This is a genomic window from Halomonas citrativorans (assembly GCF_900163645.1).
GTDB classification, from domain to species: Bacteria; Pseudomonadota; Gammaproteobacteria; order Pseudomonadales; family Halomonadaceae; genus Vreelandella; species Vreelandella citrativorans.
Window position 1 is genome coordinate 1 of record NZ_FUKM01000013.1, and the last position, 57,671, is coordinate 57,671.

Below are 57,671 nucleotides of genomic sequence, written 5' to 3' on the forward strand. Positions count from 1 at the left end.
TTTACTCTGTTGGGTCTTTGTTCTTTATACACTATAATTTATGCATGATCACTTACTATTATTGATTTTTCTTTTTCTAATTTTTCGTCAACTTTATTTCTTCGTTCAAGTTGACAGACCAAGGCGTCGAGTTCTTTCTGAGTAGACATATGTTTTATGTAAGGCTTGAATGAAACCATAAGCTCCAATAGCAACTTAAAACCATTCATCAACTCTTTAAGCTTCTGAGAACGAACCCGACACTCTTCAGCTTTAGTTGTAATTATAACTTGTACTTGTTCCAGTGTGATCTCAGAGCTAATACTAGCAATATTTTTTAAGCTATCATAATATGCATTAACCGCTGTTTGAGACTTAGAAAGAGCTACATCTAGGGTTTCCTTTTCTTTCTTCAAGTGTGAAATTTCCACCCAGGTCCCATCAGCTATCATTTTTTGCTGTAAGTCGTGGCACTGACTCACTAGGGATTCGCATAAAGTTTTGTATTCTTCTACGATCGATTCAAGTTCACTCCTTTTTACTCCTAAATGCAACTTAATATCTTTAACAGCAATAGAGTTTTCATTTAAATACGCTAACACTGACACATAAACATGATCAATTTTTTTAGTCGTCATTTCAGACTCTAGCTGACTCAACTCTACTCGCTTTGATTTAAGCGACTCAGTTGTTTCCTGCATTTCCGCAGTGAGTTTTTTTTGTTGCTTTATCAGGTTTAGTCTCTTCTCAGATAACTGACCAAGTTCGGCCTCCACTCTAGTTAAAAGCTCTTGCTTCGGCAGCCCCCGAACTAACTTTTTAAGTTCAGAGTTTCTATTCTCTAATTTCTTAAACTCATCTTCAAAGACAGCCTTTTCTTGCTCAGCTTTAGTAAGTTTTACTTTTACTTCATTTAATTTATTACGAAGACTTGAGAGTTGATAACCCTGCGCTTCTAAAGCTTGCTGAATGATTTTTTGAATTTCGTCACTAAGTTCTTTCTGCCGTGATGAAGACTCCCTAATCCTATTGGAGTTCTCTCGACTAAGTTCAGACTCCAGATTTTGGCTTTTAACTTTACCAATTAGTTCGTCGGGCGATAAATGTGGAGCAGTACACAAAGGACAAGTATTGGAGGGCTCAATACCAAGGTAGTCCAAGCCTATTGAAATCAACTTTTGATGAAAGTCCATCTGCTCAATTAAGGCCTTCTGAGTAGCCCGCAAAGTCTTCTCATGGACTCGCAGCAAGTCAAGTTCAGTATGGCATTTGGCGATACGTTCGATTTTTTCTTGCTCAAAAATAAAGACTCCAACATTTCCAGCTAGTAACGAACTAGATGTCACCTTTACCTCGGATAGTTCGCCCAGCTCACCACTTAATTTTTCTAGTCGAATCTTGTTTTCCTGAATTTCAGTTTGCTTATTGGCAATTTTTTGACTTAAAACATCACGCTGCGGTTTATTTTGCGAGAGCTCGGCATAAGCTATATCAGAGCCTTCCAACGTTCCTTTGAGAAGTGAAGCTTTTTCGTCATATATCTTTAGCTCTTGGTCTAACCCCTTTAGACTCTCCTGAAATCCCGCCAAATCAGCAGTTAGCTTTGAGCACTCTTCAGTTAAAGCGCTTTTGTTTTTAGTTATTTCCTTAATGCGAGATTCCGTTTTTAAAAAATAACCAGCACTTTTAACCAGCTCAATTAATTTTTTAAGGCGGACATTCGCCTGCTTCTGATCTTCTACACACTTCTCGTGAGAATCTAGTAATCCTTGATATTTGTTAGCGTCAGCAATACCTTTCAAAAGCCATGCAAGTCTATCCTTTTGCTTTGCTTGATAGCCAAGATGAATTTTCACCTCAGGTATTTGGCTTAAACGCCCAGACAATGATTCAAGTATTTCATTATTTTCGTTGAATGACGTGTTCAGTTCGTGTTGTCGTGATACAAGGCTTTCATCAAGTTGATGAAGCTCTTGAGGTGAAATGGCTTCGTTAGGCAATACAATATTCTCACCCAAAGAGTTGAGTTCAGTCGCAACTGAATTAAACTTCTTAAATATCGAAACATCAATTGGTTGCTTCAATTCCTCTTGCAAAGATTTACGTTTCTTCTTGATAATATTTAACTCATATTTATTATCATTTATGAGTGCAGACAACTCCTTGCGAGCAGTCTCTATATCGCCACCGAAGCTTTCCATGAACTTGGTATAGCGATCTTGCGGATTATCTTCTCTAAGAAATCCCTCTATTTCGTCTTGACTTAGTATGGCATGCCGAAAGAAGTCATTTTCTCTCTCACCTAGAGATATGTCGTTCTGAGTCTTACGTATCTTAGGAAGATTACGTTCAAAGACTTTCTGATCATTGGTGGTTAGTATGACAGACGTCGGAGTGTTTTTATCTACGCATGTGTTACGTAAAACTTTAAGTCCTTCATCGGGATTTTTAGTCGATTTAGCTTCGTTTTGATAACCTTGTAGCCTTTTTATACGATTGGTAACAGCCCATTCTACTGCATCATAAAAAGAGCTTTTTCCAAAGCCATTTGGAGCATAGATCGCGACAAAGTTTGCTGCTTCATCCCTATCGTTTGTAAAATCAAAAGTGCTATCTAATTTTGATTGGTAAGCTCGAAAGGCTTCAATCTCAACTTTTTTAATTTTCATTTTTGCTCAAGCTTTCAATTATGTTATTAATTATCGATGCTCGCTTTTCTCTAGACTCACTTTTAGAATCTAAAGGGGCACCACGATAATAATTTTCTAAGTGCGTAAAGTTTTCTTTTACATGGCTAGATCGAGTTTCGAGTGTAAGATCTGAACCTAACAACTGTTTCTCTAGTTCAATAATTAACTGATTTATGTTTGGGATTTCTTGAAGCCCATCCAGTACTATTTTCCGAGCTAAAAACTTATTGTTTTCGATTTCGTATTTTTCCCATGTAGGAACGTTTTCAGCAGAAACAAATGCTAAATACATATTCCAAGCATCAAAGCCACCAGATCTTTGATAATATACAGCCACCAGATTTTGGATAGTTCGCCAATTTTCGACAATATCACTTGAAGTTTTACATACGCATGCCAAGCAGGATATGAAAGAAAGATGATCATCAGAACGAAACATATGAAACTGGATATTTTCGTATTGAGAAGACAAAAATCCCAAGTCGGTTTCTTTAATTAATAAATTCAATTAGCTTTTCCCTCAAAAGACCCGATTTCGGCTTGCCCGGTTGTACACTAGTATATTCATCTTCAATTTCGACCACGCACTCGCGGCGAAGTCCTTCTAAATGGATCAATTTGAAACTTTTCAAGATTGCATTTTCAAATGAATCGATTGAATCTATTGAGGGGAACGGTCCTTGATTGGGCACAACAGATATGTTTCCTATAACCTTCTCTAGCTTAAAAGTTTTAGGTAAAACGTGTGCTGCTGGTTCAGGAGAAGCAACTATCAAAGTTCCATTTTTATCTAAAAGCCTGCGAGCCGTCTTAAGCAAGTCTTCCAAACGACTAATCCAATTAGTACCATCGCTTGTATAAATTAATCGACGCTTCCGCTCTAAACCTTTGAGGTAGGCATCATCTGCCCCTTCCGATTGGTCAATCAAAACGCTAATCACTAAAAATTCTAAATATGCCACCCACAATTTATATGTTTTAAGCTCTCCTAGGTTCTTAGGGTCGACCAACAGTTCTGAATGATATTGTTCCATTATTTTATAAGGTGGTAGCAAACCATTCGCGATTAAATAGTCGGCCGCCTTTTTAAGCTCTACTTTAAGGTCAGATACATTATTTTGGTCAGCAACATTAAATGAGAATATCTTGTCCCGCATATTTGAAAAACACTCCAAATAGGCTGGGATCATTGGCGCACTTGAATGTGTAGTTATGATTTCTTCAAACTTTGCAAGACTGTGGCACTGAACGCGACCATATTGTTGCTCCTGCCCGGTGCCATCCATTTTAAATTCAATACCTATAAGTAATGGTTTCCCATCTTGAACATGGTAAACGCCACCACCAGACATACCTTTGATCGTTCCAGTTCCTGGAATGCCATCTAAGTTCATAACAACTAGTTCATTAGCAACACTGGCCTTATTACCTGTATGTTCTTTAATCGGGTTCGAGGAATTTCTCTCTGTTTCAGGGAACCCTACAAGAGTAAGTGCGGCACGCTCGATCAAGTCTAAAGCAGGAAGACATTTTTGTGCTACTCATTCCTGATAATCAACCTTTAAAATTGCAAAGTCATAACGCTGAGACTCTTCCTTTATCATATGTTGTGTAGGCAGATTTTGGGGGAGTACAGCTAAAACGGTCAGTGGGTTATCTTGGTAATCATGGACAACAATATCATCCTGTTTTTCAAGAATTACATGAGCAGCAGTCAATACATAAGAGTACTCATGCGTCATAGCATTTACTAATACTCCACTTCCACCATTCACTTTAACGCAGTACGACTGCATAATTTCGGAGGCCGTCATATTAAAGTCGGATCTCCTTATCTAGCACTTCTAAACGAGAGGCATAATCTTCAACTTCATGCACTAAGAGCAGTGGCTTAATGACATCGCTATAATTGAAACAAATCTGGCCATTTGTTTCCTTAATAATTCTAGCGATGACTCTCTTGTTTGGCAGACCATGCCTCGAACCATTGGTCGAAATTACGTAACGAGATGATTGGAGTAGAGAAAGAAATTCAGAACTAGTATTATATTGGCTACCGTGATGTGAAATCTTCACGAGATCAATTTGAAGCTTATTAGCCTTACTAAAACCTAATACCTTTATGCTCTCAACTACAACTTGGTCATGTGCATCTCCAAGAAAGAGCATTTTTGTACTGTCTACTTCCATTAAAAATGCGATTGAACTGCCATTGTAAACGGATGAGTCTGACTCAAACTTATCAGCTTCCCAAATTTCTTTTAGAGAAAGCTGGTAATCATTATCGTGGGCTGCTGTTGCACCTGACTCATCTTCAGAAGGCCATTTGTGTAATAAACGCTCTAGCTGATTGTGACTAGGGGACAGTACTGTCAATTTGAACGGACCGACTTCATGAACTTGCCCAGCCTTAATGAGAGGAGCTCGCTCACATCCAATTTCATCAAGCATTGTTTCAAGCTCTTTCCCCTGCTGAACACTTGTTTGAGGAGAATCGTCGGTCAATAGAATATTATTTTCCGGAATTTCAGGTGCATTAAAATGTTGTGTAATTAAACGAGATGAGTTGAACCAAATAGATTTAACGAGTTCACTTAGATAATCAGGTGTTTCGAATGCCTTTATCAAACCATGAATGTGATCGTCATCAACATGGGTCAATACCGCTAGATCTATGTGTTGTCCTTTATTTTTGAGTTCATCTAATACTTTGCATAGTGCCCCGTCATAACGCTGCCTTGGTCCATGCTTAAAAGTCGTTGATGTCCCTCCATCAATTAAAATATTGAAGGTACCCGAAGCCCCCTGATGACTGACTAAAATACAGTCCCCATGATTTGCTTCAAGGACTCTTACGACAATCCCCATAAATAATCCTTAAATTTAGCTGCACCACGGATCAAGGTGTGTCAGTTTAACTGATTTCTCAAAAGAACCATTTTAAACAACTTTGCCCCCTTGATTTGCGTATAACAGTGATTATACACCCAGCCACATGACACCAATAAACGCGCCAGCACATTCCTTGATGTTATACTGCCTACACAAAAGCCATAACTCACTGTTTCATATAGTTTCTCAAAGCTACCAGACAGCATATTCATCATTCGCGTGCCCGCTCGTTTTGCTTATTTCAATCATACTCTATTCACAAATTTACCTTCGGTCACGTGGTAATTTCATGACAGCGCTCAGCAATAGGTCGTAGTGCAGCGAGGTCACTGGGAAGAATCGGGCGCGGTGAGGAAAATCTGATGTCAGTTTTTGAGATAGAAGGGCTGCATTAGCAATGACATCGGGGCAGCTAGCGCTGCCCTTCGCGGGTGCCTTATTGGCTCGTGCCTCGCCAAACGTTACGCCACGCTACTTGTGATGATTCTTGGGGCGGGGCCTTTCGCGCGCTGAAGCGGGCTCCCACAAAACCAGTCTTTAGCAGCCCCAATAAAGAGGGCTGCAGGCCAAGTTGGCCTGCAGTAGGATGGCTTGCGTTATGCTTTCAACACGTACTTGAGGGTTTCGACGACCTGGTCGGTGGTGGTGCACCAGGCTTGCGCACCGGCATCCACTTCTTTCAGCGGGTGAACGATATCCTCAGAGTGCAAAGTGATATAGGGCTTAGCGAGTGCGGAGCAGTAGCCTGCATCAAACGCGGCGTTCCACTGCTTGTATTTGTCGCCGAAGCGCACCACGACTAAATCGCTTTGTTCGATCAGCGTGCGGGTGCGGATAGCGTTGACTTTGGAGGATTGGTGGTCACGCCAGAACTGGTTGCTTTGCTCGCCCAAGTGATCACCGGCGGCATCACTGGCATCGTGGTCGGTGACGGGGGCGGTAAATACGATATCCAGGCCCGCGGCTTCTGCGCCGCGTTGGATTTCTTCGCGCCAGTCGGTGTGGATCTCGCCAGATAAATAAACGTAAAAGCTCATATCGCTCTCCTGATAATCACGTGTTAAGTGTATAGAGCCATTTTATGGAAAAACATTCCAATTTCATACCGGCGTTACAGCAGTGGCTGTTTGGCGAGTATGTAGATATCCATAATCCAGCCATGCGCTTCACGCAGCGCGGCGCGGCGCTCGACAATCTCGTCGCTTACCTCGCTTAGCGGGCCGTTGATGAGGCACTGTTTATCCATCCCTAAGTAGGCGCCCCACCAAATGTAAGTATCAGCTTGTGGCAACGTAGTAAACGCCCCGCCGCTGTCGAGCATTACTGCTACTGTGGCGGCATCATTAGGCCAGCCACGTTCGCGCAGGCGGCGGCCGGTGGTGATTTGGATGGGTTCGGCGAGCGCATTCAGGGGGATTTTGTGCTCGGCGGTGAGCACTTGCAGGCTGGTAATGCCCGGCACTACCTTGACCTCAACGGCGCGGCCGCTGTCCGTCAGGCGCTTGGCGATGCGCAGGCTGCTGTCATAGAGCGAAGGGTCACCCCATACCAGCATGCCGACGCGCCCGCCGCCGGGCAGGTGCTTATCCATCAGCTCGGCCCATACGCTGGCAATGGCGTTATGCCACTCGTCTACTGCGCTTAGGTACTGGCGTTCGGGATCGCGGGTGGGTAAATCGAACTCGACGATGCGGGTACTGGCCGCTTCATTAAGGAGCTGTTCACACAGCACGCGGCGCAGGTCGATAAGGTCCGATTTCGCCTCGCCCTTGCGCGGCAGCAGAATCACTTCGGCCTCGTTGAGGGCGCGAACCGCCGCGAGCGTTACGTGGTCAACGTTGCCGGTACCAATGCCGATCAGCGAGAGCGTAATCATGCGCCGTCCCCTTCACCCTCGGTGCTGCTGGCAAACGGCGAGTCGGCGGACTGCGGGCGAAAGCGGCGGTCGTAGCCTACCGCGTACAGGCTGCTTTCCTGAAAGTCCTGGGATTCAAGTACCGGCCCTACCAGAATCAGCGCCGTGCGCGTGAGCGTGTTATCGATCAGGGCTTCCACCGTCGATAAGCGCCCGCGCACCACATGCTCATCCGGCCAGCTGGCCCGCCATACAATCGCTACCGGGCACTCTTCGCCGTAATGGGGCGCCAGGCTTTCCACCACCTGGGTCAGGTTGTGAATGGAGAGATGAATGGCAAGCGTGGCGCCTGTGCGGGCGAAGTTGGCCAGCGTCTCGTTTTCCGGCATGGCACTGGCCCGGCCCGGCGTGCGGGTCAGCACTACGGATTGCGCTACGCCGGGAAGTGTAAGCTCTTGGCCGAGCGTTGCCGCCGCCGCCGCAAAGGAAGGCACGCCGGGGGTAACACTGTAGGGAATATCAAGCTCGCGCAGGCGGCGCAGCTGTTCGCCCATCGCGGACCACACCGATAAATCGCCGGAGTGCAGCCGGGCGATATCCTGGCCTGCGGCGTGGGCGGTTTGAATTTCCTGCATAATCTCATCGAGTGACAGCGGCGCGGTGTTGATGATGCGGGCGCCTTCTGGGCAGTGCCCAAGAATTTGCTCGGGCACCAGTGAACCCGCATACAGGCACACCGGGCAGGCGGCAATTAAATCGCGCCCGCGCAGCGTCAATAGATCCGGCGCGCCGGGACCTGCGCCAATAAAATGAACCGTCATAATCCAACTCCTTGCGCCGCTGTGGTTGCCACCGCGGCCGTGGCCTTTCTATCGTTTGAAACTGTGCGTGGGCCTAAAAGCCGCGCCCCGCTGCCTGCGGCCAACAGCGCTACGGCCTCCGCCACGCTGCCGGTGCCTTTTTCGCGCAGGCTGTAGGCGGAGTGGGTCAGCGTGGTAACGCTTGCCAGCGCTTCGTCCGCTACGCCTACTACCGGGATGTGGCGGGCACTGCCCAGCGCTTCAACCAGTGGCAGCATACTGTGCGCTGCCGCCAACTGGTCGATAGGGCCGTACTCGGCAATCAATTGATCCAGCGCCTGTTCCAGTGATTCAAGCGTTGCCTGCTGGCGAAAGCCGAACCCTGCGACTTTAAGCGCCTGCCTAGCCACTGTTTGCTTGGTCATCGAACGCCACGCCACTGCACAATTGGGTAGCTGGATTTCCAGCCCCGACGTGTGCCCATGGGTGCGGCGTGGGCCAGCTCTAGGCGCAGCAGTTCGCCGCCCGCCTGTTGCTGCCAGTGCACCAGCAGCGCTTCGGATTCCAGCGTGACCGCATTGGCCACTACGCGCGTGCCACTAGGCAACACCTGCCATAAAGCGTCCAGCAGTTTCTGAGAAAGCCCGCCGCCGATAAACACCGCATCAGGCAGCGGCGCATTCTCAAACACCTCCGGGGCGCGGCCTTCGTTTACCTCCAGCCAATCAACGCCGAGGTTTTCTGCATTACGTCGTGCCCGCGCGGCGCGCTCCGGGTGTTGCTCGAAGCCGATGGCCTGATTATCCGGGTGGGCCAGCAACCACTCAATGGCGATGGAGCCAGAGCCAGTACCAATATCCCACAGCCGCTCCCCAAACCTGGGGGCAAGTGCCGAAAGCGTTAAGCTACGCACGGCCTGCTTGGTGATCTGCCCATCATGCTCAAAAAAGCTATCGGCCAAGCCAGGCGTTAAGGGAAGCGCGGGGCCGTTACCGGCGACTTCAATGCCCACCGCCACCGGGTGGGCGATATCCTCGGGTAGCGTGTCACCCATGCGCAGCGTGCGGATGCGCTCATCTTCACCGCCCAGAGCTTCCAGCACGTTGAGCCGGGAATCCCCAAAGCCGAACGTTTTCACCAGCGCGGCCAATTCAGCCACGGCGGCGCCATCGCGCAACAGCACTAGTAAGCGCCTGCCGCTTTGCAGGTAAGGCCGAAGGCGGGTAAGCGGTTTGGCGTGAAGGCCCAGGCAGGTGCAGTGCTCAAGCCCCCAGCCCAACCGAGCCGCCGCTAGGCTAAAGGTCGAGGGCGATGGCACAGCGACCCATTCGCCGGCCTCCAGGTGGCGCGCCAGGCTGGTGCCTGCTCCAAACCAAAACGGGTCGCCGGAAACCAGCATGACTACACGGTGGCCACGCTCGTTGAGAAGTGCGGGGATGCCATCAAGAAACGGCACCGGCCATTCGCGAATATCCGCATTTAGCGGGGGAAGAAGGCGCAAATGGCGATGCGCACCAAACACGATTTCGGCACGTTCAAGTTGCTCGCGGCTTGCCGCTGTCAGGCCCGCTGTGCCACTCTCCCCCCAACCTAACAGTGTGAGCCACGGAGCCTTGTTAACCTCAGCCATGATAAACGTCCTGATTCTTGGGGGTACGAGTGAAGCAAGCGCCTTGGCCAGCGCCGTTAGCCAGCGCGGCTTTTCAGCCATGTTCAGCTATGCGGGCCGCGTTAACGCGCCTAAAGCGCAGCCATTGCCCACCCGCGTGGGCGGTTTCGGCGGCGCCGACGGTTTGGCGGCTTTTATTACCCAACAGCGCATCACCCATATTATTGATGCAACCCACCCGTTTGCCACACAGATGAGCCGTAACGTGTTGGCCGCTGCCCAGCAAACCGGCGTACCGGCGATTGCTCTGACCCGCCCCGCCTGGGTGCCCACCACTCACGATAACTGGCAACACGTGGCAAGTGTCGAAGAGGCAGTTAACGCCCTCGAAGGCCCGCCCCACCGCGTGCTGCTTGCCATTGGCCGCATGCACCTGGCCGCGTTTTCCGCGCAGCCTCAACACCACTATGTGCTGCGTTTGGTCGACCAGCCAACCGCTCCGCCGCCGCTTGCCCGCTTCACCACCACGGTGGATAGAGGCCCTTTCACGCTGGAAGGCGATTTAGCGCTACTTAAAACCCAACGTATCGAGCGCATCGTGTGCAAAAACGCTGGTGGCGAAGGCGCTGTATCCAAACTTGACGCCGCCCGCGCGCTCGGCGTGCCGGTCATCATGATTGATCGCCCGGCGCTGCCCGCTCGCCATGAAGTGCATAGCGTTGATGAGGTGCTTGCCTGGCTTAATGGTCGCTCTTGATCAAAGCGCTGAGCGCGGCGTATACACCAACGGCTCACCATCTCGCTCAATCAGCCGTGTCTGTTTTGAACCGACAATCACCAGCGTACGCATATCGGCCATGTCCGGGGTGGCATCTTTTAATGCCGTTACGCGGATCGACTCGTCAGGCGTTGAAACCGCGCGGGCGAAGATGACCAACCGTTCGGGTTCGCAGGCCTCGCGCAGCACTTTCAGGGTGCGCTCGAAACCTACTGGGCGCGATTTTGAGCACGGGTTATAAAACGCCATCGCAAAATCGGCTTCAACAGCCAAACGCAGGCGCTTTTCGATCAGCGCCCAAGGCTTCAAGTTGTCGGATAAATTGATGCAGCAGAAATCGTGCCCCAGCGGCGCACCCGCACGGGCGCTGGCCGCCAGCATCGCAGAAATACCCGGCAGCACCTGAATATCCAGTGCGCGCCACGCGGCATCGCCCGCTTCCAGCGCTTCAAATACCGCCGAGGCCATGGCGAATACGCCAGGGTCACCAGAGGAAACCACCACAACTCGGTGCCCTTCTAACGCCAGCTGCAAAGCCTGCTCGGCACGACGAATCTCTTCGCGGTTATCCGAGCCGTGGCGCGTAAGCCCTTCCCTCGGTGCTACGCGGTTAACGTAAGGCACATAGCCGACAACGTCGGTGGCATCCAGAAGCGCGGCGGACACTTCGGGGGTAATCATCGCCTCCGCACCTGGGCCCAGGCCGACAATTTTTAGCCAGCCGCTCATGGGCGCCTCCCGTTACCGTGAATCAGCACAATCGAGAAGTAAGGCACGCTCTCGCCAACGTCTACCAACGGCAGCACGCGCTGCTGTTCCATGGCGGCGTACTCAATCAACCACGCCTGGTCTTCCCGGCCCGCCTGTTTAAGCGCCCGACGCAACTTGTTCAGGTTGCGCCCAATTTTCATGACCACCAGCGCGTCGGTATCGGCGATATGTTTAACGAGCACTTCTTCCGGCAGCGTGCCCATCAGCACGGTCAGAATATCGTCGCCCCAGGTGATGGGCTGCCCGGTCGCCGTCCAGGCGGCGGACATACCGGTAATCCCCGGCACTACCGACACCGGCACCTGGTTCAGCAGGCGCGTATACAGGTGCATAAACGAGCCATAGAAGAACGGGTCGCCTTCGCAGAGCACCACCACGTTGTAACCGGCGTTGGCTATCTCGATCAGTTGGGCCACGCACCGCGAGTAAAACTGCGAGAGCAGCGCGTTGTACTGCGGGTCGTCGAAAGGGATCTCTGTGGTGACCGGGTACTCCATCGGCAGCTCAATGGTGCCAGGGGCTAACAGCCCTTCAACAATGCTTCGCGCATGGCCCTTGCGGCCCTTTTTACGAAAATAGGCGATATGTGTGGCGCCGCGAATCAGACGATCCGAACGTACACTCATCAAGTCCTGGCTGCCCGGCCCTAGGCCAACGCCGTATACCGTGCCCTGTGTGGATGCCTGAGTCATTCGACGCGATCCGCCATGGCGTTAATGGCCGCGACCGTTACCGCACTGCCGCCCAAACGGCCGCGTACGATGCAGCTGGGAATGACGGGCGTCGCCCAAAGCGCTTCCTTGGATTCAGCGGCGCCTACAAAGCCTACCGGGCAGCCGATTACTGCCGCCGGGCGCGGGCAGCTTGGGTCTTCCAGCATGTTCAAAAGATGAAACAGCGCGGTGGGCGCGTTGCCAATTGCCACCACGGCGCCTTCCAAATGCGGGCGCCATAGTTCTAGTGCTGCGGCCGAACGGGTGTTAGCCATTTCCTGGGCGAGGTGTGGCGTGCGCTCATCGTTCAGTGTGCAAATAATCTCGTTATTGGCCGGCAGCCGCTTGCGGGTGATGCCTTCAGAAACCATCCGTGCATCACAAAGAATCGGCGCGCCGCGTTCGAGTGCTGAACGCGCTTTATTGACCGCGTCATTTTGAAAGTGAATATGCGCGGCCAACTCGACAAGCCCGGCGGCGTGAATCATGCGCACGGCAACGGTCTCTTCCTCAGCAGAAAAGCGCGCAAGGTCGGCCTCGCTACGGATAATCGCGAAGGATTCCCGGTAAATCGCCGGGCCGCTTGTTTCATACGTATAGGGCACCCAAACTCTCCAAATATTCGACGACCTCAGTCTCGGTGAGGCCTATCTTAACGGGCGTGCTCTGGGCATCACCCTTAACAATAAGATTAAATCGGCCTGCCTGACCGACCAGGCACACGTCGGCCGGTGAACGGCGGGCGCACCCCTTGGCGCAGCCGGATATATGAACGCTGTGTCTTTTAACGTCGGGCGCTACACGTTTAGCCAGCGGCTGGGTAGCAACGCTTGCCTGAGCGCAGTAAGGCGCGCCGGGGCAGGCATCCATCAATAAGCGCGTATCCTGGTTATCGCTGATTAAGCCTTCAACCGGCCCGCTTGCGCCCTTGACCCATAAACGTCTCCACGGCGTTACGCGTACATGACTCACCGCCGCGGGCGTTACGGACGCTCGCAATGCAGCAGCGGTTGCGCGCCCAAACGGCAGCCCGTAAACCATGCCCGCTTGATACTTGCCAAGCGCCAGTACCGCGCCCTGCGTTGCATTCACCATGGCACAAGCGCTCGCGGGGCGCATTTTAGCAGGTGACCACGCGGGAAGCGGCACTTTATGCCGCTGCATCCGCCCGGCGTCATTTCCGCCGCTTTCTACAAACCAGTGCGTCAGGCGTATTAAATGCTCAAAGGCCGCCTCAATAGAGCCCACCGGGGTACCGCAGGCATGGCCTTCGGCGCGCACTATCAGCCCGCCGTCGATTGCCCGCTCAACTCGAAAATCAGCGGCGGTATCTCCCAATACCGCTAATTCACCTGCATCAATCGCAATACCGACTTTGCTGGGCATCGCGGCCAGTTCGCTGCCTCTCGCCTGTAATAAGCAGGCAAGTTGATGCGTGTCATCGCCCGCCTGCCAGCCGGGCGCCAGCAGGCACTGGGGGTGCTGCTCAATGGTAGGGTCCGCGCTGACCAATTCGTGCGCGACCAAAAAATCCATTAGCGGCGGCCATGTGGCTTCCGTAACGCCGCGCAGCTGAATATTGGCGCGGCTGGTTAACTCAATCAGCCCGTTGCCATAGGTTTCCGCTGCATCGCACAGTGCGAGCATCTGCGCTTTGGAAAGCTGGCCGAGTGGCGGGCGCACGCGTACTAACCAACCGTCGCCAGTTTCCATGGGCCGCCAAGCGCCTGGGCACCAGCCTTTGATCAGCGGACTAGTGCTCATAAACTGGCGGTTTCCCTGGCTTCGTCCATTTCCAGCAGCAGGTCTTGCAGCGCGTTACCGTGCTCGCCGGGTTCCTGCCACATGCCGCGCTGGGCAGCTTCCAACAGTCGCTCGGCCATCTCTTCAAGCGCTGCCGGATTATGCTCACGTAAAAACTGCTGATTAGCCTCATCCAGCACCAGCGCTTCGCTCACCTGGGCGTACTGGTAATCCGCAACCAGGTCCGTGGTGGCGTCGTAAGCAAACAGGTAGTCGACCGTGGCGGCCATTTCAAACGCGCCCTTGTAGCCGTGTTCGCGCATGGCGTTGATCCACTTGGGGTTCAACACGCGCGAGCGAATGACCCGGGCAAGCTCCTCTTTGAGCGTACGAATTTTGGGTACGGCGGGGTTGGCGTGGTCGGCGTGATAAATCTCCGGCGCCTGACCGCTCAGCGCGCGCGTAGCGTTGGCCATGCCGCCCTGAAAGGCGTAGTAGCTGTTGGAATCGAGAATATCGTGCTCGCGGTTATCCTGATTCTGCATCACCGCATCCAGCCCTTTGATCTGCTGCTCAAAGGCGCCGCGTGCAGCGGTGCCGGAATCCGCAAACTGCCCGTAAGCGTAGGCACCGGTGCCCAGGTAGGCCTCGGCCAAGTCATCGGCATCACCCCAGCTACGGTTTTCAATCAGCCGGTTCAGGCCTGCGCCATACTCGCCGGGCTTGCTGCCAAAAATACGGTAGCTCGCTTCCTGGGCGGCCATTTCGGCACTCAGCCCCTGGGCTTCAAGGGTGCGCTGACGCTCAAGCACGGCGGCGCGAATGGTGTTGCTATCGCCTGGTTCTGCATAGTTGGCAACCGCTTGCACGGCGGCATCAAACAGGCGAAGCACATTGGGGAAGGCATCGCGAAAGAAGCCAGATACGCGCAGCGTGACATCCACCCGTGGGCGGTTAAGTAGCATCGATGGGATCACTTCAAAATCGATCACCCGCTGAGAGCCCAACGACCATTTGGGCCGCACGCCCATCAGCGCAAACGCCTGGGCGATATCGTCGCCACCGGTGCGCATGGTCGCGGTCCCCCAAATGGAGAGCCCCAAGCGGCGCGGGTAGTCACCGTGATCCTGCAGGTAGCGTTCGACAAACGCCTGGGCGGACTTTTCACCCAGCGTCCAGGCAGCAGGCGATGGGATCGAGCGGTTATCCACGCTGAAAAAGTTGCGCCCGGTGGGCAGCGTATCCAACCGCCCCCGGCTCGGCGCACCGCTCGGCCCGGCGGGCACGAAAATCCCCTCAAGCCCATCCAACAGCGAGCCAATCTCCATCTTTACGCCCTGCTGCATGGCGGACCACAGCTGCTCGCGGGCAAATAGAAGCTGCTCTGCCGTGGCCGGATAATGTTGCGAGAGCGTTGTAAGGCAACCTTGGGCCAACACATAGTCGGCCACCAGCTCTTCACCGAGCAGTTCCAGCCGCTCGCGGGTATCGGCGCCGGTTCGCCAGGCAGCGGTTAGCTTGCCTGCCAGCACAGCCGGTTTAGGGCCAAGCCAAGGCTCGCTGCCCGCCGCCAGCGGGTCGAAGTCCTCATCCAGCACCAAGTCAGCGGCCAGATTGTGCAGCAAACCGCGGCTTGCCACCGCTTCACCACGCGGCAGCCTTAGCAGTGCTACCAGCGTGGCCGCGCGTTTTTCCTCGGGCGGCAGCGTGCCCAGTATGTGCAGGCCGTGGCGAATCTGAGCTTCCTTGATATCGCACAGAAACGTGTCCAGCTCATTGAGAATTTCGCTGTCGCAGCTGCTATTCACCGCGTGGGCAAGTTCCTGATCGATGCCGGTTGCCCGCAAGTGGGCCAATATCTGTTCTCGAATCAGCGCTTCGCGACGCGGGTCCATATCCAGCGCCTGATAATACTCATCGGTAAGCGCTTCAAGCTCAGCCATGGGGCCGTAAAGTTCGGCGCGCGCCAGCGGCGGCATCAAGTGGTCGATAATTACCGCTTGGCTTCTGCGCTTGGCCTGAGCGCCTTCGCCGGGGTCATTAACAATAAACGGGTAGAAATGCGGCATCGGCCCGAGCGCAATATCCGGCCAGCATTCGGCGCTTAGCGCGGTGCTTTTACCCGGCAACCATTCCAGATTGCCGTGCTTGCCCACATGAATAACCGCCTCGACCTGATAGTGCTCGCGCAGCCAGAGATAAAACGCCAGGTAGCTATGCGGCGGCGCCAGCTCCATATCGTGGTAGGACTGGGTCAGGTCATCAATAAAGTCGCGCTCCGGCTGAATACCCACAAAGGTTTCGCCCAAGCGGATGCCTGAAATCATTAGCCGCCCCTGGCGGCATTTGGGGTCGTCTTGTGGCGCGCCCCAGCGGGTCCATATCGTTTTTTGAAGCGCGGCGGGCAGGGTTTGAAACCAGGCCAGATAATCCTCAACACTGATACTTTGCCAGCAGGCGCGCTGATCCAGGCTGTCATGATCGTTGGTGATTGCGCCCTGGAGTAGGCGAATCAGCGCATCGCCGCTTTCGGGTAGCTCGCTTAGCGGATAACCAGCATCCTGCAGGGCGTTTAGAATTTGCAGCGTAGAGGCCGGTGTATCCAGCCCTACCCCGTTACCGATACGCCCATCGCGGTTGGGGTAGTTGGCCATAATCAGTGCGACGCGCTTTTGGCTATTGGGCGTTTGGCGTAGCGCGCAAAATCGCCGGGCCAGTTTGGCGACAAAGGCAGCGCGTTCCGGGTGCAGCGTGTGGTGCGTGACTGAGAGCTGGGCGCGAGCGTTATAGTGCGCTTCGGCTTTAAACCCAACGGCGCGGGTGATAATTCGCCCGTCCATTTCGGGTAGCACTACCTGCATGGCGACATCGCGACTATGCAGGCCTGCGGCCATGCCCTGCCAGTCATCCGCCGTACTGCTGGCGAGTATCGCCTGAAGCACCACCGGCCGCCCGACAAAAAGGCTCTCATGAAGATTGCTGCCCAGCTCATCTGCTGCATTGGCGTCATCGGCGGCACGGTTTACCGAAAAGCTGGTGGTATTGACCACCAGCATAGCGCCGGTTTGCTCAGTGAGGTGATTGGCAAACGCGATGCAGGGACCTTCTTTTAAAGAGGCCACCGCGACGGCTAACGGCTCAAGCCCTTCGGCTTTCAGCGCGTCGATCATGCCGTCGAGCACAGCGGTATTCGCGCCCTGCAGGTGGCTGCGATAAAACAGCAGCAGGCACACCGGGCGCTCTGCAATACGCTGTTTGTGCCACTCGCTTAGGCTGACCGCCTGCTGGCCGTTGGACTGGGGCGCGTAAATTACCGCCGCCGGGATCACTTTTGGCTCTTGCCACGAGTACTCATTCGCCAGGTACTCATGCGCTAGGCATTCGCTTCCGATAAACCGAAGCAGCTGCTCGGCGTTATCCACGCCACCTTCGCGCAAGTAGCGCCATACGCGGTAGGCATCGTCAAAGGCAATACTGGAGTCTTCCAGCAGGGCATCGTCCGGGGCATCGCAGCCGGGCACCAGAATCAGTTGGCGCCCGGGCTTGGCAGCCGCCCAGGCCAGAAGCCGCTCGTAACCGTATTGCCAGTACCCTTTGCCGCCCAGCAGTGACACCACCACCAAGCGGGCTTTTTCCAGCACGCGGTCTTCGTAAAGATCAAACGCCGCCGGTTTCACCAAGTTCATCCAGTTCGCCAGCCGCACCGAGGGGTAGTCATCGCCCAGGCGATCAACCGCTTGGGCCAACGCCGACAAGTTACTGTCAGCGGCGGACATAATCACAACCTCGGCAGGGCTTTGCTGTAGGTCGATGATGCCTTCATCATCAACAAAGCCTCCCGGTTTGGCGGCGAAAAGATGCATTAGGCGCTTACCGACGTCTCAGCGCTGGCAAGCGCCTTATGAATTTCATCGCTGTTCAGCGTTTTGCCAATAATCACCAGTTGGGTCTGGCGCGGCTCGTCCTGGCGCCATAAGCGGTCAAAATAACCGTCCAACCGCTCACCAACGGCCTGGATGACTCGGCGCATAGGCTTACCCGGAATTGCCGCAAAGCCCTTGGCGCGATAGATTTCCTGGGTTTTCAGCAGATGCTGAAGCTTAGCCGCCAGCTCATCGCCATCGACTTCGCCCAGCGTAATGACGCAGGAATCAAAGTTATCGTGGGCGTGATCGTGATGGGCGCCTTCGGCATGGTGTTTGTCGTGATGGTTGGTAATCTTGTCGATATGCTCTTCACTAGCCGCGCCAATGCCCATCAGGGCTTCCAGCTGGGCCGTGTCAGTCGCTAGCGTTTGGTCGATAAACAGCGTTTTGACCGATGCGGGCACCCGCGCCTGCACCAGCGCTTCAACGCGGGCTTTTTCGTCGGCGTTCAGCAGGTCGGTTTTACTGACCAGCACTAAATCCGCCGCGCTTAGCTGGTCATCCAGCAGTTCGCGCAGGCTGGGGTCGTGATCAAGGCTGTCATCAGCCAGGCGCTGGGCGGCAACTTTTTCTTCGTCGTTGGCAAACCGGCCCGCAGCGACGGCAGGCCCGTCGATCACCGTGATAATCGCATCCACGGTGCAGTGCTGGCGGACTTCCGGCCAGTTAAACGCCTGCACCAGCGGCTTGGGCAAGGCCAGCCCACTGGTTTCGATCAGGATGTGGTCGATATCATCACGCCGCGCCACCAGTTGTTTCATCACCGGCAAAAACTCTTCTTCCACCGTGCAGCAGATGCAGCCATTGGCCAGCTCGTAAATGCTGCCGTCTTCACCGGAGGCGATTTGCTCACCCTCGTCACTTTCTGCGTCACAATCCAGCGCACAGCTACGCAGCAGGCTTGAGTCGATATCCTGCTCGCCAAACTCATTGACGATAACGGCAATCCGCTTGCCGGTAATCTGGCGCAGAATATTGGCCAGCAAGGTGGTCTTGCCGCTGCCCAGAAAACCGGTCACAACCGTGGCGGGAATTTTATTTAACTGCATGCGAGGATTCCTTAATTTGGGAGCTTGCGGCCGTGGCCTGCGCTGAATCGTTGCCAAAAGTGTGGCTAAACAGACGCGCTACCGCCGCAGGATTATTCGGGAAAAACAGATGTAAGTAGGTCGCCGTCAGGCGCCCGGCCCGGTAGATCGGCTCACCCGGCGCTGGGTGGCGCTGGCGGCGCCCGTAAGCAATCGGCTCAGGCGTTTGCTCGGCCATTGAGCGATGGTGCGCATGGCCGCGAACCGGCCCTTCGGGCAGCTCGGCAGTCTGCATGCCTTGGCAGCCGCGACGCCCGCGCATGGCACCGTGCCCCGGCAGTAAGCCGAGCATAGAGTGAGAGTTCTCAGCATAGTCGGTTAGCGTTTCCAGGCTATACAGCATGCCACCACACTCGGCGAGGATGGGTTTGCCCGCGCTAAAGAAGCCTTTAATGGCATCGCGCATGGCGGTGTTCGCCGCAAGCGCCTGCGCATGAAGCTCCGGGTAGCCACCGGGTAGCCAAAGGGCATCGCATTCGGGCAGTTCGGCATCGCTCAGCGGCGAGAAAAAGCGCACCTGCGCGCCCATCTGCGCCAGCAGATCCAGGTTGGCCTGATAAATAAAGCTGAACGCCGCATCGCGGGCTACGCCTATCGTCTGCCCAGCCAGTGCCTGCGGCACAGCGGGAAGCGCCTCAGTAGAAGCACTAAAGCTGACCGGCGAAAGCGTGGCGAGCGCCTCCAGCAGCCCTGCGGCTTCCAGCGCCTGCGCGGCGGCTTCAAAGCGAATTTCCAGATCGTCGCGAATCTCTTCCGCCTGCACCAGGCCCAGATGACGCTCGGGAAGTGCCAGTTCAGGGTCACGTGGTACAGCGGCCAAAAATGATATGGCTTCAGGCAGCGCGCCCTCAATCAGCTCGCGATGGCGCTGCGAGCCACAGTTATTGGCAATCAGCCCGGCAAAATGGATATCGTCACGAAAGCCAGCCAGCCCTGTAACCAGCGCAGCGGCGGTTTGGGCCATGCCTTTAACATCCATCACAATGGCCATGGGAATGCCGAACAGCGCGGCTAAATCGGCACTGGAAGGCTCGCCGTCAAACAGGCCCATGGCGCCTTCCACCAGAATCAAATCGGCTTCAACAGCGGCTTCATAAAAGCGCTGGCGGCAGTAGGCTTCGCCTGCCATCCATAAATCGAGCTGGTCAACCGGCTGGCCCGAGGCCTGAGCGAGTATTTGCGGGTCCAGGTAGTCCGGGCCAGTTTTAAATACCCGCACCACCTTGCCCTGATTACGCAGCAGCCGCGCAAGCCCAGCGGTTACCGTGGTTTTACCCTGGCCTGAGGCAGGTGCCGAGATAAACAGCGCAGGGCAGCGGGCGGAAGGTGTGCTCATCAGTACTCTATCCCCGGCTGGGCTTTAACGCCGCCGCGAAACGCGTGACGCTCATCCTGCACGGTGCTGATAGTGTCGGCGATTTCCTGAAGCGGCTGCGCCATGGTGCGCCCGGTAATAATCACGTTTTGATGCGCCGGGCGACGTTTTAAAGCCTCGACCACCGGCACCGGGTCCAGGTAGCCGTACTTGAACATGTAGCTCATTTCGTCCAGCACGATGATGTTGTAGGCCGGGTCTTCCAGCAGCCCCTTGGCGATTTCCCAGGCAGCTTCGGCGGCTTGTATATCGCGCTCGCGGTCCTGGGTTTCCCAGGTAAAGCCCTGGCCCATAATGTGCCAATCAAGCCTTGGGTGGTCACGAAAGAACAGGTATTCACCGGTTTCTCGCCGCCCTTTAATGAACTGAATGACCGCGCCTTTCTGACCATGCCCCAGCGAGCGCGCCAATGTGCCGAGCGCCGAGCTGCTTTTACCCTTGCCGTTGCCTTTGAGCAGGATGAGCACCCCGCGCTCTTCGGTGGCGCGGCTGATGCGCTCATCGACCACCTCTTTTTTGCGCTGCATGCGGTTTTGGTGATTGCTATCGCTCATGCTGACTCCTGGGTGGGCATGGCCCAATAGTGGGCGCCCAGCTGCTGGGCAAGGCGTGCGGCCTGGCCACGTTTTACAAATGAGTATTCAGTATCCATCACCACGCAGTCGCCGAGTTTCGGCAGGTCTGCAACGGATTCGCGAGTGCGCCCGTCGGTGATCAAGTAGGTACGGATGTGCAGTCCGGGTTCGCGGCGCTGCCACTGGCGAATCAACGTTCCTGCCTCCTCAACCACTTTACGCAGCGGCGTGCCGCCCCCACCATCGGCACTATTCAGCGTCGCCTCCAGGCTTTTGGGGGCGCGTTGGCGGGTGAATAACGGTGTCACCGTATCGTTGCCAAAGCCCAATACGGCCATCTGCTCGCGAGCGCTGTACGCCTGGCGGGTCAGGCTATCGACCCAACCCTTGGCCTGGCCCAACAGGCGCTTACCCAACGTTGAGCCGGAGGTATCCAGCAGTACCAAATGCAGCACCGGCTGCCCAGTGCGCGCTTTTTGATAACGCAACTGCCGCCATGGCCATTGGCCGCGATTGGCGATCAGCGTAGCAAACCAGTCTGGCCGAGAGCTCAGCGCAGCCCTGGTTCGCCCTTGGCCCAAGTCATCGCCCTTGCGCCTACCACCCAGTGAGTGCGGCTGCTTAGCCACAGGCCGGTGGAGGGAAGGAGCCAAGCGTAGCGTAGGGAGATCAAGCGGCTGGCTATCCCGCATATTCTGCGCCACGGGCGGCATGGCGCCCCACTGCCCTTGCTCGCCTGAGCCATTAGCAGACGACTGACCGCCAGAAGGCTTTTCATTTGGCGTGGACGAAGGCGGTGGAGAAGACGGCGGTGTTGGTGCTTCACGCGTACGCCGATGGGCCAGTACCCAAGGCTCAACGGTATCGACATCGTCCTGGGTGATCGTATCGCTTCCCCGCCAGGCGGCATGGGCCTGGGCGGCGCGGTGCCAGGTAACATCGGCACGCAGGCCTTCAACGCCTGCCTCTTCACAGCGCTTGGCGATGTGCGCGTAAACCCAGTCAGGTGCGGTAACGGCAGCAAGCGTGCGGCGCGCCTGCTCGATACGTTCACGCAGGGCTGACTGCTCATCAGCGTAGTCGGCGATAAAGCGTTCGGGGTCACGATCAAAAGCGTCGCGTTGCTGCACGATGGCGATGCGTTCTTCAATACTGACGGAGGCTGGCTGCTCAAGGCAGAGCCCAAAGCGGTCAAGCAACTGCGGGCGTAATTCGCCTTCATCCGGGTTCATGGTGCCAATCAGGCTAAAATGTGCCGCGTGGGAGTGACTGATACCGTCGCGCTCGACGATATTGACCCCACTTGCGGCCACATCCAGCAGCAGATCAACCAGCATGTCGGCGAGCAAATTGACCTCATCGACGTACAAAACGCCGCCATGGGCTTTGGCCAACAGCCCTTCGTGAAAGGTAGCTTCACGCTCGTTCAATATCTTTTGCAGGTCCAGACTGCCGGTCAGGCGGTCTTCGCTGGCGCCCAGCGGTAGCGTGACAAACGGCGACTTGTCGCCCTGACCTGATTCTGGAAGCAGTGCGGCCAACGCGCGGGCGAGGGTCGATTTTGCGCTGCCTCGCGGGCCGCTAACCAGCACCCCGCCAATGCGCGGGTTGATCACGTTCAGAAGCAACGCTTTTTTAAGCGATGCCTGGCCGACGACGGCGGTAAAGGGAAACTCAACCACAGGCATCACCATGGGCAGAAGGAACATTAACTTGATTTAACAAGAAGATATTGAGCTACTCAGCGCCCTAACAAGCGAGTAAAGCGCCTACTTTACAAGCGGGTAAACCTAATACATTAAGTGACGCATGGACACTGCAACACACGTGAAAGTTATTCATCACTGACAAGAGAATAACGATAGAGCCAAACGCCGATAAAATGACTACAATAACCGCGCATTATAGAGGATGGCACCAGGATGTAGCCACCTCCCCGCTTAAGCAAGTCATCAATCGCAAAGGTTTTTCGTGCTTTATCGTCACGTCTTCGGCAGTCTGTCGAGTTTTATATCCATCGGCACCCGGAACACCATCCCATGAAGCCCTTCCCCGCCCTACCTGCTACCTCTTTTACGCTATGAAAGCGGTTGCGATGCAAAGTACCCAAGCGCCGCGCTCTCAGGCGTACTGGTTTTGGCTTGCCCCCCTGGTATTGCTGGTAGCACTGCTCGCCGGTACGGCGATTGGTGAAACCTCGATTCCTTTGAATACGATTCTCAAGGTATTGGCCAATCATCTTCTGGGTGCTAACTACGCCGTTGATCGTATTGATGCCGGTATTATCTGGAACTATCGCTTAAGCCGCGCCATTGTGGCTGCATGTTGCGGCGCCGCGCTGGCGCTGGCCGGGGTTGTGCTCCAGGCGCTACTGCGTAACCCCTTGGCGGACCCGTACTTGATGGGTATTTCTGCCGGGGCCTCAACCGGTGCCGTAGCCGTTACCGTAGCGGGGCTTGGTGCGGGTGCTTTCACTTTATCTGCTGGGGCGTTTGCCGGGGCAGTACTTGCCTTTGGCCTGGTGGTACTGCTTGCCCATGCAGCCAGCAGCGGGACTGGCGGTGGGCGCAGCACCCAAGCGGCCGGGGCCATTATTCTGGCGGGCATTGCAGGCTCTCAACTGTTTAACGCGCTGACCGCCTTCATCATTACCAAGTCGGCCAGCGCCGAGCAGGCCCGCGGCATCCTGTTCTGGCTACTGGGCAATCTTTCCGGTGTGCGCTGGGGTGATGTCGTTATCGCTTTCCCTGCGGCCCTGGGCGGCTTGCTGATTTGCCTTTGGCACCGCCGCGCACTGGATGCCTTTACCTTCGGCGCCGACAGCGCGGCGTCCATGGGCATCGCCGTTCGCCCAATCCGAGGGCTTTTAATTATTGCGGTAGCGCTAGTGACAGCCATTATGGTGTCGATGGTGGGCGCTATTGGTTTTGTCGGTTTGGTCATTCCCCATGCCATGCGTTTTATCGTGGGCACCCAACACACGCGACTGGTGCCCGCTTCAGCACTTGCTGGCGCCGTGTTTTTGATTGGCTCGGATATTCTTTCGCGCATCCTGGTGCCCGGCCAGGTACTGCCCATTGGGGTTATTACCTCGCTGATCGGCGCGCCGGCCTTTGCGATGATTCTTGTTCGCGGCACGAGGAACCGATGAAACTAACCGCTGAACAGCTAGGCTGGAGCGTGCATGGGCGCACGCTTTTAAAGGATGTTTTCCTGGACGTTGCGCCCGGCCAAACCTTTGGCTTAATTGGCCCCAACGGCTCCGGAAAAACCACGCTGCTTCGCCTGCTGGCAGGTTTAAACAAACCCAAAACGGGCCATGTGCACATGGACGGCCAGCCGATCGCCAAAATGCGCCAACGCCATATTGCGCAGTCTATCGCGATGGTTGAACAGCAAGCGGAAACCACCGATAGAATTCATGTACGTCAGGTGGTTGCACTGGGTCGTACGCCGTTTCTCACCGCGCTGCGCCCCTGGTCCGCCGAGGATGATGCGATTGTCGGCCAGGCACTAGATGACGTGGATATGGCGCACATGGCGGACCGCCTCTGGCATACCCTTTCGGGCGGTGAGCGCCAGCGCGTTCATATTGCCCGGGCACTGGCCCAGCAACCAAAAATCCTACTGCTGGACGAGCCCACCAACCATTTGGATATCCGCCACCAGCTCTCCATTCTTGAGCTGGTCAGGCAATTGCCGATTACCGTTGTGATCACCCTGCACGACCTTAACCAGGCCATGGAGTGCGACCGCATTGGCGTGATGGACGGCGGACGACTAATTGCCAGCGGCCAACCACATGACGTGCTAACCACCCAGTGCTTACAAGAGACGTTCGGGGTGTATGCCCACGTGCTGGATGATCCCATTGACGGCAAACGGATCATGCGTTTTAGAAGCGCTATTTAGTAGATTTTCTTACTAGCCGTGCAGTAAACGCTAAAATCTGGGGCTAAGCCGTCATAACTGCCCCACAGGCACTCTCTATCCAAAAAACCACCACACCACACTGTACTCCGATCCCATACTCCACAGCAGAACAATCACCGCAAGCAGCACCTCTAACACTAGCACTCCGATACATAGCGTTGCAGTGGATATAATAAAACCACGCTTATGGCTAATACCCAGGAAACTGGGCGTTCCCTTGTAGAGTAGGTAAGCGCTATAAAGTAGCCCTATCACCAAGCCCAGCATGCAAAACCAGAAAGCCGGATAAAGAGCGAAAACACCGCTCAGAAACATCGGTGTGCCAATGTACCCAGCGAAAATAATACAGTTGCGGCGGCTAGGGCGACTCTCCAGCTTGCGGGCTAACCAGTGGACCACACTGCCAACCACACCAACGGCCATTAACATCAGCGCATAAAACGCAACGCCTAGCGCCAGGCCATCTGTAATAGAGACTTTATAGGTATCACTACCGCCATAGGTCCAGCCAATCTGGGTCGTGCCTATCAGCGCACAGACCACAGGAATAACCGCCAAAACAAGGACATGATGGACATAGAGATGGCTAACGGACTCATGCTCGCCACTAATCTTATGCCACTCTGCGTCAGGATGATGAAGGAGCCCCCAAACATGGTGGATCATAACGACCTCCCGTTTATGCAAATGCACTGCTGTTGGGATCAAGCATCAGGCTCAGGCGCCGATCAAATACCCAAGCTTAAACTGAGTGTAGATCACAAGGCTTATTTATGGAGCACAATGATTATGCTGTGATAAGGCTATTTGCCATCGATTGCAATTCATCAATTGCTCTGCTTCGTCGCACATAGTGTGGTGGTAAAACCAACTCGGCGGTGTAACGCTTTCTTTGCTAAGGTGTGGGTCCTTATAACGGACTCTTACAATAAACGGAAAATCCACATGCGCATTTTGTTTACCGGTGGTAGCGGCAAGGCGGGTCGTCATGTAACGGCGTACCTTCGCGACCAGGGCCACAGCGTCACCAATCTGGACTGGGTAGCTTCCGACGTGCCGGGCATCACTACGCTAAAGGTCGATTTGACCGACTCGGGCCAGGTATTTAATGCGTGCCAAGCCTATGCCAATTTCGATGAGCTAGAACCTGGTACCGGCATGCCACGCTACGATGCCATCGTCCACTTTGCCGCCATACCCGCCATTCTCCACCGGCCGGACAACGAAACCTACCGCATTAACACGTTAAGTACCTACCATGTGTTGGATGCGGCGACTCGACTGGATATTCCCAAAGTCATTTTTGCTTCCAGCGAGACCACTTACGGCATTTGCTTTGCCGACGGAGTGAAGCAACCTGATTACCTGCCGGTAGATGAAGAGCACCCAACAGTACCGCAAGACAGCTACGCGATGAGCAAGGTGGTTAACGAAGTAACCGCACGCTCTTTCCAGGAGCGCTCGGGCATCGATATTTATGCCCTGCGCATTAATAACGTGATCGAGCCTCACGAATATCGCCAGAACTTCCCGGCTTATATGGACAACCCGGCACTGCGTCGCCGCAATATTTTCGCTTACATTGACGCTCGCGACCTGGGGCAGATGGTCGACTGCTGCCTGAAAACAGACGGCCTGGGTTACGAAGTGTTTAACGTCGCCAATAATGATCTGTCAGTAGGATTGAGCAACGCTCAAGTAGTGGAACGCTTCTACCCAGGCGTGCCCATCAAGCAGGCAATGGGTGAATTTGAGACTTTTTACAGCAATGCAAAAGCCCGCCGCCTGGTCGGTTTCTCACCGTGCCATTCCTGGAGGGATGAGCTGGGGGAATGAGTTAAAGGAATAAGCAAAGAGTGGAGCTGGCGCAAAAAATGGGCACTTTGCTAATGGGTACTTTGCTAAAAAGTGCCCAGATTTAGCCAAGCTGGAGCGCCTACCGTTAAGCGACTAAACGCCGCCAGGTATTCGCGTAGGCGAGAACTTCTTCGCTCTGCCCCGCAGGGTGTATAAACGCTGGCTCTACGAACGACCACTGGCGACTGTGCTGGCCAAGAGTCGCCGTGCCTTGCGTTGTCCCCGTGCTGTCGGTACTGCCATAAACGTTCTGAGCATGTTCGCTTCGCAGTGTCGCTAATACGTGCATGTAGATTTTGTTGCCTGCAAAAGCGCCCTCCACGATGACGTCACCTACTTGGCCTAACAAACTCAGACAGTAGTCTGTCATCAACGCGCAGTAGACCGAGGCCAAGGCTGTTTTACCCGCGCCATTCAGCCGTTCGACCGGCCCAACGATCCGGCCGGTGCGGTGGCGAAAAGGCCCGCCCTGATCAACGAACGCAGGCAACGCAAATACCTCCTGGTCCATGACACGTTTCAGATCGATCAGCTCACCGTTAGCATCTCCCCGTAACGTCTCCCACTCGCGCCCTCCCATAAAGCGAATGGTGGGCACAGGGGCACCGTAAGCGCTTACGTTAATCAGCATGTCTCGGGCTTCATCCAGCCCATTAATGGCGGCACCAACCCCGCAGATAACGGTCCAGGTGCCACTTGAAACAACGGCAAAAGGCGCCGTACGTTTCAGAAGATGGGGTACCAGCGAAGCGTTGCTATCGTGAATACCGTTTAACACCTGGCAGCTATTCGGCAGGCCGAGTGACTCGGCCAGCTCAGGCCGAACCGGGCCGAGCGATGCTCCTGTCGGTAAAATCGTTGGCAGCAATGCTCGCCAGCCAAGCCGCTCTACCAGCGACGAGTAGTCACTTTTATGGGGGTTCCAAAGATCAGTATGACAGCCGAGCGACGTGGCCTCCCCAGCTTTTATACCGGTTAACCGCCACCCCCAGTATTGGGGATACATCAAGATATCAGTGACCTGCTCAAAGTCTTCGGGCCAGGCTTGTGAAAGCCAGTACAACTGACGCCCCAGGTTGAGCCCACCCGCCAAATCAGGGCTGCCTGTCTCCGCGAAAGGTGGCCGCACGCCGCGGTAGTTATTATTCAGCGCCGAGCACAGGTCGCTCTCATAATCAGGAATCGGTAGCGCCAGCTCGTTGCCCGCCATACACGCCGCCGTAGCGCCATGAGTGGTCACCCCGATGGAAACGACATGATAGTCATGAGCCAAGTCAGCCAAGGCTGCTTTCAGCCAGTCCCAGATAGCCTCCGTGTCGATATGTGGATAGCGGCCGTTCCGACAAACCTCATTGCCCCGGCGTTTTTCCACCAACACTTTACCGCCATTTTCGCCAAGGCTGAGCGCGCAGAGTTTGATGTTGGTCTTGCCGATATCAAGTACCGCCAGTACCGATTGATGCTGTTGTTGAGTCATGGCAGGTAGAAAACCTCGGTTAGCGGCTGTGCTTTCGGCTCAAAAGAGTCGCTTTGGGTTTCCATAATGTCCGCCATGTATGTCCACCACCGCTGCATCACCGGGTGCGCTTTTAGCGCTGCTTCATCTAGCGGGCCTTCCGTTTCAAAGCTGGCAAACAGTTGCAGTGTTTGGGGATCTAGAAAGATGTGGTAATTGAAGATACCGCAGGCTTTCAGATGTGCTTGAAGTTCAGGCCAGAGGGCATCGTGGCGGGCGCGATATTCGGCTTCGCAACCTTGATGTAACTGCATAACAGAGGCGTGGATCATTTGCGTTGCTCCCGCGCTGCGCGTAACCGCCCCGCCACCAGCGGAATGCTGATCACGCTAATCAACATGGCGCCGATAATAATCGTCATCACAATTCCCGGCACATTGAGCAGACCAAGCCCGAAGGTCACTAGGCCCATCAAGAAGACGGCAATGACGACGCCCACCATGCTGCCAGAGCCACCTAGAATACTTACCCCACCAAGCACGACCATCGTGATGACGCTCAGCTCCCAGCCAAAGGCGATAGAGGGTCGCGTACTTCCTAAACGCGACGTCAGCAACACCGAGGCAAGCCCCGATATAGCCCCTACCATGACAAACAGAATCAGCTTGTGCTTGTTGACCTTAATGCCGGAATAGAGAGCCGCTGTTGGATTATTGCCGATGGCGTAGGTACGGCGGCCAAAGTTTGTGTGATGTAGCAACCCATAGAATATCAGCGCCATCCCCATGAAAAGGGTGAATTCAAAGGAGAACACCCAGTAAACGTAGCCCTGACCGAAAAATTCAAAGCCACTGGGGTAGTTAGTGAATGCCCCATCGCCCAGAATTACGTAAGCAATACCTCGATAGAGGCTCATGGTACCAATGGTGACGACAATGGAGGGTATGCCGAAGTGGGTGACTACTAAACCATTGAACAACCCGCAGACAATGCCCACTGAAACGGCCACAAACACCAGGCCGCCTGGCCCCATGCCCGCCTCAGCCGCCAGCCCCATGCTCACCGAAGAGAGCGCAATGATAGAGGCGACAGACAGGTCTATCTCCCGGCAGATAATCAACATGGCCATGGGCAAGGCGATGATGGCTTTTTCAGTAAAGTTGAAAGTAGCGTCCGAGAGATTCCATGGATCAAGAAAATAGGGCGTGGCAAGGCTGTTAAACAGAAACACCAATACCGTTACCAGTAATAAAAAGGTTTCCCAGCGCAACAGATGATGCAGCCAATGGTTGGACAAGCGATTAGGCACAGCCGTTTGAGTCATGGTATTTGCCATTGGTCAGGCCTCCTGATGCTGAGAGGGGGTGGCGCGTTTACTCACAGCCCGGCGCAAAATAATACGTCCTTTGCTTCGCTCAGCCGTCGAGTTGGCAATGACGGCGATGATGATAACGGCGCCAGAAATGGCCATCTGCCAAAACGGTGAAACACCCAGCACCGGCAAAGCATTGTTGATGACACCCAGAAACAGAGCACCCAGCGCGCAGCCGAGCACGGTGCCTACCCCACCCATAATGCTGATACCGCCGATCACACATGCCGCAATCACCTGTAGTTCGAAGCCATTAGCGACATCCACATAGGCAACCGCGTAGCGCGACACCCAAAGGTAACCGCACAGCCCCGCCAGCATTCCGGACACCACAAAGGCTTTGAATTGCACTTTGCCAACGCTCACACCGGTGTAGAAAGCAGCGGTAGGATTGCCGCCAGACGTAAAGAAGTCCCGCCCGAGGCGCAGATGGCGAGTAGCGAAATAGAAGGCGGCTACAACGATGATTCCGATCCAACTCATCACCGGCATGCCCAACACCACTGTGCGTGGCAAGCTGATAAAGCCCGCGCTCATCTGGTGGGCATTCACCCAGGCACCATCCGAGAGCAGAAAAATAGTACCGCGATAGATACTCATCGTACCCAGTGTTACGACAATGGCGGGCACACCAACAACCCAAACAAAGAACCCATTAATGGCACCAAGACAAGCACCCATTGCCATGGCAAAAAGTATCAATAACGGCACCGGCACGCCGGGATAGGCGGCATTGATCATGCCCACCACCATCCCCGTTAAGGCCAGGTTGGCGGCTACCGACAAGTCGATACAACGGGTCAGGATAACCAGCATCTGCCCCATCGCCAGTATCATCAGGATAGAGGTATCGTTGAAGGCGCTGACCAGGCTGTTCGGGCTAAGAAACGAGGGCGTGATAGCGCCCACCACTAATATCAACGCCAGGATGACCAGCGCCAGAAAACGCTCACGATGTTTAAGTAGCGCGGACATCATGCGGCCATCCCTCCAGTAGCAGCACCCACGACAGCTTCAGGCGTGGCAGTTGCGCGAGTAAATTCACGCACCATCAGGCCTTCGTGCATCACGATAATGCGGTCAGCCATGCCGAGCACTTCAGGCAATTCTGAGCTAACCATAATGACCGCCAAACCATCGTTAACCAGCTCTGACATAAAATGATGCACCGCCGCTTTGGCACCGATATCAATCCCTTTGGTGGGCTCATCAAGGACAATGATCTTTGGCCGTGTCGCGAGCCATTTGCCGATAACGACCTTTTGCTGGTTACCGCCAGACAGGTTGCCTACTTTTTGATCCCAGCTTGAGGTCTTGACGTTAAGGCGCTCGCCATAAGTCCGTGCCACGTCATATTCACGCGCCTCATTTAATAAGCCCCAGCGATTAAGCCGCCCAAGCTGTGGCAAGCTAATGTTTTGAAAGATGGGTAAATCCAAAATAACGCCCTGCTGCTGGCGCTCTTCCGGCACGTAGACCAAGCCAGCCTTGATTGCGTCGGCTGGCGAGCGGATAGTCACCGGTTCACCATTAATGTGCACATTGCCGGTTACTGCCTTCGACAGGCCAAAAAGCGCCTGCATAATTTCAGTACGGCCAGACCCTACCAGGCCGTAAAAACACAGAATCTCACCCGCACGCACTTCAAAATTAATGTCGGCAAACTCGGTCGGGTGGTTCAAATTTTCTACCGTCATCATCGGTTCACCGATAGCCACGGTCTGCTTGGGAAAGGTTTCGCTAACACTGCGCGCTACCATCATCTCAACCAGCTCTGCTTCAGTGACATCGCTGATCATGCCTTCGCCAGCAAAAGTGCCATCGCGATAAACGACATAGCGGTCGGCGATGGTAAAAATCTCATCAAACTTGTGTGTAATGAAAAGGATGGCCTTACCAGCCTTTTTGAGACGCTCAACGATGCCGCATAGCTCTTTGATCTCGTGATGCGATAGTGCAGCCGTAGGTTCATCAAGAACGACTACACGGGCATCCACCGAGAGCGCACGGGCAATTGCCACCATGTGCTTCTGGCCAATACTTAGCCCTCTCAAACGTGCTTTGGGGTCCAAGGGGGCATCAATATCGGCGAGGATTCCGCGAGTGCGCTCATGCATCGCGGGCCAATCGAGCCGCCCTAAACGGCCGCGCGTCAGGTAGTTACCTGCGAAGATGTTCTCAGTAACGGTCAGCTCGTCGAACAGCACCGTTTCTTGATGAATAGCCGTAATGCCCAACTGGCGCGCCGCTTCAGGATCGTCAATGCGTACCACTTCGCCAGCGACCTGGGTTTCCCCGCCATCGGGCTGATAGATGCCGGTCATGGTTTTGACCAACGTGGATTTTCCGGCGCCGTTCTCACCGACCAAGGCAGTCACCTGACCGGGATAGAGATCAAGCTTAACCCTGTCGAGAGCCGTCACGCCGGGAAACGTTTTGGTGACGTTTCTCAGCGCGAACACTGCTGTACTTTGTGTCATGGCTATTATCTTTGTTATTGGATGTATTTATTGTTTGGTCAGGCGCTGCCGTGACAGCGCCAGCCCGATTTCGCGATTAAAAAATATCGGCGAAATCCTCAACATTGGTTGCGTCGTAGATAAAAGGTTCCGCCATGGCGGCACTGCCGTTCTCATCGAGTTGCGCGGTGCCCATACGGCCCATGTCTACACTGGTTTCCGTCGCATTATCCATCACCAGGTTATAAGCGATGGTCGTCGCGGCGTAGCCCAAATCAATGGGATTCCAAATGGCAAAGTTATGCATGGCGCCGCTCTCCACGTGGCCAGCAAGCTCCGATGGCAGGCCCAAACCGGTGACATAAACCTCACCAACACGGCCTTCATCGCTCACCGCTTGCGCCGCGGCCAAAATACCGACCGTGGTTGGGGCGACGATAACGTCCAGATCAGGATGGTTACGCATTAGCGCTACCGCTTCGCGATAACTCTTGTCTGCCAAGTCGTCGCCATAAACGGTGTCTACAAACTCAAGCTGGGGAAATTCCGGTAGCACCTTTTTCATCTCTTCAATCCAGACATTCTGGTTAGTCGAGGTAGGTGTCGCACTGAGAATAGCCATCTGACCCGAGCTAACGCCTTTGGCTTCTAACGCATCGGCCGCTAGCTGTACATTCATTCGGCCAATCAAATCATCACTGGAGGGACTTAAGTGCACGCTGCGGCCCTCGGGTGCGACCCCAGAGTCCCAGGAAATCACTTTGATACCGCGCTGCTGGGCGCGACTCAGGATAGGTACCAGCGCGTCCTGGTCATTGGCGGAAACCGCGATAGCATCGACACGCTGGGCAATCAGCGAGCTGATTACCTCAATCTGGCCTTCAGCGGTTGTCGTGGTTGGGCCGGTGTAAATGATTTCTACATTACCCAGCTCTTCGGCTGCTTCCTGGGCACCTTCATTGGCGGCCTCAAAGAAACCGATACCCATTGCCTTGACCACCAGGGCGATGCGTACATCATCTTCAGCATGGGCGGGTGCTAAGTAAGCAATCGACATCATTGCCGTTAGGGCTGGGAAGAGTTTTTTGAACATCGTGCGCTCCAATTTTTTTGTTATGCCCCGACCCTGCTTTGAGCATCAGCCGGGGGCGGTCGTTTCAAGGCCTTGATTGACGATAATCAGTTGACAACCCGCATCTTCGATCATTTGTCGCCTTGAGGGGTCAATACCATCGTCGGTAATGACGATATCGACATGAGATAATGGGCAGACGATGAGATTACTGCGATTTTCAAACTTACTGGAATCGACCAGCAATACTCTCTGATCGGCCTGGTCCAGCAGTTTCATTACCGCCTGCACAATCTGAGGATCTGCCTCCATCACCCCCTGAGGACCAACTCCCTGCGCCCCGATGAACAGCATCGAGGCATAAAATTGACTGGAAATATCATTCGGAAACGGACTCAAGATAATGTTCTGTTCCCGATATACGTTACCGCCTGGTAGCATCACCATGCACTTGCTGCGTTTTAATAACTGCTCGGCAATCACGAACGAATTCGTCAGCACCTGCAATTTGCATGAGCGCATGAACTCCGCCATGAAGTAGGTTGTCGTCCCGCCACTAATGGTGACTGACATCCCATCTCCCAACAGACCCACCGCTTCCTTTGCGATGGCGCGCTTGGCCTTGGCGTTAATCAATTGATTAACCGAGTAAGGCCGCCCTACCAGGGAGGTGTTAGCAGGTGGATGCAAGGCTTCCGCTCCGCCACGTACCTTTTTCAATTTCCCCTGTCGTTGCAGTTCGTTGATGTCTCGCCGAACGGTCGCTTCCGAAGCGCCCAATAAATTTACCAAGTACCCGAGGGTAGCAATGGGCTTTTCTTCAACTTCCGCCAAGATGATTCGATGACGTTCAACTTCATGCATTCGTTATCCTCACTCATCACTATATTTCATAATCGATCATCTGCAAGCCAATTTTGAATATTTATGATTGCTATTGACAGATAAAAATCTCGGATCGATACTTTTCTACAGATTATACTCATAACTCGTCAAAATCGATCAAAAAAGGTCGCAGCCAGACCTTTCAACACAATAGCTTTCACAATAATAAGCACACAACACTATCAGTCCGGCTGCCGCTGCCCAATCACACCATAACAATACCCGAGGTATCTCATGCCCCAACAGCCCGCCAACCAGATCAATAATCGCTGGGATGACCGCCTGGCAGCCTCCATGAGCGAAGCCGAACAGCTGCATTACCGCTCCAATCTGCTCGGTGCCGACAAGCGTGTCACCAACTATGGCGGCGGCAATACCTCTGCCAAAATCATCCAGGCAGACCCGCTAACCGGTGAAAATGTTCGGGTGCTTTGGGTTAAAGGCTCAGGTGGTGACATCGGCAGTATGGGGCTTGATGGCTTTGCGACCCTTTATCAGGACAAGCTTGAAACGCTTAAACAATTTTATAAAGGTGAGGCGCATGAAGATGAGATGGTGGGCGCACTTCTCCACTGCACCTTTAACCTGAACAGCCGCGCAGCCAGTATCGATACCCCGCTACACGCCTACTTGCCCTATCCCCATGTTGACCACCTACACCCAGACGCCGTTATCGCCATTGCTGCGTCAAAGAATAGCCGTGAGCTAACCCAGGTTATCTATGGCGGCGATATTGGCTGGCTACCCTGGCGCAGGCCAGGCTTCCAACTGGGCCTTGAGCTTGAAAAGATTGCCCGAGAGCAGCCAAACCTAAAGGGTGTGCTGCTTGAAGCGCACGGCCTGTTCACTTGGGGTGAAACAGCCAAAGAGTGCTACCAAACCTCGCTGGATATTATTAACAAGGCCCAGAGCTGGCTGGACGAACAGCTCAAGGACAAGGCAGCCTTTTCCGGCCCTCGCGTTACCAGCCTAAGCGCCGATAAACGCAAGGCCATCGCCGCTAAACTGATGCCGATTATTCGCGGCAAGACCAGCGACCATCAGCGTCAAGTCGGCCATTTTAACGACGCCCCTGAGGTTCTCGAATTCGTCAATTCCAACGCTCTTGAAGCCTTGGCGGAGCTAGGCACTTCCTGCCCTGATCATTTCCTGCGCACCAAAATTAAGCCACTGGTCGTTGGCTACGACCCCGAAACCGACAACCTTGACGCTGTCATCGCTGGCCTGGATGAACAGCTAGGCCACTACAACCGCGACTATGCAGCCTACTATGAGCGTTGCAAGCGGCCGGATAGCCCCGCAATGCGAGACTCCAACCCCGTGGTTTATCTGCTACCGGGCGTGGGTATGCTCACTTTCGCCAAGGACAAAGCGACCGCACGCATCGCCAGTGAGTTTTATCTCAACGCTATTAACGTTATGCGAGGTGCGTCCGGGGTAAGTGAATACATGGGCCTACCCGACCAGGAAGCCTTTGATATTGAGTACTGGCTACTTGAAGAGGCCAAGCTTCAACGGATGCCTAAACCAAAGGCACTGGCTGGACGCATCGCGTTAGTGACCGGAGGTGCCGGCGGCATCGGCCAAGCCACCGCGGCCAGAATGGCCAACGAAGGTGCCTGCGTGATGCTGCTCGATATTGACGCAGAAGGCTTGGAAACGGCGCAACAGGCGCTCGCTGACACGTTCAGTGCCGACATGGTTTCCACCTGCCTGATGGATGTTACCGACGAGCGTCAGGTTGAGGCGGCTATCGCTCAGGCCTGCGTTGCCTTCGGCGGGGTCGACATTTTAGTCTCTAACGCAGGCATCGCCTCCTCAGCACCCATTGATGAGACAAGCCTGGAGCTCTGGAACCGTAACCAGGCGATTCTTTCGACAGGCTACTTTTTGGTCACGCGTGAAACATTCAAAGTGCTCAAGCAGCAAAAAACGGGCGGTAATATTGTCTTCGTTGCCAGTAAAAATGGCTTGGTGGCTTCTGCTAATGCAAGCGCTTACTGCACCGCCAAAGCGGCAGAAATTCATTTGGCACGCAGTGTTGCGCTGGAAGGTGCCCCGCTGGGCATTCGAGCCAATGTGGTTAACCCGGACGCCGTGCTACGCGGCTCTAAAATCTGGACCGGCAAATGGAAAGAAGAGCGGGCCAGCGCCTACGACCTGGACACGGATGAGCTTGAGGATCATTACCGCCAGCGCAGCCTGCTAAAGCTCAGCGTACTGCCTGAAGATATCGCCGAGGCTATCTACTTTTTTGTTAGCGACGCCTCAGCCAAATCAACCGGTAATATTATTAATGTGGATGCGGGACACGCCCCTTCCTTTACACGCTGAGCCCGCTTTAACCAACGCATAACTGGTGAATGTATGACAAAAACAATGATCAATGCTGACCGCATCCACAGTGATAACGAGCAGCGAGCGGTCGACCTTGACCGTGACTATCAGTACCTGGGCGAAAGACTTGCCCGCACCGACATTAACATCGATACATTAACCGAACAGGCGCGCGGTCTGGAAGTCGCCCTACCCTCTTGGGGCGTGGGCACCGGTGGCACGCGTTTCGCTCGCTTTCCCGGTGAAGGCGAGCCGCGCAATATTTTCGAAAAACTGGACGACTGCGCCGTCATCCAGCAGCTGGCCACCATGACGCCGCGCGTCTCGCTGCATATCCCCTGGGACAGACCTTCTGATCCCAGCGAGCTTCGAGACTACGCTTTTGAGCGTGGGCTAGGCTTTGATGCCATGAACTCTAATACCTTTCAGGATGAGGCGGGTCAGAAGCTCTCCTATAAATACGGCAGCCTTACGCATACCGATGAAGCAACGCGCCGCCAGGCCATCGAGCACAACATTGAAGTGATCGAGCTAGGTAAGCAGCTAGGCTCGAAAGCGCTTTCAGTCTGGATTGGCGATGGCTCCAACTTTCCCGGTCAGCAGCATTTTTCCGACAGCTTCGCACGCTACCTGGACAGCGCCAAAACGATCTATTCAGCGCTCCCCAACGATTGGAACATGCTAATCGAGCACAAGGTCTTTGAGCCCGCCTTCTACTCGACTGTGATTCAGGACTGGGGCTCGAACTACCTGGCCGCCAAGGAAACCGGCGAGCGCTGTCTCTGCCTGGTCGATTTGGGGCATCACGCACCCAACGTCAACATTGAGATGATCGTTGCTCGTCTAGCCCAATTCGGAAAGCTGGGTGGGTTCCACTTCAACGACAGCAAGTATGGCGATGATGACCTGGACGCGGGTTCCATCGACCCTTATCAGCTATTTCTGGTGTTTAACGAGTTGGTTGATGTCCAGCGTAGAAACTCGCTGTTCGCGCCTTTCCACATGCTGGATCAATCGCACAATGTTACCGACCCCATTGAAAGCCTTATCTACAGCGCCGGGGAAGTACGACGCGCCTTCGTCAAGTCACTGCTGGTCGACCGCGAAGCCTTGGCACACCACCAACAGAACAACGATGCACTGATGGCTCAGGCAACGCTTAAAGCCGCGTTCAACCAGGATGTTGAGCCCATTCTCCAACAAGCGCGGCGCTTGGATGAGGGGGCTATCAACCCCATCGCCAGCTACCGCGCCTCAGGCTATCGCCAAACCTGCGGCGAGCAACGCCCAGCCGATGCAAATCGGAGTGGCTCAGGCATTGTTTAATTCGAAGGAAAAGCGCCAGCGGCATAGCCTGCTTTGTTTTTAGTGACAATAGTCGGTTAATTTCTGCTTACTGCGCGGCCTCAGGTGGGCTGCGCAGTAGGTGACGATCATCGTCAATTGCGTAAAAAAAAGATCAATGGCGAAGAAATCAGGACAAACCTAGGAGAAATAGTATCAATGATGTGGCGACATCGGCATAACCAACCCATGGCGCACATACCAAACGTGCTCGGCACGTTCCGCTACGTCTTGGCTAAACCAGCCGTTTAAATCACGCAGGCGGCGTTGATGGCGCTCGATGGGCACAATGCCTCGGCCGATATCGCTGGCGATAATAACCAGCGCTGTTTGCTGCGCCTTGGCAGACTGCAGAAGCTCATTTAAATCATCGCACCATTGTGACCGCCAACCATCGCTTCCTGCATCTGAGTCCATGGAGGCTGAGAGCCACTCCAGTACGCCATGCAGTATTAATGGTGTGCTGGGCAGCATTACCCCGGCGCACTCACGTAAGCGCTGCCCAGGCGCTAACCGCCACCAGACAGCACTTGGAAAACGTGTTTTTACAAGGCTTCGCTTACCGGCACAGGCACCGCCGATGAACAGTTGCATAGCCACTCTCCTTTTCCACAATCGCCGGGGTGATACGTCAATTGCCAGCGTCTTCCTTGGGCCTGAGTCACCACGCCATCCCAAAACTCAATCGTTTCAAAGCGGCGGCGAAGCTCGCGGATAACGCCGCCATGCGTTACGACCAGAATCTTTTGATACCCATGCGCCAAGGCATCTTTCGCTACATCGGCAAGCCAAAGCGCCAAGCGCTCACGTAGCTGAGCCGCGGACTCGCCACCTGGGATCTGTAGCTCGCCGACGCTATCCACCCAGGCACGATAATGCGGCAAGTCCTTAAGTTCATCGTAAATCTTGCCTTCATAATCGCCAAAATTGAGTTCTTGTAGGCGAGACTCCAAATGTAGTGGCACACCCGGCTTGGCCGCTTGAATCCACTCAAGCGTTTGTTGACAGCGGTGAAGGTCACTTGAATAGATCGCGTCAAAACACTCGCTTGCTAGCGCTTCGCGAAGTGCTAAAAGCCCCTCTTCAGCATCAGGAAATAACAGCGGAATATCGCGCTGCCCCTGATAGCGGCGCTCTACATTCCAGGCGGTAATGCCATGGCGTACCACCACCAGCTCAACATTAACCCCATCAGCCACAACTCACCTCCTTCTATCGTCGCGCCCACCATATCACCATTAATACCCTGGAACAGTGTCATCAGCGCCCATCGGCTGGCTACTACAAATAAGCCTGTCGCAAGGCACATTGCTATAATGTCCGGCCAAAAAAGCGCGAGCAGCAGCAAAGGTACCAGCGCCAGCAGTACATCACGCAGGCCAAGCGACTGCTTCCAAGCCCAGGCCAGCCCTGTTTGTTGAGCACATGGCGTGAATACCAGTAGCATCGCGCCCCCCCATCGCCCCAACGCGGGGAGTACCACCAACCACCAGAGTGGAGCGCCGTGTTGCAGCAATACCCAAAGCAGAACGCCTTTCCAGGCAAGCAAAAAAAGCAGCGCCAATATGCCGAAACTGCCAATTTGGGGGTCTTTCATGATTTCCCAGCGGCGCGCCAGCGGTTGATTGCTGCCCAGCGCATCGGCTAAATCCATTACTCCATCCAGGTGCAAGCCTCCGCTCAAGCTCACCCATAGGCTGAGCAGCGCAAGTGCGGCAATTGGCGTGGGCGCGTTTTGAAGCAACAGCGCCAGCAGCGCTAACAAACTACCCAACAATAGCCCCACCAGGGGATAGGCACGAATAGCCCAACGGCGGGTTTTAGGTGTCCAGGGGCAAGCAATCGGTACCGGTAAGCGGGTTAAAAACTGCAGGGCAAGCGCACCACCATAAAAAGCATTTTTCATGAAGGGTCACTCTTGGGTTTCCACTCAATGGCATGCCCAGCCACCACTTCAAGCACCGAGTTTGCCTCAGCCGCCAGCCAGCAATGCAGTGACTGTAAAAATGCCAGGAAACTCCCGAGTTCTTTATCAGGTGAAGGCAGGTCCTCATTGAGGTCGTTGGACACCAGCACCAGGTGAATGCCTCGCGAGCGCGCATCTTGTACGCTCTTAGCTAACAGCGCCTTGCCTTGGGAGTCAGTTAAACCACCCGCGTAACGCACCTGACTGGCCCAGAGTGTCAGGCAGTCCAACAATACAGCAGCGCCATCGGGCACTTGTGCTATCGCCTGATCGATGGCAACGGGTGCCTCCATCGTGATCCAACGCATATCCCGCGCGCTTTGATGGCGTGCCACTCGCGCCGCCATCTCCGCGTCATAAACCTCCGCAGTAGCAATGTAGTAGCAACTACTCCCATTGGCGGCTTTTATTACCTGCTGCTCGGCCACTGCGCTTTTCCCCGAGCGAGCGCCGCCACTAACAAAGACAATCATTCAGTACCTTTAATAGTCGCTGGTTCGCTGTTGCGCCACGCAGGGCAATGCGCACCCAATCGCCGTCCAGACCTGCAAAGTTATGCGTATGACGAACCAATATGCCGTTTCGCAACAGGCGCTCAAAAAGTACGTTACTGGTAAGCCCCCTTTCACGCAAAGTGTTATTAGGCCTTGCCAGAAAAAAATTAGTCGTGCTGGTGACGACATCAAGCCCTTTTGTAAGCAGAGATGCCGCCATCAGCGGGTGTTGCTGGTTTAGCCAGCTGCGAGTTTGCTCAGCAAACGCCGCATCCCGAAGGAGCGGCGCCACCAACGCAGCCGCCATCTGATTTACGCTCCAGGGAGGTTGGTGCACAGCCAACGTTTGAATGGCCACCGAAGGCGCCAGCACGTAGCCTACGCGTAACCCCGGCAACGTATAAAACTTGGTCATCGAGCGTAGCAGTAGTAGATGCGGGTACTCGGCCAACAAGGGAGTTAACGATGCTCTTTCCCCCTCCTCCACGGTCATATCGACAAACGCTTCATCAACCACCACATCGCAACCTATCGCTGCCGTGCGGGCCAATAACGCCTGCATGGTACTCAGTGGAATCAACGTAGCGGTAGGGTTATTGGGGCGGCATAAAAACAGTACGCTGATGCCTTTTAGTGATGCCATTAATGCGTCGAGATCAAGCTCAAACGTTGGAGCGGATAACGCAATATAAGTAATTGGCAAACGATGTGCGCGGCAGGCGCGCGCATACTCTCCAAAGCCAGGCGTCACGATGGCGGCGCGTTTGCCTGCATACCGGGCTGCCGCTAAAAAAATCGCCTCGGCGCCCCCGTTGGTCAGCAGTACCTGCTCGGGCGTAACGCCGTGGTAGGCGGCTATCGCTTCCCGAGCCACGCGATAATCAGGTGCCGGGTAATGGGCAAGCGACGCAATCGACGTAGTGAGCGCGTTTGCCACCCACTCAGGCGGGCCAAGCGGATTAAGGTTGGCGCTAAAGTCTTCTATCGGATGCGCATCGGGTAGCCCAAAGCGCTTTAAAAGTGCGGCTGGCTGGCCACCATGGCTTGGCCAGTGAGAGACGCACTGCTCTGCTTTATGGCTCACCTTACCCCCACCCATAGCAATCCCATCAGCCCCATAAACAACAGCCACCCTACATGCATTAGTTGAATGGTTGCCCCAATGTGCGTCACGTTTAGTGGCGCCAGAGGCTCGCCAAGCGTTGCGCGCCGAGAGATAGCGCCTTGATAGGTATTAAGCCCACCCAGTTGCACACCCAATAGCCTGGCAACCATGGCTTCTGGCCAACCGGCATTGGGGCTTGGGTGACGCGGGGCCTCTTGGCAAGTGGCACGTAGCGCGCCTTTCCAGCGTAGCGGTTTGCTGGCCATCAAGGCCAATAAAATGCCGCCTAACCAAAGGCAACACGCGGTGATTCGGGCTGGCAACCAGTTGGCTATATCGTCCAGTTTGGCCGAGGCAAAGCCAAACTTTTCAAAGCGCTCGTTACGGTACCCTACCATGGAGTCCAGCGTATTAATCGCCTTATACGCCAGAGCTAACGGCGCCCCACCTATCACGGCAAAAAACAGCGGTGCGGTAATACCATCCACGGTATTTTCAGCCACGGTTTCCACCGTCGCCCGAGTGATTTCAGCCTCATCGAGCGCTGCCGTATCGCGCCCTACAATCATGGAAAGCGCTTGGCGTGCGCCCGGCAAATCACCGTTAGCAAGCGGTACCGCGACGGCCCGGCCTGCATCCGCCAACCCTTTAATGGCAAGCGTTGTAGCCAGCAGCCAGAGCTCTGCAACTAACCCAAGCCAAACGTTAATCGCCGTTAACAGCGCAAGCACTGACCAGCTAACACCCCATACGCCAATGACGACGGTTGCGGTGAGTAGAAATCCTCGGCGCTTTCGCTGTGAATCAGTGCCTCGATTCCAGCTCTTTTCCAAAAAGCTGATCATGCGGCCAATGAAAACGACCGGGTGCGGCAATGAGCGAGGGTCGCCTATTAGTAAATCCAACCCGATAGCGAGGGTAATAAGCAGTAGCAGGGTCACGCTGTTTTGTCCGCGATACCGGCTGAGGTAAACGTCGCCATTTCAGCCATCATGGCGGTAGCCGCCTGGAGCAAAGGGAAAGCCAGCGCAGCGCCACTTCCCTCGCCCAGACGCATGCCCAGCGCGAGTAACGGTGTTGCCTCAAGCGCTTCCAGCGCTACCCCGTGGCCCGGCTCTTCAGAGCGATGACCGAATACAAGATAGCCGCTTACAGCGGGGCAAATTCGGCAGGCAGTCAGTGCGGCCACGCTAGCAATAAAACCATCGACAATGACGGGCAGGCGATAAGCGGCCGCAGCCAAATAGGCGCCGGTCATCGCGGCTATTTCAAGCCCACCCAAGGCGGTCAGCACGCTTAACGGTTGACTCGCCTCAAAATGCCGCGCCGCAAGCGCTCGCTCAATAACATTCACCTTATGTATTTGCTGCTGGCTGTTAAGCCCTGTGCCTGCGCCCACTACCTGAGCAACCGGCGTACCGGTCAAGGCCGCTAGCATGGCGCTACTTGCGGTGGTGTTGGCAATGCCCATCTCACCCACTACCACACTACGGCAACCCGCCTGGTGAGCGCGCCTCACGGCATTAATGCCTGCCTCAATTGCCAGCTGAGCTTGCTCAGGGAGCATGGCATTTTCGATAGCAATATTTCCCGAGGCGCGACGTATCTTATTGACGACCACGCCCGGCATATCAACATCGCTTACGACACCCACATCGACGATCTCAAGCCTGGCGTTCACCTGCCGGGCAAACACGTTGATTGCTGCGCCTCCGCTGGCGAAGTTGGCGACCATCTGTGCCGTAACCGCTTGGGGAAAGGCAGAAACGCCTTCGGCGGCAACGCCATGGTCCGCGGCAAACACCACGACCCCAGGCGGCGTAATGGTAGGCGCACGTTCACCGCTAATTTCGCTAAGCTGAATCGCCAACTGCTCTAGCATTCCAAGGCTTCCAGGCGGCTTGGTAAGCGTGTCCAGATACGCCCTTGCCCTATCACCAGCAGCGCAATCAACAGGTTGTATCTGGGCAATTAGGGAATGCATAGCGAGCTCCGGTAGCGTAAAAGAAAACAGACAGTTAAGCCTCAAATAGTAACAAACGTTGGGGCTTTAACGTTGCTCTTTCATCGCCGAGTATCCGGCTTTTTAGCCGCTAACAGTAGCGATGAGCAGCCAGTCATCCAGGAAGGGTTGTGCGCCAGCTCAATAATGATGGAGCCGCCCATCAAGCATGGCAGGCGGAACTCGATAGAGGCAATTGGATTATACTAGACTTGCTTAAGCGAGCCGCCAAGAGACTGTGCCATTGCCTGAATCTAAAGAGAATATAAGCCGCAAGGCCTTGGATATAGTAATAAAACCAAACGAATAACCTGTTTTATTTTTTATTTACTTAAAACAGCATAAAAATATGTAAAATAACTACACAAATCGTGCCGTTTCTATCATGCAGAGGTCATTATGCCGAGCCCAACACCTGCTACGTTAAATCCTACCGTTGCCAAGGTTACCCAACGTATCCGTGAACGTTCTCGGCAGCGGCGCGCGCTCTACGAAGCGCATATGGCGGACCAACATAAGCAAGGCGTCCATCGTGGCGAGCTTTCCTGCGGGAACCTGGCGCACGGCTTTGCCGGCTGCGATGTTCCTGTCGATAAGGGCCGACTCAAGTTAACCAATAGCGCCAACGTGGGCATCGTATCGTCCTATAACGATATGCTTTCCGCTCACCGGCCTTTTGAAGACTACCCTGCGGTTATTAAAGAAGCCGCGCGGGGCATGGGTTCAACCGCCCAGTTTGCAGGTGGCGTACCCGCCATGTGCGACGGCGTGACCCAAGGGCAGCCCGGCATGGAGCTGTCACTGTTTTCCCGCGACGTGATCGCCATGGCAACGGCGGTCGCACTTTCTCACAACATGTTTGATGCAACGCTGTACTTGGGTATCTGCGATAAAATTGTGCCTGGGCTATTTATTGGCGCTGCACGCTTTGGCCATCTACCGGCCATGTTTGTGCCTGGTGGCCCCATGACCACTGGCCTTCCCAATGATGAAAAAGCCCGCGTTCGCCAGCTTTATGCTGAAGGCAAGGTTGGCCGAGACGAGCTGCTGGAAGCCGAATCCCAGTCCTATCATAGCCCCGGCACCTGCACGTTTTACGGCACCGCCAATTCCAACCAGCTAATGATGGAAATGATGGGCCTCCACCTGCCCGGCGCCTCGTTTGTTAACCCAGGCACTCCGCTGCGTGAAGCGCTCACCCGCTATGCCACTGAACAGGCCATTCGCAATACCGAACAAAGCGGCAACTACCGCCCGTTCTATAAGCAAATTGATGAGCGAGCGATTGTTAACGCAATTGTCGGCCTGCTAGCCTCGGGCGGCTCAACCAACCACACGCTACACCTGGTAGCCATGGCAGCCGCGGCGGGCATTACCATTAACTGGGACGATTTCACCGAGCTTTCAGCAGTAGTGCCCAGCATGACCCGCATTTACCCCAACGGCCAGGCGGATGTTAATCACTTCCAGGCGGCGGGCGGTATGAGCCTGCTGATTCGCGAACTGCTCCAAGCGGGTCTTATGCATGGCGACATTCCTACCGTCTTTGGTACGGACATGACCGCCTACACGCAAGAGCCTTTCCTTGAAGATGGCAAGCTCACTTGGCGCGAAGGCCCTGAATCCAGCCTCGATTCAGAGGTACTCCGCCCGGTCAGCAATCCCTTCTCGCCAACTGGCGGGCTTACCGTACTCGACGGCAACCTGGGCCGTGGCGTGATTAAAATTTCCGCGGTGAAACAGGCACACCGCATTGTTGAGGCGCCTGTTCAGCTATTTGATGACCAAAACCAGGTAAAAGCGGCGTTTGAATCGGGTCGGTTGGACCGTGATGTCATCGTGGTTGTGCGCTTCCAGGGCCCTAAAGCCAATGGCATGCCCGAACTGCACAAGCTCACGCCGTTTTTAGGCGTGCTACAAGACCGTGGCTTTAAAGTGGCCCTAGTGACCGATGGCCGTATGTCGGGCGCTTCAGGCAAAGTGCCTGCCGCTATCCATGTAACGCCTGAAGCCGTTGACCGCGGCCCTCTATCCAAGTTGCAGGATGGTGACATTGTGCGCTTGGATGCCGAAACCGGCGAACTTAACGTGCTGATGGATGCCGCTACGTTTGATGCCAGACCGTGCGCGCAGGCCAATCTTGAGCAGAACCACTTTGGCATGGGTCGCGAGCTATTTGGCGGCTTCCGCCACTTGGCTACCAAAGCGGAAGAAGGCGCAGGCGTGTTTGGCGGCTTTGAAGCTGACGCTCTTTCCCGAGAACTGGAAAAAATCGAGCAGGAGGACCAATGAGCCGACCTGCTCTCATTGGTGACATCGGGGGAACCAACGCCCGCTTTGCGCTGGTCACCCCAGGGGAGAAAACGCCCCAGCACATTCTCAACCTGCCCTGCGCCGACTACCCGGGGGTAGTGGAAGCAGCCCAAGACTATTTGAGCCAAGTGGGCGCGACCGGCGGTAACGCGCCTACTGAGGCCTGCCTAGCGTTTGCCTGCCCGGTGCATGCCGAGCAGGTCAAAATGACCAACAACCACTGGCAGTTTTTAAAAAGCGAGGTTCAGCAGACGCTGAGCCTTTCGCTGTTTAAAGTCATTAATGACTTCACGGCTCAGGCATTGGGCATTCCCCACGTGCCAGATCACGACCTGGTGGAAGTAAAGCCAGGCGTGCCTCAAGCACATGCAGCGCGCCTGGTAATTGGCCCAGGCACGGGGCTGGGTGTGGCGGGCGTTTTTCCTGGCCTGCACGCATGGATTCCGCTGCCCACAGAAGGCGGCCATGTTACGTTTGCTCCCACCGATATTCGAGAGCGCGAACTGCTGGATGAGCTATACAAGCACTACCCACGCGTCAGCGTGGAGCGCCTATTGTGTGGCCAAGGCATTGTTGACCTGTATACAGCTGACTGCGCCCTTGAAGGCATAGCGCCAGCGTTTACCACTGCCGCTGAGGTGACTCAAGCTGCCCAGCAGGGTGATGAATTAGCCAGTCGTACGCTGCTGCGGTTTCTAAAAATCCTGGGGGATGTGTGTGGCGATGCAACACTGACGATGGGCGCTCGCGGGGGCGTTTATCTGTGTGGCGGCATTGTTCCACGCCTGCTGGACTGGCTGCCCAAAAGCGAGCTACATACGGCCTTTATCAATAAAGGGCGTATGCACACCTATAATGCGGATATTCCTATCTGGGTCGTTACTCACCCATGGACAGGCCTGCTAGGCGCTGCCGAAGCGCTACATAACGAAGAAGTGTTTTAACGCGCAGGGCAGCAACCTCAAAACAACAAGGACAACCCATGATTTCTGTTATTGCGTTTGGCGAAGCGCTGGTGGATATGCTTTCAAGTCGCTTAGGCGATGCTAACGACCGCCAAGAAACCTTTACTCCCTACGCTGGCGGCGCGCCTGCTAATGTTGCCGTCGCTTGTGCTCGGCTTGGGGTGCCTAGTCACTTTTTAGGTATGGTCGGCGATGACACATTTGGCCATTTTTTGATTCGGGAACTCAACAGCCATGGGGTTAATACCGATGGCGTTATGCTGACTAACATGGCCCGTACGGCACTCGCGTTTGTCTCCCGAGACTCCCTCGGCGAACGCACCTTTGACTTCTACCGCCCACCGGCCGCTGACCTGCTCTATCGCATTCATCATTTGCCCCAAGGAGTATTTGAAACGCCAGCCATCGTGCACCTGTGCAGCAATAGCCTAACCGACCCTGACATTGCCGAAACCACCCTAGCCTTGGCAAACATGGCCAAGCAGTCTGGCTGCCTGGTGAGCGTTGACGCCAACCTGCGACATAATTTGTGGGCAGATGCCGCCGCCGATATTGGCCTGGTGATGCAGCTTTTAGACACTGCCGAACTGCTCAAGATATCGCTTGAGGAGCTGGATTACCTGCGCGGCGAGCAGTCTCAGGACACCTGGCTTAACCAGCGTTTAGCCGCAGGCGTCAACGTCATTTTGATTACTGACGGCCCTAACGATGTGGTGCTTAAAAGTGCTGCCATAACACAGCGTATTGCTCCGCCCAGTGTACAAGCAGTGGATACGACAGCGGGTGGCGATGCGTTTATTGGTGGCCTGCTGGCAGAGCTTTCTCGCCACGGCATTGCCCCAGGTTGGCACGAGGATAACGCTTTCTTAAGCGCTGCGGTGGATACTGCCTGCCGCAGTGGGGCTCATGCCGTTACTCGCCCTGGCGCGTACGCCGCGCTACCCACTCAGGATGATATTGCCGCACTACGGGCGCGTTAAAAGCGATTTCTTTTAAGACCCGTCCTTTTAAAAACTGCACTTTAAAAACAGTCCTTTTAAAAAAGGCCCACCTAAAACCAACTTTCGTCTGGTTGTTAAAATGTCTGACATTTAATAAGCTCACGCTATTACCGTCATTTATAGAGACATCCCATGACGCTGGATACCCTGCCCGCCCACCACGGTGGCGCTGAACACTTGGCACGCTTACTGGCCAGGGCGCTATTAACCGGCCACTGGCAGCCCGGTGACGTCTTTCCCAAGGAGCTGGATATCGGCAAGCACTTTGCCGTCAGCCGCAATCAGGTACGCAATGCATTGGCAAGCCTAACGGCTGCCGGGCTTATAGAGCGCACGGCGGGCCGGGGCACGCTGGTTCGTGAGATGGGTGAATGGCACCTGCTTGACCCATTGATGAGCGAATGGATGACGGGGCTCGTCAACCTGGACCCTCAGCTCGTGCGCGCAATTTACGCTTTTCGATTCTCAGCAGAGCCCACGGTTGCGAGATTAGCAGCCCAGGCGGCCACCGGTGATGACATTACACAGCTGGAAGCGGCGTTTGAAGGCATGCGCTGTTCGGCAGGCAATCCTGACGCGCGCGCCCAGCACATTGAGTTCGATGTTGCCTTTCACGATGTGATCTACCAAGCGACGCATAACCTGGTGTGGCGGCAAATGGGCCATTTATTACGCCCTTCAATCATGGCGCTGGTATATCGCTCGCAACACGATATTAAAACGCTCGACGACAGCTTGACCCGGCACCGCCACGTATTGGATGCGATTAAAGCCGGCGACGTTAACGCGGCCGACAATGCTGCACGCGAGGTATTGCGGCGAACCGCTATCGACCTGGGCATCGTCTAGCTGGGCTGAAACAAATTCCTGCATTAACGCTTGCCGTACCCACTCGGCTAACCATGAGGATTGCACCGTATGAAAATTACTCGTCTTAAAACATGGCAAGTCCCTCCCCGCTGGCTGTTTCTGAAAATCGAAACCGATGAAGGCTGTTATGGCTGGGGCGAGCCGGTCATCGAAGGCCGCGCCGCAACGGTGGAAGCGGCCGTTCATGAACTTTCCGACTACCTGATTGGCCAGGACCCTCATCGGATCGAACACCTTTGGAACACGCTCTATCGTGCCGGGTTCTATCGCGGCGGCCCCATTTTGATGAGCGCCATTGCGGGTATTGACCAGGCACTGTGGGACCTTAAAGGGCGTGATTTAGGTGTTCCCGTTCACCAACTCTTGGGGGGAGCGGTGCGCGATAAAATGCGCATGTATGCCTGGACCGGGGGCGACCGCCCAAGCGATGTGGGCGCTGGTGCCAAGGCGCTGGTCGAAAAAGGCTTTACCGCGTTCAAGATGAACGGCACGCCCGAAATGCAAATCGTCGACTCTCATCGCAAGGTCGATGAAGCCGTGGCCCGAGTTCGTGAGGCGCGCGATGCCGTTGGGCCGGATGTGGGTATCGGTATCGACTTTCATGGCCGCGTCCATCGCCCCATGGCCAAAGCATTACTGCGTGAGCTTGAGCCTTACCATCCCATGTTTGTTGAAGAGCCCGTTGCACCGGAACACTTGCCTTGCTTGAAAGATATTGCGGGCGGGTTGAGCTACCCCTTGGCGACCGGCGAACGCTTGCATACCCGCTTTCAGTTCCGCGACCTGCTGGCCGATGGCATGATCGACATTATCCAGCCCGATATTTCCCACTGTGGCGGCATTAGCGAAGGGCTGAAAATCGCCACCCTCGCCTCTGCCTACGATGTGGCGCTGGCGCCCCACTGCCCGCTTGGGCCGTTAACCCTGGCCGCCTCACTTCAGCTGGATGCTGTCTGCCATAACGCCTTCATTCAAGAACAAAGCATGGGGATTCACTACAACCAGGGCAATGACGTGCTGGACTACCTGGTAGACAAAACAGCCCTAAGTATCACCGACGGTTTTTGCGCTATTCCCCAAGGCCCCGGCCTGGGCGTAGAAATTGATGAAGCCTATGTTGAAGAGCGCGCAAAAACAGGCCACCGCTGGCGCAACCCGGTATGGACGCACGACGACGGTTCTATCGCTGAGTGGTAAGCCATGCTTTCTTAATCGTGGAGAACCTTATTCGTGGAGATATCGTCACATGCGTACCGATTCTGATGCGTTACCGCAAACGCTCGCCTGGATCGCGGTGGACTGGGGCTCCAGCAATCTGCGTGCCTGGGGGCTCGATAAGCAAAACCAGGTGATCGCCAACGCCAGCAGCGATAAGGGCATGCTTTCGCTCACGCCTGATGAATACGAGGCTGAACTGCTACGTCTGGTGGGCGATTGGCTACCTGCAAATAGCCAAATAGCGGTAATGGTGTGCGGCATGGCAGGCGCTCGACAAGGCTGGCTGGAAGCCGCTTACCTGCCAGTGCCTATCTCGCTTGACCAGCTTAGCCATGGCGCGGTGATACCTCGGCTGGTAGGTGGCCAGCTGCGGGTGCATCTACTACCCGGCCTGAGCCAAACCCACAGCGCAGCTCAGCATTTTGATGTCATGCGCGGAGAAGAGACTCAGCTTGCTGGCCTCGCGGCCGAAGCGCCCGATTTTTCAGGCCGGGTCTGCCTGCCGGGCACCCATTCCAAATGGGCGAGCATTGAGTCAGGCGCGGTAACACAGTTCACCACCTATCTAACAGGCGAGCTTTATCAGCTGCTGGCGAATCAGTCGGTTCTAAAACACTCCATTGGCAGCGATGCGCTAAACGAGCCCGCCTGCCGCGATGCGTTCATCGCCGCCGTCAGCGAGATAAACGCAGCCCCAGAGACGTTTAGCAGCCGCCTGTTCGGCCTGCGGGCGCAGGATTTACTTGATAGCCGCCTGCCCATGGGTAACACCCGGGCGAGCGTGCTCTCGGCACGGCTTTCTGGCCTTGCGATTGGCCTTGAGCTAGCGGGCGCCTGCCAATCATTACCCACCGATGAAACGGTTACCTTGATTGGTAATCCAGCGCTTTGTCATCGTTACCATTTGGCCCTTAATGCGCTCGGCTTTCAGACCCATCACGTTGAGGGCGACACCGCCGTACTGGCAGGTCTTCGTCTCGCCCACCAGGCACTAACAAATAATACAGAGAGAACTCTATGACGTTACCCCTGATCGGAATTTTGCGAGGCGTAACGCCCGATGACGTTATCGACGTTGCTGATGCGGTGCTTAACGCAGGCATCACCCAAATTGAAGTGCCGCTTAACTCGCCGGAGCCACTAGAGAGCATTCGCCGCTTAGTCAACGCCTTTGGCGAGCAGGCGGTCATTGGCGCGGGCACCGTGCTTACACCCTCACAAGTGCGAGACGTTCATGCCGCTGGTGGGCGTTTAATTGTCTCGCCTAATTGTCGTCCCAATGTGATTGAAGAAACGCATCGTCTTGAGATGGCGAGCTGGCCAGGCATTGTTACCCCTTCCGAAGCATTCGATGCACTTGACGCTGGAGCGACAGGGCTTAAGCTTTTTCCTGCCATCCAGGTCGGGCTGGAAGGTATGAAAGCCGTGCGCGCCGTACTGCCTGAAGGCACTCGTTTGTACGCCGTAGGCGGTGTTGGAATCGATAACTTCGCCGCTTGGCGAGCAGCCGGTGTAGATGGTGCTGGCCTGGGCAGCGCACTTTATAAACCCGGGCAAAGCGCCAAGGCGGTTGCCCAACAGGCGATTGCGTTAGTTAACGCTTGGAAAAAAGCCGGAGAAGAATAATGTCATTACCCACATGGCAGGCAACTGTCGCAGTAGATAGCGGCTGCCTGCTTGGAGAAGGCCCGCAATGGCAAGCCAGCAGCGGACGGCTTTACTGGTGCGATATTCTTGGCAAGCGCTTGCACTGGCTCTCTCACGCCAGCCAGCGGCATGACCATGTAGCGCTAGACGAGATGGTTTCCTTGGCCGCGCCGCTTGAGGATGGCCGCCTGCTACTAGTGGGTGAGCGCTCATTGAGCTACTTCGACCCTGAAAACGACAGCATTACCCACTTTGCCGACGTTGAAGCCGATAACCCTGTTACGCGCAGCAATGACGCACGTGTGGACAGGCATGGCAGCCTGTGGTTTTCAAGCATGGGAAAACAGGCTGAGCAACAGGCGGGCAGCCTCTACCGACTGCATCGCGGCAAGCTTAGCCAGCTGCGTACCGGGCTTAGCATTCCTAATGCGCTGTGTTTTTCACCCGATGGCACCGCCGCTTACTTTACGGATACGCCAACCGGCGTAGTGATGCGCTGGGCGCTGGATGACCAGGGCTGGCCACTCGGAGAACCCGAGCCTTTTGCGGATTTTTCCGGCCACATTGGCAACCCCGACGGCGCCGTGATGGATAACCAAGGCTGCCTATGGCTAGCGCTTTGGGGTGCTGGTGAGGTTGTGCGCTTAAACGCTGACGGCGAGATTATTGGCCGAGTGCACCTATCAGCCAGTCAGCCCTCTTGCCCGGTGTTTGCAGGCCCAGAGCTTAAAACGCTGTATATCACGACGGCTCAAGAGGGTTTCACTTCAGAGCAGCTTGCTAAAGAGCCGAACGCTGGCGCGCTATTTTCTGTGCAAATCGACATAGCCGGGCTCGCCGAACCGCCGCTACGGCTTGCATAAATCCAACAACAGCCGCTAAAACGATAAGGCCCCGCTAGTTGATACTAACGGGGCCTTTCTGTTACTGGGCTATTGATGACAGCGCTATTGCTAACAGGGCTATCTTTCAGCGCCCTATCGGCAATTATCCAGCAAAGCTTATATAAATAATGATCACTAAAATGATCAGCGCGACACCTGAGGGTAGTGCACCTTTCCAGGGCGTTAAATCAACACCGCCGACATGCTCCTGTACCCAGTCCGTTTCGCGCGGACGTAGCTTACCAACAATCAGCATCATCACCACTAACAAGGCAAACACCAATGCGACGAAGTGGAACTCATTCATAATCTCAGGCAAGAGATTAAATGGCGGCACAAAGTAACCAGCCGCGATCAATAAACAGCCGCCCACCAGCGCTATTTTGGCGGCCATGGGAGGTACCCGTTTGGTCAGTAGCCCCACCAGCACAACAGCCAGAATAGGAATAAAGTAAATGGCGTTCATCTTCTGCAGGTAGCCGAATAGACTATCCTGCCCGGCCAGAAGTGGCGCGATAATCATGGTAATAATCGCCATGAACCAGCCAAAGATCTTGCCCGATTTAACAATCTCCTGCTCAGTAGCGTCTTTATTCAGCACGCCTTTATAAATACCCAGGCTGAAAATGGTGGTGGTGCTATTAAGCGCGGAGTTAAACGAGGACAGGATCGCCCCGACCATAACCGCCGCAAAGAAACCCGTTAAATAAGGCGGTAGAACGTTAAACACCAAATGCCCGTAGGCTTCATCAGCCTGCACCCCCTGATCAGCATACAGGTTATAGGCAATAATACCTGGCAGCACGAGATACAGCGGGCCAAGCAGTTTAAAAAGCCCTGTCAGCAGCACACCCTTTTGGCCTTCGGCCAGGTTTTTGGCGGCAAGCGTTCGCTGGATAATCTGTTGATTCGTGCTCCAATAAAACAAGTTAATCAGAAAGACCCCGGTAAACAGCGTGAAGAACGGCACCTGCTGCTCTGAGCCACCAATCGAGTTGAGCTTATCCGGGTCGCTCTGCTTAAGAATGCTCCAGCCTTCCATGATGCCCGTACCGCCACTCACCGCTTGAAGGCCAAAATAGACGACCACAAAACCGCCCACTAACAGCCCAATACCGTTCAGCGTGTCGGAAACGGCAACCGTACGTAGCCCGCCAAATAGGGCATAGATCGCACCGATAATGCCCACGATCCATACGGTTAGCCAAAGCAGTGTGCTTGATGACTGAATACCGGTTAGCCCTTGCAGATCCAGCATCCCCTGCAAGCCAATCGCACCAGAATAGAGAATGATCGGCAGCAAAATAACGGCATAGGCAATAAGGAAAATGACGTTGGTGATCAGCTGGGTGCCTTTATCAAAGCGGATTTCCAGCAATTGCGGCAGTGTAGTAATACCGCTTTTTAAAAAGCGCGGCAGGAAAAACAGCGCCAGCGCGACCAACGCGATAACTGCAACGACTTCCCATGCCATAACGCTTAGCCCATCGGCAAACGCAGCCCCGTTTAGGCCTACCATCTGCTCAGTGGAGAGGTTGGTCATTAGCAACGAACCCGCAATCAGCGGGAAGGTCAGCGAGCGCCCTGCCAGGAAGTAACCAGTGGTACTGGAGTGATCATCCCGGCGTGTAATACGCCACGTAATAAAAGCGACCAGCCCTGTAAAAAACAGGAAAGACGCCAGGGTCAGCATATGCATGTTGGCTTGCTCCATTATTTAGTCATCGTGTTGTACATGCGCAGTGCGAATAAATGTCTGACATATCTCCGAGGAGATTCTAACGGAGCGGTGGATTAACGTTTATCCCCCTTTGGTCTTACCTAACGTGTTATTTTGCATAAAAAAACCGGGCAACATGACGTTGCCCGGTGATAAGACAGGAAGACCTTCAGAAATCGCCTAAACCTGTGGATAGCCCTTGAAATAGCCTTTGGAATAGTCCTTAAAATAGCTTTGGGCGTACAAATCCAGGCGCTCCATTAATGATGAAAACGTTCGGCGGCTTCCTGAGCCAATTTGCGAATGCCTTCCCAATCTTCGGCTTCAACCAACCTGGCGGGCGTGAGCCAAGAGCCACCTACGCACATGACGTTGGGCAGTGACAGGTAGGATGCCGCATTCTCGACCGTGATGCCGCCCGTGGGGCAAAACTTCGCGCCTGGGATCGGAGCACCAAAGGCCTTGAGTGCTTTAACGCCACCGCTGGACTCCGCCGGGAAGAACTTGAAGCGGCGATAACCGAACTGCCAGCCGGTCATCAGCTCTGATATGGTCGAAACACCCGGCAGCATGGGTACCGAGCTTTCGATACCGTAACGATAAAGTGCTTCGGTCGTGCCCGGCGTTACTACAAAATCAGCACCTACCTCTTCGGCCTGGCGATACTGAGCGGGAGTTAGTACGGTACCCACACCGATGCTTGCACCGGGTAACGCTTCACGCATGCGCTTAATGGCTTCCAGCGCACAGTCGGTACGCAGAGTGATTTCGAGAACCGTTAAACCGCCCTCTACCAGGGCCTTTCCAAGCGGCACGGCATCTTCAAGGCGGTCAATGGTGATCACCGGAATCACTTCCGCTTTAAGGCAAATACTGTCAAGTTCGGCGGTACGCGTTGAAGGTAACTGTTTATCTATAGACATCGTAAGTCTCCGGAGATCTATTATTAATTGATTGTTAAGGTGCCCAGTAAATAGCCAAGGGGCATGACAAAAAGGCACGTATTGGCAATTGCCGCACATCATCGCCGTTCAAGGCATTGGCCAGTACGGCACGCTTATCGTCACCGGTAATATGTAAAATATGCCGGTGTGCCTGGTGTAGCCGGGAAGCTGAAAAGGTGATCCGCGGCTGTGGCTGACTAGGGGTTCGCACCGCTACCAGCGGCTCGTCAGTAGAAAGCGCTAACCCCAGTTCCTGGCTATCCGGGAACAGCGAGGCTGTATGGCCATCCCCACCCATACCAAGTATCACCACGCTGGCTGGCCAGCTAAGCGATGCGGTCTGTTCGGCTACCGCCGCGACGCCCTCTTCAGGCGTCGATGCTTCTGCGGTTAGCGGCACGAAACGCGCCGCTGCGGCATCGCCTTGCAGCAGGTTTTCACGCACCAGTTTGGCGTTGCTGTCGCTGCTTTGTTCATCTACCCAGCGCTCGTCCGCCAGAGTGATATCGATACGCGACCAGGCTAGCGGCTTGGCGGCCAAGGCTTTAAAAAAAGGCACCGGGGTCGAGCCACCGGACACGACCAGAAGCACGCGCTCCTGGCGGTCTAGATCTTCACTCAAGGCCTGCGCGACCGCTTCGGCTAGCTGTTCCGCCAGTTTTTGACGTTGTTGGCTCATGTTAATAATCCTCGTACCAGCTGCGGCCATCCTGGGTAATCATCGCAATGGAGGCAACCGGCCCCCAAGAGCCCGCCGGATAACGCCGCGGTGGCGTTTCACGACTCTGCCAACCGGCAATTAACTGATCGCACCAGCGCCAAGCGTGCTCCACCTCATCACGGCGTACAAACAGATACTGTTGGCCTTTCATGACTTCAAGCAAGAGGCGCTCATAAGCATCGGGAATACGTGATTTAGGGAAGGCACTATTAAAATCAAGATGTAAGGGCCCTGGGCGCAAACGCATGCCTTTATCCAGGCCACTGTCTTTGGTAAGTACTTGTAGGGCAATCCCCTCTTCCGGCTGAAGGCGAATAATTAACTTGTTGGAAGCAATATCGCGCTGGTCCGGATCAAAGATATAGTGCGGCTGCTGGCGGAAATGGATCACAATTTGCGAAAGCTTTTCGGGCATCCGCTTACCGGTGCGAAGATAAAAAGGCACGCCCGCCCAACGCCAGTTAGACACCTCGGTTTTCATCGCAACAAAGGTTTCCGTCTGACTCTGGGTATTAGCGCCCTCTTCCTCCAGGTAACCAGGCACCGCTTGGCCATCGCTGGTGCCGGCAATATATTGTCCACGTACTACATCGCGCCCTAACGCCTCCCCTTTAAAAGGTTTCAGCGCTTTCAACACTTTTACCTTTTCATCCCGAATGGCATCCGCGTCCAGGTTGGAGGGTGGGTCCATGGCGATCAGACATAACAGCTGCAGCAGGTGGTTCTGCACCATGTCACGCAGCTGGCCTGCATCATCAAAATAGCCCCAACGCCCCTCAATACCGACCTTTTCGGCCACGGTAATCTCAACGTGGGAAATATGGTTCTGGTTCCACTGAGTACCGAAGAGCGGATTGGCAAAGCGCAGTGCAATCAGGTTCTGAACCGTTTCTTTACCCAGATAGTGGTCAATTCGGTATACACGCGACTCAGGAAATACGGCGCCAATGGCATCGTTGATCTGTTCAGACGATGTCAGATCGTAGCCAATTGGTTTTTCAACGACGACCCGGGAGTCCTCATCCAGGCTTCCACTGGCTTGAAGATGGTGACAAATATCGCCATAAATACGCGCGGCAACAGAAAGGTACACCACCATCGGTTGTTTTGAGCCTTCTCGCCATTCGCGAATGGCTTCAAAGCCCTCTTCTGTGGAAAAGTCGAGCTGACGATAATCCAGACGATTTAGAAAGCGCTCAAAACTTGAGTCCTCTAGCTCGCTGCTTTTGAGCCGTTTACGCAATGCGCCGCCAACCTGTTGCCTGAAGGACGCCACATCGTGCTCCTGACGCGCCAGCCCCATAATGCGTGTGCTTTCCGGCATCAGGCCTTCACGGTCAAGATGATATAAAGCAGGAAACAGCTTGCGCATGGCGAGGTCGCCCAACGCCCCGAAAAGCGCTAGATCAATGGCATGGTCACGTTCACCTAATGGGGCGCCTGGGGAGGCATATGACTGGCTCATCTCTGCTCCTATTTATTATCCACGACCATCTACGTGGTTAGATTACCTAAAATCTATCTAAAAAAAGGCATCATGCGCAATATTTAATGTAATTTTACTACAATAAAATATTTTTGGAGCGGTTCGACGCGCTTTTATTTCGCTATAACCACACTCTACGTGCTTGATAGCACCTGCTGCTACCACTTGCTAACACCTCTACGCTCTACGCTTGGATAGCGAGACAATAAACGTACTGCTGCCCTACACTAGCCGAGCAAAAGAATCACATTTTAGTTTGTTTTTACGTACTTTTTATACGTCGATATGGTGTGATATGCAGGCACTGACGCGTTTAATAAGCAGGCTCTCCATGCACCTTTCGGCACTAGCGTTATATCGTAACAATGAGCTTTATCGGCACTGGGCACCTATTCTGAAAATTCTTTCGATGCTTTGGATGGTACTCGCGTTGTTTATGCTGGTGCCCTGCGCCGTGCTATTACTTGAGCGCGAGCCTGATACACAAGCATTCGGAGTCTCCATCCTGGTGATTTTGTCCATGGTCGCGCTGATATGGTTGCTTACCTACCGAGTGCCGTTGGAGCTAAAACCCTGGCAAATGTTCATTCTCACCGTTACTAGCTGGACCAGTATCAGCGGCTTTGCAAGCCTGCCTTTAGTGCTAGGCGCGCCACAATTAAGCTTTACCAATGCAGTATTTGAGTCTGTGTCCGCGATCACCACGACCGGCTCAACAGTAATGGTAGATCTCGACTCACTGTCCGACGGTTTAAAGCTATGGCGCGGCTTAATGCAATGGATGGGAGGCATTGGCATTATCGTAACGGGTATTGCTATTCTGCCC

53 protein-coding genes (1 of these 53 running past the window's edge) are annotated in these 57,671 nt (G+C 54.6%); 15 read left to right on the forward strand and 38 right to left on the reverse strand.

Annotation, left to right across the window (positions count from 1 at the left end):
* Positions 1-38: 38 nt before the first annotated feature.
* From CZ787_RS03055 to cbiE, 10 genes are all read right to left on the reverse strand, one after another.
* Entirely contained in the window at positions 39-2,648 is a 2,610-nt protein-coding gene (locus CZ787_RS03055; RefSeq protein WP_087106066.1) for an AAA family ATPase, read from the reverse strand.
* Positions 2,638-3,177 (reverse strand): ABC-three component system middle component 1, encoded by a 540-nt coding sequence (locus tag CZ787_RS03060; protein WP_087106068.1) that lies wholly within the window; start codon positions 3,175-3,177, stop codon positions 2,638-2,640. The genes CZ787_RS03055 and CZ787_RS03060 overlap by 11 nt, the downstream gene beginning before the upstream one ends.
* A complete protein-coding gene (locus CZ787_RS03065) occupies positions 3,161-4,180 on the reverse strand; it encodes an ABC-three component system protein (protein WP_217883835.1) in 1,020 nt (339 codons plus the stop codon). Before CZ787_RS03065 ends, CZ787_RS03060 begins: the two co-directional genes overlap by 17 nt.
* Positions 4,181-4,210: 30 nt before the next feature.
* Complete coding sequence (locus CZ787_RS18925) at positions 4,211-4,483, reverse strand: serine protease (RefSeq protein WP_217883836.1); 273 nt, start codon at positions 4,481-4,483, stop codon at positions 4,211-4,213.
* Between the two features lies 1 nt (position 4,484).
* The gene (locus CZ787_RS03070) at positions 4,485-5,537 is read right to left on the reverse strand and encodes a ComEC/Rec2 family competence protein (RefSeq protein ID WP_087106070.1); all 1,053 of its coding nucleotides are present in this window, start codon (positions 5,535-5,537) and stop codon (positions 4,485-4,487) included.
* A 620-nt stretch (positions 5,538-6,157) separates the two neighbouring features.
* Positions 6,158-6,598, reverse strand: a complete 441-nt coding sequence (locus CZ787_RS03075; protein WP_087106072.1) for a YtoQ family protein — start codon at positions 6,596-6,598, stop codon at positions 6,158-6,160.
* Between the two features lie 74 nt (positions 6,599-6,672).
* Positions 6,673-7,437, reverse strand: coding sequence for a precorrin-6A synthase (deacetylating) (cobF, locus tag CZ787_RS03080; protein ID WP_087106074.1), 765 nt, complete (start codon positions 7,435-7,437; stop codon positions 6,673-6,675).
* Entirely contained in the window at positions 7,434-8,237 is an 804-nt protein-coding gene (gene cobM / locus CZ787_RS03085) for a precorrin-4 C(11)-methyltransferase (protein ID WP_087106076.1), read from the reverse strand. The genes cobF and cobM overlap by 4 nt, the downstream gene beginning before the upstream one ends.
* On the reverse strand, positions 8,234-8,641 hold the full coding sequence (locus CZ787_RS03090; RefSeq protein ID WP_087106078.1) for a cobalamin biosynthesis protein: 408 nt from the start codon (positions 8,639-8,641) through the stop codon (positions 8,234-8,236). Before CZ787_RS03090 ends, cobM begins: the two co-directional genes overlap by 4 nt.
* On the reverse strand, positions 8,638-9,846 hold the full coding sequence (cbiE, locus tag CZ787_RS03095; RefSeq protein ID WP_087106080.1) for a precorrin-6y C5,15-methyltransferase (decarboxylating) subunit CbiE: 1,209 nt from the start codon (positions 9,844-9,846) through the stop codon (positions 8,638-8,640). The genes CZ787_RS03090 and cbiE overlap by 4 nt, the downstream gene beginning before the upstream one ends.
* Here cbiE and CZ787_RS03100 point away from each other — a divergent pair.
* Positions 9,845-10,582, forward strand: a complete 738-nt coding sequence (locus tag CZ787_RS03100; protein ID WP_087106082.1) for a cobalt-precorrin-6A reductase — start codon at positions 9,845-9,847, stop codon at positions 10,580-10,582. The genes cbiE and CZ787_RS03100 overlap by 2 nt on opposite strands.
* Here CZ787_RS03100 and cobJ read toward each other — a convergent pair whose 3' ends face one another.
* Genes cobJ through CZ787_RS03145 form a run of 9 tightly spaced genes read right to left on the reverse strand, consistent with a single transcriptional unit; the run spans position 10,583 to position 22,482 of the window.
* On the reverse strand, positions 10,583-11,332 hold the full coding sequence (cobJ, locus tag CZ787_RS03105; RefSeq protein ID WP_087106084.1) for a precorrin-3B C(17)-methyltransferase: 750 nt from the start codon (positions 11,330-11,332) through the stop codon (positions 10,583-10,585).
* Positions 11,329-12,066 (reverse strand): precorrin-2 C(20)-methyltransferase, encoded by a 738-nt coding sequence (cobI, locus tag CZ787_RS03110; protein WP_087106086.1) that lies wholly within the window; start codon positions 12,064-12,066, stop codon positions 11,329-11,331. The genes cobJ and cobI overlap by 4 nt, the downstream gene beginning before the upstream one ends.
* A complete protein-coding gene (locus CZ787_RS03115) occupies positions 12,063-12,692 on the reverse strand; it encodes a precorrin-8X methylmutase (protein ID WP_087106088.1) in 630 nt (209 codons plus the stop codon). Before CZ787_RS03115 ends, cobI begins: the two co-directional genes overlap by 4 nt.
* Positions 12,676-13,851 carry a cobalamin biosynthesis protein CobG gene (locus tag CZ787_RS03120; RefSeq protein ID WP_087106090.1) on the reverse strand — a complete coding sequence of 392 codons (1,176 nt, stop codon included), beginning with the start codon at positions 13,849-13,851 and terminating at the stop codon, positions 12,676-12,678. The genes CZ787_RS03115 and CZ787_RS03120 overlap by 17 nt, the downstream gene beginning before the upstream one ends.
* Positions 13,848-17,693, reverse strand: a complete 3,846-nt coding sequence (gene cobN / locus CZ787_RS03125; RefSeq protein WP_087106092.1) for a cobaltochelatase subunit CobN — start codon at positions 17,691-17,693, stop codon at positions 13,848-13,850. The genes CZ787_RS03120 and cobN overlap by 4 nt, the downstream gene beginning before the upstream one ends.
* Positions 17,693-18,805 carry a cobalamin biosynthesis protein CobW gene (cobW, locus tag CZ787_RS03130; RefSeq protein WP_087106094.1) on the reverse strand — a complete coding sequence of 371 codons (1,113 nt, stop codon included), beginning with the start codon at positions 18,803-18,805 and terminating at the stop codon, positions 17,693-17,695. The genes cobN and cobW overlap by 1 nt, the downstream gene beginning before the upstream one ends.
* Positions 18,792-20,180 carry a cobyrinate a,c-diamide synthase gene (locus tag CZ787_RS03135; RefSeq protein WP_087106096.1) on the reverse strand — a complete coding sequence of 463 codons (1,389 nt, stop codon included), beginning with the start codon at positions 20,178-20,180 and terminating at the stop codon, positions 18,792-18,794. Before CZ787_RS03135 ends, cobW begins: the two co-directional genes overlap by 14 nt.
* Positions 20,180-20,773, reverse strand: coding sequence for a cob(I)yrinic acid a,c-diamide adenosyltransferase (cobO, locus tag CZ787_RS03140; RefSeq protein WP_087106098.1), 594 nt, complete (start codon positions 20,771-20,773; stop codon positions 20,180-20,182). The genes CZ787_RS03135 and cobO overlap by 1 nt, the downstream gene beginning before the upstream one ends.
* Positions 20,770-22,482, reverse strand: a complete 1,713-nt coding sequence (locus CZ787_RS03145) for an AAA family ATPase (protein WP_254908548.1) — start codon at positions 22,480-22,482, stop codon at positions 20,770-20,772. The genes cobO and CZ787_RS03145 overlap by 4 nt, the downstream gene beginning before the upstream one ends.
* Before the next feature lie 407 nt (positions 22,483-22,889).
* Here CZ787_RS03145 and CZ787_RS03150 point away from each other — a divergent pair, with 407 nt between their 5' ends.
* Together CZ787_RS03150 and CZ787_RS03155 are read left to right on the forward strand one after the other, a co-directional pair.
* The gene (locus CZ787_RS03150) at positions 22,890-23,945 is read left to right on the forward strand and encodes a FecCD family ABC transporter permease (protein WP_087106103.1); all 1,056 of its coding nucleotides are present in this window, start codon (positions 22,890-22,892) and stop codon (positions 23,943-23,945) included.
* On the forward strand, positions 23,942-24,706 hold the full coding sequence (locus CZ787_RS03155) for an ABC transporter ATP-binding protein (RefSeq protein WP_087106105.1): 765 nt from the start codon (positions 23,942-23,944) through the stop codon (positions 24,704-24,706). The genes CZ787_RS03150 and CZ787_RS03155 overlap by 4 nt, the downstream gene beginning before the upstream one ends.
* 75 nt (positions 24,707-24,781) lie before the next feature.
* Here the strand turns inward: CZ787_RS03155 and CZ787_RS03160 are convergent, their stop codons facing one another.
* Positions 24,782-25,393 (reverse strand): Yip1 family protein, encoded by a 612-nt coding sequence (locus tag CZ787_RS03160; RefSeq protein WP_087106107.1) that lies wholly within the window; start codon positions 25,391-25,393, stop codon positions 24,782-24,784.
* Between the two features lie 279 nt (positions 25,394-25,672).
* Between CZ787_RS03160 and CZ787_RS03165 the strand changes: the two genes are divergently transcribed.
* Positions 25,673-26,563, forward strand: a complete 891-nt coding sequence (locus tag CZ787_RS03165; RefSeq protein WP_087106108.1) for an NAD-dependent epimerase/dehydratase family protein — start codon at positions 25,673-25,675, stop codon at positions 26,561-26,563.
* Between the two features lie 106 nt (positions 26,564-26,669).
* Here the strand turns inward: CZ787_RS03165 and CZ787_RS03170 are convergent, their stop codons facing one another.
* From CZ787_RS03170 to CZ787_RS03200, 7 genes are all read right to left on the reverse strand, one after another.
* Positions 26,670-28,061, reverse strand: a complete 1,392-nt coding sequence (locus CZ787_RS03170) for an FGGY-family carbohydrate kinase (RefSeq protein WP_087106109.1) — start codon at positions 28,059-28,061, stop codon at positions 26,670-26,672.
* The gene (locus tag CZ787_RS03175; RefSeq protein WP_087106111.1) at positions 28,058-28,372 is read right to left on the reverse strand and encodes an L-rhamnose mutarotase; all 315 of its coding nucleotides are present in this window, start codon (positions 28,370-28,372) and stop codon (positions 28,058-28,060) included. Before CZ787_RS03175 ends, CZ787_RS03170 begins: the two co-directional genes overlap by 4 nt.
* On the reverse strand, positions 28,369-29,376 hold the full coding sequence (locus tag CZ787_RS03180; RefSeq protein WP_087106113.1) for an ABC transporter permease: 1,008 nt from the start codon (positions 29,374-29,376) through the stop codon (positions 28,369-28,371). The genes CZ787_RS03175 and CZ787_RS03180 overlap by 4 nt, the downstream gene beginning before the upstream one ends.
* Positions 29,377-29,379: 3 nt before the next feature.
* Positions 29,380-30,390 (reverse strand): ABC transporter permease, encoded by a 1,011-nt coding sequence (locus CZ787_RS03185; protein WP_087106115.1) that lies wholly within the window; start codon positions 30,388-30,390, stop codon positions 29,380-29,382.
* Positions 30,387-31,892 carry a sugar ABC transporter ATP-binding protein gene (locus CZ787_RS03190; RefSeq protein WP_087106117.1) on the reverse strand — a complete coding sequence of 502 codons (1,506 nt, stop codon included), beginning with the start codon at positions 31,890-31,892 and terminating at the stop codon, positions 30,387-30,389. The genes CZ787_RS03185 and CZ787_RS03190 overlap by 4 nt, the downstream gene beginning before the upstream one ends.
* A gap of 76 nt (positions 31,893-31,968) precedes the next feature.
* A complete protein-coding gene (rhaS, locus tag CZ787_RS03195) occupies positions 31,969-32,964 on the reverse strand; it encodes a rhamnose ABC transporter substrate-binding protein (protein WP_087106119.1) in 996 nt (331 codons plus the stop codon).
* A 45-nt stretch (positions 32,965-33,009) separates the two neighbouring features.
* The gene (locus tag CZ787_RS03200) at positions 33,010-33,807 is read right to left on the reverse strand and encodes a DeoR/GlpR family DNA-binding transcription regulator (protein WP_087106121.1); all 798 of its coding nucleotides are present in this window, start codon (positions 33,805-33,807) and stop codon (positions 33,010-33,012) included.
* A 255-nt stretch (positions 33,808-34,062) separates the two neighbouring features.
* Between CZ787_RS03200 and CZ787_RS03205 the strand changes: the two genes are divergently transcribed.
* Both CZ787_RS03205 and rhaI read left to right on the forward strand, forming a co-directional pair.
* Positions 34,063-36,162 (forward strand): bifunctional rhamnulose-1-phosphate aldolase/short-chain dehydrogenase, encoded by a 2,100-nt coding sequence (locus CZ787_RS03205; protein WP_087106123.1) that lies wholly within the window; start codon positions 34,063-34,065, stop codon positions 36,160-36,162.
* Positions 36,163-36,195: 33 nt separating this feature from the next.
* Positions 36,196-37,491 carry an L-rhamnose catabolism isomerase gene (gene rhaI / locus CZ787_RS03210; protein ID WP_087106125.1) on the forward strand — a complete coding sequence of 432 codons (1,296 nt, stop codon included), beginning with the start codon at positions 36,196-36,198 and terminating at the stop codon, positions 37,489-37,491.
* Between the two features lie 174 nt (positions 37,492-37,665).
* Here rhaI and CZ787_RS03215 read toward each other — a convergent pair whose 3' ends face one another.
* The 7 genes from CZ787_RS03215 to cobT are packed head-to-tail and all read right to left on the reverse strand — an operon-like array spanning position 37,666 to position 43,058.
* The gene (locus tag CZ787_RS03215) at positions 37,666-38,103 is read right to left on the reverse strand and encodes a bifunctional adenosylcobinamide kinase/adenosylcobinamide-phosphate guanylyltransferase (protein ID WP_087106127.1); all 438 of its coding nucleotides are present in this window, start codon (positions 38,101-38,103) and stop codon (positions 37,666-37,668) included.
* Positions 38,055-38,708: a histidine phosphatase family protein gene (locus CZ787_RS03220; protein WP_087106129.1), complete on the reverse strand. Its 654-nt coding sequence runs from the start codon at positions 38,706-38,708 to the stop codon at positions 38,055-38,057. The genes CZ787_RS03215 and CZ787_RS03220 overlap by 49 nt, the downstream gene beginning before the upstream one ends.
* A complete protein-coding gene (gene cobS, locus CZ787_RS03225; RefSeq protein ID WP_087106131.1) occupies positions 38,645-39,415 on the reverse strand; it encodes an adenosylcobinamide-GDP ribazoletransferase in 771 nt (256 codons plus the stop codon). Before cobS ends, CZ787_RS03220 begins: the two co-directional genes overlap by 64 nt.
* A complete protein-coding gene (locus CZ787_RS03230) occupies positions 39,412-39,948 on the reverse strand; it encodes a bifunctional adenosylcobinamide kinase/adenosylcobinamide-phosphate guanylyltransferase (RefSeq protein WP_087106133.1) in 537 nt (178 codons plus the stop codon). The genes cobS and CZ787_RS03230 overlap by 4 nt, the downstream gene beginning before the upstream one ends.
* Complete coding sequence (gene cobD / locus CZ787_RS03235; protein ID WP_254908547.1) at positions 39,932-41,053, reverse strand: threonine-phosphate decarboxylase CobD; 1,122 nt, start codon at positions 41,051-41,053, stop codon at positions 39,932-39,934. The genes CZ787_RS03230 and cobD overlap by 17 nt, the downstream gene beginning before the upstream one ends.
* Positions 41,050-42,015 carry an adenosylcobinamide-phosphate synthase CbiB gene (gene cbiB / locus CZ787_RS03240; RefSeq protein WP_087106136.1) on the reverse strand — a complete coding sequence of 322 codons (966 nt, stop codon included), beginning with the start codon at positions 42,013-42,015 and terminating at the stop codon, positions 41,050-41,052. Before cbiB ends, cobD begins: the two co-directional genes overlap by 4 nt.
* Positions 42,012-43,058 (reverse strand): nicotinate-nucleotide--dimethylbenzimidazole phosphoribosyltransferase, encoded by a 1,047-nt coding sequence (gene cobT, locus CZ787_RS03245; RefSeq protein ID WP_087106138.1) that lies wholly within the window; start codon positions 43,056-43,058, stop codon positions 42,012-42,014. The genes cbiB and cobT overlap by 4 nt, the downstream gene beginning before the upstream one ends.
* 417 nt (positions 43,059-43,475) lie before the next feature.
* Between cobT and edd the strand changes: the two genes are divergently transcribed.
* The 8 genes from edd to CZ787_RS03285 all read left to right on the forward strand — a co-directional run bounded on the left by edd (position 43,476) and on the right by CZ787_RS03285 (position 51,953).
* Positions 43,476-45,368, forward strand: a complete 1,893-nt coding sequence (gene edd, locus CZ787_RS03250; RefSeq protein WP_087106140.1) for a phosphogluconate dehydratase — start codon at positions 43,476-43,478, stop codon at positions 45,366-45,368.
* Complete coding sequence (gene glk / locus CZ787_RS03255) at positions 45,365-46,333, forward strand: glucokinase (protein WP_087106142.1); 969 nt, start codon at positions 45,365-45,367, stop codon at positions 46,331-46,333. Before edd ends, glk begins: the two co-directional genes overlap by 4 nt.
* A 38-nt stretch (positions 46,334-46,371) precedes the next feature.
* Entirely contained in the window at positions 46,372-47,334 is a 963-nt protein-coding gene (locus CZ787_RS03260) for a carbohydrate kinase family protein (protein WP_087106144.1), read from the forward strand.
* Positions 47,335-47,487: 153 nt separating this feature from the next.
* On the forward strand, positions 47,488-48,204 hold the full coding sequence (locus CZ787_RS03265; protein WP_087106146.1) for a FadR/GntR family transcriptional regulator: 717 nt from the start codon (positions 47,488-47,490) through the stop codon (positions 48,202-48,204).
* A gap of 69 nt (positions 48,205-48,273) precedes the next feature.
* Positions 48,274-49,422: a galactonate dehydratase gene (dgoD, locus tag CZ787_RS03270; protein WP_087106148.1), complete on the forward strand. Its 1,149-nt coding sequence runs from the start codon at positions 48,274-48,276 to the stop codon at positions 49,420-49,422.
* Between the two features lie 49 nt (positions 49,423-49,471).
* Positions 49,472-50,464 (forward strand): 2-dehydro-3-deoxygalactonokinase, encoded by a 993-nt coding sequence (locus tag CZ787_RS03275; protein WP_087106150.1) that lies wholly within the window; start codon positions 49,472-49,474, stop codon positions 50,462-50,464.
* Positions 50,461-51,069, forward strand: a complete 609-nt coding sequence (locus CZ787_RS03280) for a 2-dehydro-3-deoxy-6-phosphogalactonate aldolase (protein ID WP_087106152.1) — start codon at positions 50,461-50,463, stop codon at positions 51,067-51,069. Before CZ787_RS03275 ends, CZ787_RS03280 begins: the two co-directional genes overlap by 4 nt.
* Positions 51,069-51,953 carry an SMP-30/gluconolactonase/LRE family protein gene (locus CZ787_RS03285; protein ID WP_087106153.1) on the forward strand — a complete coding sequence of 295 codons (885 nt, stop codon included), beginning with the start codon at positions 51,069-51,071 and terminating at the stop codon, positions 51,951-51,953. Before CZ787_RS03280 ends, CZ787_RS03285 begins: the two co-directional genes overlap by 1 nt.
* A gap of 124 nt (positions 51,954-52,077) precedes the next feature.
* Here CZ787_RS03285 and CZ787_RS03290 read toward each other — a convergent pair whose 3' ends face one another.
* The 4 genes from CZ787_RS03290 to zwf all read right to left on the reverse strand — a co-directional run bounded on the left by CZ787_RS03290 (position 52,078) and on the right by zwf (position 56,824).
* Entirely contained in the window at positions 52,078-53,673 is a 1,596-nt protein-coding gene (locus CZ787_RS03290) for a solute:sodium symporter family transporter (RefSeq protein WP_087106155.1), read from the reverse strand.
* Positions 53,674-53,954: 281 nt separating this feature from the next.
* A complete protein-coding gene (locus tag CZ787_RS03295) occupies positions 53,955-54,617 on the reverse strand; it encodes a bifunctional 4-hydroxy-2-oxoglutarate aldolase/2-dehydro-3-deoxy-phosphogluconate aldolase (protein WP_087106156.1) in 663 nt (220 codons plus the stop codon).
* A 34-nt stretch (positions 54,618-54,651) separates the two neighbouring features.
* Entirely contained in the window at positions 54,652-55,317 is a 666-nt protein-coding gene (gene pgl, locus CZ787_RS03300; RefSeq protein ID WP_087106158.1) for a 6-phosphogluconolactonase, read from the reverse strand.
* A gap of 1 nt (position 55,318) precedes the next feature.
* Positions 55,319-56,824, reverse strand: coding sequence for a glucose-6-phosphate dehydrogenase (zwf, locus tag CZ787_RS03305; RefSeq protein ID WP_087106160.1), 1,506 nt, complete (start codon positions 56,822-56,824; stop codon positions 55,319-55,321).
* Between the two features lie 352 nt (positions 56,825-57,176).
* Here zwf and CZ787_RS03310 point away from each other — a divergent pair, with 352 nt between their 5' ends.
* Positions 57,177-57,671, forward strand: partial view of a TrkH family potassium uptake protein gene (locus CZ787_RS03310; protein ID WP_087106162.1) — the 5' portion only. Its footprint extends 996 nt past the window's final position; only the first 495 of its 1,491 coding nucleotides appear in the window; the start codon lies at positions 57,177-57,179; its stop codon lies off the right edge, out of view.

Bases quoted from the DNA above. Each gene is read 5' to 3' on its own strand.
- CZ787_RS03055 (WP_087106066.1), bottom strand. From the start codon at position 2,648: ATGAAAATTAAAAAAGTTGAGATTGAAGCCTTTCGAGCTTACCAATCA.
- CZ787_RS18925 (WP_217883836.1), bottom strand. From the start codon at position 4,483: ATGACGGCCTCCGAAATTATGCAGTCGTACTGCGTTAAAGTGAATGGT.
- CZ787_RS03070 (WP_087106070.1), bottom strand. From the start codon at position 5,537: ATGGGGATTGTCGTAAGAGTCCTTGAAGCAAATCATGGGGACTGTATT.
- CZ787_RS03075 (WP_087106072.1), bottom strand. From the start codon at position 6,598: ATGAGCTTTTACGTTTATTTATCTGGCGAGATCCACACCGACTGGCGC.
- cobF (WP_087106074.1), bottom strand. From the start codon at position 7,437: ATGATTACGCTCTCGCTGATCGGCATTGGTACCGGCAACGTTGACCAC.
- cobM (WP_087106076.1), bottom strand. From the start codon at position 8,237: ATGACGGTTCATTTTATTGGCGCAGGTCCCGGCGCGCCGGATCTATTG.
- CZ787_RS03090 (WP_087106078.1), bottom strand. From the start codon at position 8,641: ATGACCAAGCAAACAGTGGCTAGGCAGGCGCTTAAAGTCGCAGGGTTC.
- CZ787_RS03100 (WP_087106082.1), top strand. From the start codon at position 9,845: ATGATAAACGTCCTGATTCTTGGGGGTACGAGTGAAGCAAGCGCCTTG.
- cbiE (WP_087106080.1), bottom strand. From the start codon at position 9,846: ATGGCTGAGGTTAACAAGGCTCCGTGGCTCACACTGTTAGGTTGGGGG.
- cobJ (WP_087106084.1), bottom strand. From the start codon at position 11,332: ATGAGCGGCTGGCTAAAAATTGTCGGCCTGGGCCCAGGTGCGGAGGCG.
- cobI (WP_087106086.1), bottom strand. From the start codon at position 12,066: ATGACTCAGGCATCCACACAGGGCACGGTATACGGCGTTGGCCTAGGG.
- CZ787_RS03120 (WP_087106090.1), bottom strand. From the start codon at position 13,851: ATGAGCACTAGTCCGCTGATCAAAGGCTGGTGCCCAGGCGCTTGGCGG.
- cobN (WP_087106092.1), bottom strand. From the start codon at position 17,693: ATGCATCTTTTCGCCGCCAAACCGGGAGGCTTTGTTGATGATGAAGGC.
- cobW (WP_087106094.1), bottom strand. From the start codon at position 18,805: ATGCAGTTAAATAAAATTCCCGCCACGGTTGTGACCGGTTTTCTGGGC.
- CZ787_RS03135 (WP_087106096.1), bottom strand. From the start codon at position 20,180: ATGAGCACACCTTCCGCCCGCTGCCCTGCGCTGTTTATCTCGGCACCT.
- cobO (WP_087106098.1), bottom strand. From the start codon at position 20,773: ATGAGCGATAGCAATCACCAAAACCGCATGCAGCGCAAAAAAGAGGTG.
- CZ787_RS03145 (WP_254908548.1), bottom strand. From the start codon at position 22,482: ATGCCTGTGGTTGAGTTTCCCTTTACCGCCGTCGTCGGCCAGGCATCG.
- CZ787_RS03150 (WP_087106103.1), top strand. From the start codon at position 22,890: ATGCAAAGTACCCAAGCGCCGCGCTCTCAGGCGTACTGGTTTTGGCTT.
- CZ787_RS03155 (WP_087106105.1), top strand. From the start codon at position 23,942: ATGAAACTAACCGCTGAACAGCTAGGCTGGAGCGTGCATGGGCGCACG.
- CZ787_RS03160 (WP_087106107.1), bottom strand. From the start codon at position 25,393: ATGATCCACCATGTTTGGGGGCTCCTTCATCATCCTGACGCAGAGTGG.
- CZ787_RS03165 (WP_087106108.1), top strand. From the start codon at position 25,673: ATGCGCATTTTGTTTACCGGTGGTAGCGGCAAGGCGGGTCGTCATGTA.
- CZ787_RS03170 (WP_087106109.1), bottom strand. From the start codon at position 28,061: ATGACTCAACAACAGCATCAATCGGTACTGGCGGTACTTGATATCGGC.
- CZ787_RS03175 (WP_087106111.1), bottom strand. From the start codon at position 28,372: ATGATCCACGCCTCTGTTATGCAGTTACATCAAGGTTGCGAAGCCGAA.
- CZ787_RS03180 (WP_087106113.1), bottom strand. From the start codon at position 29,376: ATGGCAAATACCATGACTCAAACGGCTGTGCCTAATCGCTTGTCCAAC.
- CZ787_RS03185 (WP_087106115.1), bottom strand. From the start codon at position 30,390: ATGATGTCCGCGCTACTTAAACATCGTGAGCGTTTTCTGGCGCTGGTC.
- CZ787_RS03190 (WP_087106117.1), bottom strand. From the start codon at position 31,892: ATGACACAAAGTACAGCAGTGTTCGCGCTGAGAAACGTCACCAAAACG.
- rhaS (WP_087106119.1), bottom strand. From the start codon at position 32,964: ATGTTCAAAAAACTCTTCCCAGCCCTAACGGCAATGATGTCGATTGCT.
- CZ787_RS03200 (WP_087106121.1), bottom strand. From the start codon at position 33,807: ATGCATGAAGTTGAACGTCATCGAATCATCTTGGCGGAAGTTGAAGAA.
- CZ787_RS03205 (WP_087106123.1), top strand. From the start codon at position 34,063: ATGCCCCAACAGCCCGCCAACCAGATCAATAATCGCTGGGATGACCGC.
- rhaI (WP_087106125.1), top strand. From the start codon at position 36,196: ATGACAAAAACAATGATCAATGCTGACCGCATCCACAGTGATAACGAG.
- CZ787_RS03215 (WP_087106127.1), bottom strand. From the start codon at position 38,103: ATGCAACTGTTCATCGGCGGTGCCTGTGCCGGTAAGCGAAGCCTTGTA.
- cobS (WP_087106131.1), bottom strand. From the start codon at position 39,415: ATGAAAAATGCTTTTTATGGTGGTGCGCTTGCCCTGCAGTTTTTAACC.
- CZ787_RS03230 (WP_087106133.1), bottom strand. From the start codon at position 39,948: ATGATTGTCTTTGTTAGTGGCGGCGCTCGCTCGGGGAAAAGCGCAGTG.
- cobT (WP_087106138.1), bottom strand. From the start codon at position 43,058: ATGCATTCCCTAATTGCCCAGATACAACCTGTTGATTGCGCTGCTGGT.
- edd (WP_087106140.1), top strand. From the start codon at position 43,476: ATGCCGAGCCCAACACCTGCTACGTTAAATCCTACCGTTGCCAAGGTT.
- glk (WP_087106142.1), top strand. From the start codon at position 45,365: ATGAGCCGACCTGCTCTCATTGGTGACATCGGGGGAACCAACGCCCGC.
- CZ787_RS03260 (WP_087106144.1), top strand. From the start codon at position 46,372: ATGATTTCTGTTATTGCGTTTGGCGAAGCGCTGGTGGATATGCTTTCA.
- CZ787_RS03265 (WP_087106146.1), top strand. From the start codon at position 47,488: ATGACGCTGGATACCCTGCCCGCCCACCACGGTGGCGCTGAACACTTG.
- dgoD (WP_087106148.1), top strand. From the start codon at position 48,274: ATGAAAATTACTCGTCTTAAAACATGGCAAGTCCCTCCCCGCTGGCTG.
- CZ787_RS03275 (WP_087106150.1), top strand. From the start codon at position 49,472: ATGCGTACCGATTCTGATGCGTTACCGCAAACGCTCGCCTGGATCGCG.
- CZ787_RS03280 (WP_087106152.1), top strand. From the start codon at position 50,461: ATGACGTTACCCCTGATCGGAATTTTGCGAGGCGTAACGCCCGATGAC.
- CZ787_RS03285 (WP_087106153.1), top strand. From the start codon at position 51,069: ATGTCATTACCCACATGGCAGGCAACTGTCGCAGTAGATAGCGGCTGC.
- CZ787_RS03290 (WP_087106155.1), bottom strand. From the start codon at position 53,673: ATGCATATGCTGACCCTGGCGTCTTTCCTGTTTTTTACAGGGCTGGTC.
- CZ787_RS03295 (WP_087106156.1), bottom strand. From the start codon at position 54,617: ATGTCTATAGATAAACAGTTACCTTCAACGCGTACCGCCGAACTTGAC.
- pgl (WP_087106158.1), bottom strand. From the start codon at position 55,317: ATGAGCCAACAACGTCAAAAACTGGCGGAACAGCTAGCCGAAGCGGTC.
- zwf (WP_087106160.1), bottom strand. From the start codon at position 56,824: ATGAGCCAGTCATATGCCTCCCCAGGCGCCCCATTAGGTGAACGTGAC.